A 56,978-nucleotide genomic window follows, 5' to 3' on the forward strand; every position below is an offset into this window, starting at 1 on the left:
CGCCGCGGAGCCGCGTTCATAAATCGTGCCAATCATTTGTCGGCAACGGCATTCGCTCCCACCACAGGTTCGGCAAGAATCGTCTCGGCTGCTTTCTCGAGAAGCAGATGGGTTGGTGCTGCCGCGTTCAGCGGGCGTATCGCGTAAATTTGCAGAGGCGAGGGTTCCGGATCCGAACGCAGGCGCCGCAAGCGGCCCGTCTCGATTTCGGCTCGGTAAAGCTGCTCGGGAAGATAGGCCAAGCCCAGACCGGCAATGGCGAGGCTGGCGGCGGTGCGGAACGTGTTGCAGATGGTCACGTTGCGAAAGTGCACGTCGTTCGTCGTTAGCCAAGTGAGGGTCGAACCACGAAATTGCCATTCGCGCGACGTTGCGAAAACGGGCAGCTCGGAAAGCCGCTTGGGCGTCAGCACCTCGGGAACAGCTGCCAGATCCGGGCTGCACATCCAGGCGAATTGGATCGTCTCGATCGGCGTCGAGACGAAGCGGGACGGCGACATTTCGCAGGCCGCGAAGGCGACGTCGAGCGTTCCCGCGTAAAGCTTCTCCTCTATGAGGTGCGACAACGACACTTCGATCTCGAGCTGCAGGCGCGGATAGTTCTCTCGCACGAAACGTATGAGTCTCGGCAGCCAGGTCAGCGCCACGATCTCGGCGACGCCGAGCCTCACATAACCGACGATTTCCTCCTTTTCGGCGGCGGCGTGCAGGAACCGATCGGAGGCAAGCAGGATCTCCTCCGCGTGGGACATCAGCAACGTGCCCTGCGGGGTGAGCCTCGCGGTTCGCTGTGAACGATCGAACAACTGGACGCCGATCCGCGCCTCCAACTCCTGAATGCGCATAGAAATAGCCGATTGAGTGGCATTCAGCCTGGCGGCGGCTTGGGCGAAACTCCCCAATCGTGCCGCCCAGTAGAAGGTTTCGATCTGCCTATAGTTCACAAGCCGGTTCTCCGCCTGCGGCGACCATACTTCAGGATTTCTGATGTGTCTCCTCCGAAATAATTCGATTTTCCTGGAGTGTCCCGTGTGGGATGCATATCGCCCACAGAGCAGGTCCCGATTGCCTGTTTCGATATTCAGCGACCATTGAGTGAGAGACCGTGCCCAGTTCAGCAAAGCTTATCGAGATCGATCCGGCGTTCGTCGAGAAAGTCATTATGGAGCTCGCGTCCTTCGGCGCCGTCGGCGCGACCGGGGTCTCCCGCACGGTCTACTCGCCGGAATGGGTTGCCGCGACCGACTACTATGCGCGGACATGTGAAGAGGCCGGTCTGGACGTCCATCGCGATGCTGTCGGCAATGTGTGGGGACGGCTTCGCGGATCGAGCGGGGAGAAATCCGTCGCCTCGGGGTCCCACATCGACTCCCAGACGCCCGGCGGTCGCTACGATGGAGCGCTGGGCGCCGTCGCGGCCTTGATCGCAGTGAAGGCGTTGAAGGAGCAGTTCGGGCCACCCAAGCGCACAGTGGAGGCGGTCGCCTTCTGCGAGGAGGAGTCGAGCCGCTTCCCCAACGCCAATTATTGGGGGTCGCGCGCGGTGACCGGACGCATCGCACCCGGTGACCCGGAGCGCGTCATCGCATTCTCGGGAGAGACGATCGCTGAAGCCATGCGGGAGGTCGGCCTCGATCCGGCCCGGATTCCCGACGCGAAGCGCGATGACATAGACAGTTTCGTGGAGCTCCACATCGAGCAAGGGCCTATTCTCGAACAAGCCGGTCTGCCGGTTGCGGTGGTCGACGCGATCACCGGGATCCGCCATTACGGCGCCAGGATCAGCGGAGTCCAGAACCACGCCGGCGCCTTTCCGATGGACATCCGCCACGACCCGCTGGCGGGATTCGCCGAGATCGCGTCCGGCTTGATCAATACGGCGCACCGCGTGGGTCGGCCGGCGGTCACGACGGTCGGACGGGTTCTCGTCGAGCCGAATTTTCCCGGCATCATCCCGGCCAGCGTCGAGTTCTCGATCGACGCCCGTCATCCGGACGCGGCCGCGCGGCGCCGCCTCTACGAGATGCACGAAAACCTCATGCGCGAGGTCGCCGACAGGAGGGGCCTCGAGGTCGATTGGCGCGTGATGATCGATCACGAGCCGTCGCCCTCCAATCCGGAAATCGTCTCGACATTGCAGCGCGTCGCGTCTGAACAGGCCGTGCCCTACATGACTATGGCGAGTGGTGCCGGCCACGATTCGCAGCAAATGGCCGCCATCGCCAAGGTGGCCATGATCTTTGTCCGCTCGAAGGATGGACGCAGCCATACGCCCGATGAATTTTCATCGATAGAGGACATCGTTGCAGGTATTCGCGTGCTCGCCGCTGGGCTGCATGCCCTGGCCTACTGAGAGAGGAGCAAGCCATGACATATCCCCGCGATCTGGCCGGCTACGGCCGCACTCCGCCTGACCCGAAATGGCCGGGAGGAAAGAAACTCGCGGTGCAATTCGTCATCAACTACGAGGAGGGCGGCGAGCATTCGGTGCTGCATGGCGACCGGCAGAGCGAAGCGTTTCTCACGGAAGAGCCTACCGTGGCCTTTCCCAACATCCGCAATATTAATGTGGAATCGCAGTACGAATATGGCAGCCGTGTCGGCTGGTGGCGGCTGTACCGGTTGTTCACGGAGCGCAAACTGCCGGTGACGATCTTCGGCATCGCCGCCTCGCTCCAGAAGAACCCGGAAGCGGTCGCCGCGATGAAGGAAGCCAATTTCGAGATCGCTTCCCATGGCCTGCGCTGGATCCAGTACGCGGAGATGCCCGAAGAACAGGAAGCGGCGCAGATCGCCGAGGCGATCCGCATCCATACCGAGGTGACCGGGTCCCGCCCGACTGGCTGGTATACGGGCCGCATGAGCGTCAACACGCGCCGCCTGCTCGTCGAAGCAGGAGGGTTTACCTACGACGCGGACTCTTTCGCCGACGATCTGCCTTATTGGGTGGAGGTGAACGGCCAGGATCACCTCGTCGTCCCCTATACGCTGGATAACAACGATGGGCGATACGTGAACACCTACGGATACCAGTCGCCGAGCTTTTCGGCCTATCTCATCCAGGCCTTCGACTTCCTGCGCTGGGAGGCCGAGGTTTCCCCAAGGATGATGAGCATCGGCCTTCACACTCGCATCGTCGGACGGCCGGGCAGGGCGGCGGACCTGGAGCGCTTCCTCGACCATGTCGCGGCAGCGGACGATGTATGGGTGACCCGGCGCATCGACATTGCCGACCATTGGCGCGCTAACCATCCGCCGCGAGCAAGGAGATGACGGGGGCGGTCCTGGTGACCGGAGCTGCCGGTTTCGTCGGTTCGAAAACGGCAGAGATCCTGCAAAAGGAAGGCTACGACGTCACCGGCGTCGACATAGCGGGCGAGAAAGGCAGTGGCGTCCTTGCGTGCGATCTTTGCGATCTGGAGGGGCTCCTGAGGGTCGCATCCGGCAAGAGATTTGACGCGATCGTCCATTGCGGCGCGATTTCCGGCCCCGCGCTCCATCGTGACGATCCTGCACGGGTGGCGGGCGCGAATACGACAGGCACCATCAACCTTTTGGAGTTTGCTCGCAGGAGGTTCGTGCCCCGCTTCATATTCGCTTCCTCGGCGAGCGTATACGGCCCGACGCCTCCCGACGTCCAGGTCGGCGAGGCGCGTGCGTTGCACCCATCCACGCCCTATGCGGCGAGCAAGGTCGCCGGCGAAGCCCTTCTGGAGGCTTATTGCCGGCAGTACGGCATGTCGGGGGCAAGCCTGCGCATCGCCGCGGTCTACGGTCCTGGCCGGCGAACCCCATGTTTCATCCGTGACATGATCGTCGCGGGCTTGGAGAACCGGCCGCTGTCGCTGCCGATCGGAGGTCGGCAGCGCTATCACTATGTCCATATCGACGATGTCGCGGCGGCATTGAAGGCAGCCCTGGCGGCCCGGTCTTTCGGTTCGCCGGCCTATACGATTGCCGCCGACCGGGGCTTCACACTCCGGGAGATCGCCCAGCAGGTCCGCAAAATTGTGCCTGGTCCACCGATAGAGGTCGAGCCGGCTCTCGATCCGCTCTCGGATCCTCAGGGTCCCTACAGCATCGAAGCCGCTTTGCGTGATCTCGATTGGCGGCCCGCCATCGACCTGTCGACAGGCATTCGCTCTTATGCCGACATATTACTTCAGAATTCTTGAAGTGTCTGCTTCAAATCATTTCGATTGCGTGAAATGTCCGTCCTCACGATCCTACCCCGTGTAAAGGACGGGAAGAACTCGTCAGCTCGGAGGCAATAGCGGGCTCCCGGTTGAGCCGGGCCTGCAAACACAACAAATCCGCCGAAAGCGGACCATCCAGAGAGGGATGACATGAGGATCAATCATCTTGTTGGCCTGGCAGGCCTGGCAACAATCATCGGCTCCGTCACCATGGGTTCCGCCATGGCGACGGATTTGGACGCCATCAAGGCGAGCATTGCCGAGCATCAAAAGCTTCCGACCTTCGTTGCGCCGGGCGAACCGTTCGACGCCAAGAGCTGCATGAGCGGCAAGAAAATGATGGTTGTGCCCTTCTCCAGCGCGGTCGAATTCACGGGCGCGGTCGCTACGCGAATGACCGAGATCGCCAAGGAGATCGGTTTCCAGTACGACCACTACCAAACCCAGGGCCAGCCGTCGCAATGGATTCAGGGCATCAACCAGGCCATTACCCAGCGCTACAATCTCGTCGACGTTCTGATGTCGGATCCGCGCGTTCTCGTCCCGCAGGCCACGCAGGCAGACCAGGCAGGCATCAAGATCGTGGCGGCCCATGCGTCCGGCTTCGATACGCCCGCGCCGACACCTTTCCAGAATGTTCACATCGACTATACACAGGCCGGCCGGCTGATGGCCCAATGGGCGGTTATGAAGACCGAAGGGAAGGCGAATGTTCTGGCGATCGTCGCCGAGGATTCTTTTTCCGCGAATTCGCTCCAGAACGGCATCAAGGAGGTGATGGATACATGCGAGGACTGCAAGGTCCAGTATCTGAACGTGCCGGTTACGGATTGGGCTACACGGATGCAGTCTACCGTCCAGGCCGCGCTGCTGCGCGACCCCTCCATCAACTATATCCTGCCCATCTATGACGGCATGGCGCAATTCGTGGTTCCCGCTGTGCAACTGACCCAGTCGGCCGATCGCGTCAAGATCGCGACCTTCAACGGCAGCCCCTACGTGCTGCAACTGGTCCAGCAGGGCAGCGTGGAAATGGATATCGGCGAGAGCATCGACTGGGTGGCCCATGCCATCGTGGATGCGGAAATGCGCATGCTCTGCGGGCTGCCGCCTGTGAAGGACCCGAAGGTCCCGCTCTATATCTTCGACGCGTCGAATGCGAAGACGGCCGGCACCCCGCCCCAGATCTCCACGGGATATGGTGACGCCTATGTCTCCGGTTACCGCAAGCTCTGGGGCCTGCAATAATGACCTCGACGGTAGCCGGTCGAGCTGCCGCAAACCTTGTCGTCGAAGGGCTGACCAAGTCCTTCGGGGGGTCCAAGGTCGTGGACGACATCTCGCTCAGCGTGAACTATGGCGAGATCCACGGCCTGCTCGGTCACAACGGCTCGGGCAAGTCGACGCTCATCAAGATGCTGTCGGGCGTCTATGTTCCCGACGGGGGACGCGTCACGCTCGGAGGGCGCGAGCTGCCGCTTCCATTGCCGCCCGGCGAATTCAGCCGCTATGGCATTGCCGTTGTCCATCAGGCGCTGGGTCTCGTCCCGACATTGTCGGTGACCGAGAACCTTCTGGCGCGCCGGCTGGTGCGAGAGGCCAATCCCTTGATCCGCTGGCCGAGTGCCCATCGAGAGGCGAGGGAGATCTTTGCTCGCCACGGGCTCGCGATCGATCCCAGGATGCAGATCGCCGACCTAGCTCCGGTGGAGCGTGCGCTCGTCGCGATCGTTCGTGCCTTCCAGGAGATCGCGGAAACCTCCGATGCCGGCGGTGGCTTGCTGATCCTCGATGAACCGACGCCATTCCTGTCGGGCGCCGATGTCGACAGGCTGTTCTCGCTTGTCCGGAAGTTGGCGGGCCAGGGAACAAGCGTCATCTTCGTTTCGCATGACGTTGACGAGGTGAAGGAGCTTACCGACAGAGCTACGGTTCTGCGCAACGGGCGGATTGCCGCCAGCCTGACCACGGCCGAAGCGTCGAAGACTCAATTCATCGACGCCATTGTCGGCCGCCGGCTGGCGACGGAACGCGCAACGGCGACATTGAAGCGGGGCGTCGAGGCTTTCGCTGTCCGAGGTCTTGTCGCCGAAGGACTGCCTCGTTTCGACGTTGCCGTCGAGGCGGGCGAAGTGCTGGGCCTCACAGGCCTTGTCGGTTCCGGTTACGATCGCATCCCTTACCACCTCTATGGCGCCACGCCGGCAAGCGGTCAGATTAGCTTGAACGGCAAGGTCTTAGACATCGCGGACCTGACGCCGGGCCGAGCCATCGACTGCGGCATGGTGCTTGTCCCGGCCGACAGACAGAAGTCGGCAATCGCCGAAGGGTTGAGCGTAGCCGAAAACCTTGCCTTGCCAGCACTGGGGCGAACGTTGCCGCGCTTGTTCCTCACCGCGGGCAAAGTCGCACGGCACGCGGCCCGCCTCGTCGAGTCCTTCGACGTGCGTCCGCCCAATCCTGCCCGCCTCATGCGGGAGCTGTCGGGGGGCAACCAGCAGAAGGTCGTACTGGCCAAGTGGCTGCAGACCGAGCCGAGCCTGATCCTGCTCGACGAGCCGACGCAAGGCGTCGACGTCGGGGCTCGTCATCAGGTCTACGGCTTCATTCGTGCCGCTGCCGAACGAGGCGCTGCAGTCATCTGCGCCAGCTCGGATCACGAGCAATTGGAGATGATCTGCGATCGGGTGCTGATCTTCAGCCGCGGCCAGGTCGTCGGGAGCCTTGCGGGCAGTGACGTCACGAAAACCGCAATCACAGAGCGCTGTCTGAACAGTCAGGCCGGAGTTGGTTCCGGCGAGTTTCTCAACGAGAATTCCCCATGACAGAAGCAAGCCAAATAGCAGCGAACCAGCCAAGCGCAGTCGAGGTGCGCCAAGGCCGTCGCAACGCTTTCCTGACGGAGCTCGAGCGCTTCGCCCTGCCGGTCGCCTGGCTGCTGATCATCGCCGTGTTCGGCATCCTGTCGCCCGATACGTTCCTGACCTGGCCGAACTTCTCTACCATCTTCGGCTCGCAGGCCGTGCTGGTCATTCTCACGCTGGGCCTGATCATCCCACTGACCGCGGGCGACATCGACCTGTCCATCGCGCAAGTGCTCACCCTCTCATCCATGGTGATCGCCGTCCTGAATGTCGGACAGGGCTGGCCGATCGGCTGGGCCATTGCGGCAGCTCTGGTGGTCGGCCTGCTGACCGGACTGCTCAATGCCTTCTTCACGCTCTATTTCCGTATCCATTCGCTGATCGTCACCTTGGGCACGGGAACCTTCCTTCACGGTATTACCCTGTGGATCAGCAGCTCGCGCACGATCGGCGGGATCGATTGGAGCCTCGTCAACGCGGTCATCCTGACGCGTTTCCTCGGCATCCCGCTGGCCTTCTATTATGCTCTCGCTCTCGCGCTGCTGCTCCTCTACATCTTTGAGTTCACCTCCCTGGGACGAAAGGCGCTGTTTGTGGGCTGCGGACGCGACGTGGCTCGCCTCTCGGGAATACCGGTAACCCGGGTGCGGCTGATCTGCTTCCTTGCGTCGGGTCTGTTCGCGGCCATTGCCGGCGTCTTCTACGCGGGAACGTCGGGTTCGGCAGACCCCAATTCGGGGACGCAGCTGATGTTGCCCGCCTTCGCTGCCGCCTATCTTGGGGCGACCACGATTGCGCCGGGTAGATTCAACCCGATAGGATCGATGATTGCCGTCTACCTGCTGGTCACCGGAATCACCGGCCTGTCGATCCTCGGAATCGACACCTTTGTCCAGGACTTGTTCTATGGCGGCGCGCTGGTCATCGCGGTGGCTCTTTCCCAGCTCGTGCGCGGCCGCGAAGAATCCTTAACCTAATCCCTCGAACCAAATCAGGAAGATCCCCGATGACGATCCAACGTAGCCACACCAATCAGCGTATGAGCCAAATCGTGCAGCACGGAGGGCTTGTCTACCTCGCTGGCCAAGTCGCGAGCGGCGCCCCAGGCAAGCCCGTTGCCGAACAGACGCGCGACATCCTTGCGCGCATCGACGGCCTTCTGGCCGAGGCCGGATCCGACAAAAGCAAAATCCTCAACGCAACGATCTGGCTTACCGATATCGCCACCTTCAACGAAATGAACGGCGTTTGGGACGCTTGGGTGGCGGAGGGGCATGCTCCCGCCCGCGCCTGCGTGGAGGCAAAACTCGCGGCTCCTGAATACACGGTCGAAATCATGGTCACTGCAACGGCCTGAGAAAGTTGCGCTCGATGCGACTTGCGGGCCGCAGCGCCTTGATCGTCGGGGCGGCGACCGGCATTGGCCGTGCCGTCGCTCTCTCCTTCGCTCGCGAGGGAGCGCGTGTCGTCATTGCCGATCACGCGGCCGAAGCGGAACGGCAGTCAGCCGTGGAGGCGATCGCCGCTGTAGGCGGACAGGCGATCCATGTGAGCTGCGATGTGACGATAGAGTCCGATGTTGCGGCCGCCGTTGCAAGAACGATCAAACATCACGGCAGGATCGACATACTGGTCAACAATGCCGGGATCGGTCAGCCGCCTGGAGACTTCACCGAGATCGGCTGGGCTGTCTGGCAACGATTGATGGACGTCAATCTGCGTGGTGTGGCGTTCGGAATGCACCATGCCCTCCCTGCAATGCTCGATCAGGGCTATGGGCGCATCGTGAATACCGCGTCCCAACTCGCCCACAAGCCGGCGGCAGGAGCCGCCGCCTACAGCGCCACGAAGGCAGCGGTGGTAGCGCTGAGCGCAGCGGTCGCCCAGGAGGTCGCGGCGCGTGGCGTCATGGTCAACTGCGTCTGTCCCGGTCCGACGGACACGATGACATGGCGGGCGAGCGATCCCGCCTGGCGGGAATGGAAGACCTCGCAGCTCCCGATCAGGCGCATCGCGGAGCCGGAGGAAATCGCACCCGCCTACGTCTATCTCGCGTCGGACGAAGCGAGCTTCATGGTCGGACAGTCCATTTCGCCGAACGGCGGGGACGTGAGCTGGTGATCGGCGAGCCCTGGTGACTTCGCTGCACCAAGCTGGTGTCGAATTGTCAATTGTCGAGATCAAAGGCCGTCGCGTACTGGAGTTGAACAACTCCAGCAGGAAATAGCGATGGCGAACGGCATGGACCTGACGGAAGATCGGCGGAATTCGATAGCGCAAGAAGAAGCGAATGGCGCAACCCTCGCGGTCACCAGTCTGATCGAGCGCGGGGTAACGACCGTCTTCGGCCTCCCGGGCATTCAATTGGACGCGCTCTTCAGCGCGCTGCACGACCATCGGTCGCGGGTCAAAGTGATCGACAGCCGCCACGAGCAGGGTGCTGCCTATATGGCGTTCGGCTATGCCGAAGCTGCCGGCGAGCCGGGGGTTTTCACCGTGGTTCCAGGCCCCGGAATGCTGAACGCGGGCGCGGCGATCGCCACTGCCTATGCCTGCGGAAGTCCGGTGCTGGCTCTGATCGGCCAGGTGGACAGCACCCGCATCGGCAAGTGTTATGGCGAACTGCACGAATTGCCGGATCAGGCAGGCATCGTATCGCGGCTGGTGCGCTCACACGAACTGGTTTTTTCTCCGCAGCATGTGGCGCTGGCGATCCACAATGCGCTCGATATCCTTGGTCGCCCGGGCTTCGGCCCTGCGGCGATCGAACTGCCGCCCGACGTGCTTGCCGCAAAGGTTTCGTCGGGCCATTCGCCGGCGAGCGCCACCCCACATGCGACCGAGGAGCAGAACAGAAGCCGGCTAGCGTCTCTTGCCGACCTAATCCGGAGCGCCCGCCGTCCCTTGATCTTTGCCGGCCGTGGAGCTGTCGCCGCGGCGGACGAACTTCGCCGATTGGCGCATGCATATGGAATTCCCGTGGTCGCACAAGGCCGCGCCAAGGGCATCCTGGACGATCGCGATCCGCTTTCGTTGAACTTCCTTTCCGCCGCGGAGCTTTGGTCCGATTGCGACCTGGCGATCGCGGTCGGCACGCGCATGAAGCATCCTTTACGGGCATGGCCGCGGCCGGAAGGCATGCGGCTGGCTGTCATCGATATCGATCCCCATTCGGCGCCCGCCGTCCGGGAAGCCGATCTTTTCATCCGATCCGACGCGCGAACGGCCCTGCCCGGATTGATCGAGTTGCTGCCGGACCTGACGGTTGCTTCGCGCCCTGAAATCACAGTCGCGAAAAAGACCGGGGCAGCCAGGATGGAAAACGCACTCGCTCCGCAGATGGAGATGATCCGCGCCATTCGCTCCGCCCTGCCGGAAGACGGCGTCATCGTGACGGATTACACCCAGGTCGGCTACGTTGCGAACGCCGCCTTTCCGGCCAGCCAGCCGGGAACCCTGATCACTTCCGGCTATCAGGGCACACTCGGCTATGCTTTTCCGACGGCGATCGGAGCAAAGGTCGCGCATCCGAACCGCCAGGTGGTCGCGATCGCCGGGGATGGCGGCTTCATGTTCGCAGCGACCGAGCTCGCCACGGCGGTCAAACATCGCATTGGCGTCGTCACGCTGATCTTCAACGATGGGCGTTACGGCAATGTGCGCCGTATCCAGGAAACCGTTTATGGCGGGCGAGTGATCGCCACCGACCTGACCAATCCTGACTTCCCGGCTTTTGCGCGCAGCTTCGGTGCATATGGCGAGAGAGCACGGACGCCGGCGGAACTGGAGCAGGCGTTGAGCGACGCATTCGGCAGGGATCTGCCTACGGTGATCGAGGTGCCGGTTGGTGAATTTCCGGATCCCTGGCCATGGATCCTTCCGGGATTGCCCGATCAGGCCAAGGGTTAGTTGGCTAGCAAACAGCCACTAGCCGGCAGTTTCCGCTAAACCGAGTTCCCTTGCGAGCCAGCGCCGCAACTCGACGATAGGGCTACGTTCCCAATAGTAAGATGGGCAGATCAGGTAGTATGCGGAAATCGTGATATCGGTGTCCAGGAGCTCCACGAGTTCTCCGCGCGCGATCGCGTTCTTGGCGAGCAACGAGTTGCCGAGCGCAATCCCCTGTCCCAGCGTGGCGGCCTGGAGGGCAAGGTGCGTATTGGGCATTTCGATGCCGCGCATCTGAACGGCCCGCCCGGCTCCGGCGCGAATGGCCCATTCATCCCACAGACCCGTCGTGTCGCTGCACAGGAACGGCAGACTCAGCATCTGGTCCACCGTTGTGATGGGCGGATACCGTTCAAGAAGAGCCGGGCTTGCCACGGGAAACAGGCGCGGCTCGTAGATCTTGTGCTGGATATATCCTGAATTGAGATCGTCGATGGCGCCGTAGCGTATTTGGACATGGACCTCCCCCGGAGGAGCCGGGCTGATCGAACCATCCATGCTGGTCAGCAGATTGATCTTCCATGTCGCCAGTGCGTCTGCGAGCTTTGGGATGCTTTGCAGCAGCATCTCATGTGCGAGCCCCGGCGTGGCATGAAGCGTGAGCACCCGCGGCCGGGCTTCGATGACCGCGGAAGTCGCCTCGCACAAGACGTCGAAGGCCTGCCTGACCTGCCTGTGATATGTGCTGCCCAAGGGCGTGAGCGCAAGCGATCGCACGTTTCTTTCGAAAAGCTGAGCGCCGATGCTCTCTTCGAGGCCGCGCAGATGCCTCGAAATCGAAGCATGGTCGACGTGAAGAATTTCCGCCGCCTGTCGAACGCTCAGAACGTCCCCGACAGTCACGAAAGCACGCAGCGCCGTCAGGGACGGCAGCTGTGAGACCTTGAGACTCATGCACCACTTCCTGTTCGCCTGCACGCCAAATCGTTCGCGACCCGAAGACGCGGAAGCAATCGACCGGCGGCAGATGGTGACTTCAGGTCACCACGGCGGTGCAAAAAAAGCAATTGAAAAATGCCTGGCCGACCAGTCTTATTCTTAAAAAAAAAGATCGATAACCGCCACCGCCGGGACGCGTGAGCATCCGGCTTTTCCTGAGAATGGGGAACTTCAATGACGTGGAAACGGAGAAACTTCCGCGGGCTTGGTGCTGTCCGCAGCTACGCGCTTGCTGCTACCTGCGCGCTGTCTGTGCTCGGCGCCATGCCGCTGGCCGAGGCCGCCGACATCAAGCTGCGCCTGGGCGTCGGCATGGAAGTCAGCACGCTTGACCCGGTCTACCAGACCAACAATTGGGAGCTCGCATCCGGATACAATCTCTATGACAGCCTCGTCTGGCCGGATGCCGAGAAAGGTGTGGTGCCGTGGGTCGCAGAAAGCTGGCAGGTTTCCGAGGACGGCAAGACCTACGCCTTCAAGATACGCGAAGGTCTGAAATTCCACGACGGATCACCGCTGACAGCCGAGGACGTGGCGTTTTCGATGCAGCGGATGCTCGCGCTGAACGGCCCGGCGGCGTCGAACTTCCGCGGCCTGAACAAGGACAACGTCGAGGCTCCCGACGCATCCACGGTGGTGTTCCGGCTCGACAAGCCAAGTTCAAGTTTTCTCAAGGCGCTTGTCACCTTCAAGATCGTCAACAAGAAGGTCATCCTGGCGAACCTCGGGGACGGCCCCCACGGCGACATGAAGGACTATGGCGCGGAATACTTGCGATCGGGCGACGCAGGCTCGGGCCCCTATATGCTCGAGAGCTACAGCCAGGGCGAGCTTGTCAGGCTAAAGAAGTTCGAGGGTTATACCCTGACGCCGTGGGACCAGAAGGCTCCCGCAATCGTCGAGTTTCAGATCACCCCTGAAATGGCTACGATCGGCACCAAGCTGCGTGCCGGCGAGATCGATGTCGGGGACTGGTCGCTGCCGATCCCGGTACAGCGGCAGATCAGTTCGGATCAGCGCTTCAAGATGCGCCAGGATGCGATGCAGACGGCCTGGTACCTCATCATGAACAACTCCGCGGCGCCGCTCGACGACGTGTGGGTCCGGCGCGCCGTCGCCTCCGCGCACGACGAAGCCACGCTCATCAAGCATATCACCGGAGCCGGCGGTCCCATGGGAGGGCCTGTGCCCGATTCCATGCTCGGCAATTGTGAGCCCATCGCCGGTTATGCGTTCGATCTGGAGAAGGCGCGCGAGTATCTCTCGAAGTCGAAATATTCCGCGGAGGAGCTTCGCAAGCGTCCATTGAAGATAGCGGCCGTTGCCGGCAGCGAGCGCTTCAACAACATCGCGCTCCTCACCGCGACCAACCTCAAGAAGATCGGGCTGAACGCGGAAGTCCAGGCAGTCCGCTGGGCCGACATCACGGCCGCGCAGACCAAGCCTGAGACGGCTTTCGATCTCACCGTCTTCTACGATCCCGCCAAATATCCCGATCCGATGCTGTTCCTCAGCTACTATCGGAAGGCAGGTTGGGGCGACCCCTATCCGCCCGGAGGGATGTATTACGAAAATCCGAAGGTGACGGAACTGCTCGAGATGGCGCAAACGTCGACCGATGTAGCGCAGCAGCAGGCCTCCTATTGCGAAGCGGCGAAACTGATCACCGAGGATAGCCCTTCCGTCTTTTCCCACACGGAGGTTCGCTCGACCACCTATTGGTCGTATGTCGAAGCCTTCCCCGACAGCGGCGGCGCAATGTTCTACGACATGCGTTTCGAGAAATGGCGCCTCGACGATGCCAATCCTGACTTCGCGAGGAACCAAAAGTAACCGAGCGAGCGATCCAGGCCGGCCCCTTCCGGCCTGGATCGTGCTCGGTGTCCCAGGAACGAAGCTTTTCTCATGCGTGGTTTTGCTGTTCTCTCTCGTCTCGGCCAGATGCTCGTGGTGCTGGTCGGGGTCTCGATACTGGTTTTCCTGTTGACCAGGGTTCTGCCGGGAGATCCGGTGGCAGCTGCGCTTGGCGACAGGGCCACGCCTGAGCAGATGGCGCAACTGCGCTCGGAACTCGGGCTCGATCAGCCCTTGCCCGCCCAGTACGTCCATTTCGTCACGGGGCTTCTTTCCGGCAATATGGGTCTCTCGCTCGTGGAACGGCGTGACGTCACCAGTGTCATTCTCGAACGACTGCCCGCGACGCTGGAACTGATCTTCGCCGCTCTGACCATCGCCGTCGTCGCCGGCGTGCCGCTCGGGGTTCTGGCAGCCGTCTATCGCGACCGCATCGCCGATCAGGCCAGTCGCATCGTGGCGCTGATCGGTGTTTCCTTCCCGCAGTTCTGGGTCGGCATCATGATGCAGTTCGTGTTCGGGCTGGCACTGGCCCTGGTGCCGATCACCGGTCGGTCCAGCGTCGACATGCCGGCGGCCTTCACGGGATTTCTGACCGTCGACAGCCTCATCGCACTGGATTTCACGGCTTTTCGCAATGCGCTGAGCCACCTGATATGCCCTGCGCTCGTGTTGGCCGCCGGCCCGCTGGCCACGATCATGCGCATGGTGCGTGCCTCCATGATCGACGAGTTCGACAAGCCTTATCCGGAATATGCCCGCGCGCTGGGCATGCATCCGTTTCTCATCAACTTCAAATACGTCCTGCGCAACGCCTCTACACCAACGCTGACCATCATCGGCTTCCTCATTCCGATCATGATCGGTTCCAGCTTCGTGGTCGAGAAGGTGTTCGCCTGGCCCGGGCTTGCGCGCTTCGGCGCGGATGCCATCATCGCGAACGATTTCAACGGCGTCATCGGCATCACGCTGGTGATCTGCCTCTTCGTCGTCGTGCTGAATTTCGTCGTCGAGCTCCTCTATCCGATCGTCGATCCGCGCATACGACTGGGAGCAGAGAAATGACCCGGCTCCCGGATGCTTCCCGCGGCGAAGGGACGATTGCCGCCTTGGACAGCGAACTCAGCGAGGTGCTGAGCTTCGGCGGCCTGCGGCGTTTCCTGCGCAACAAGCCGGCAGTGTTCGGCAGCCTTTGCCTGTTGATCCTCTGCTTCGTGATGATGGCTTGGCCGTGGCTGGTGCCCTATCCGGACGACATTGCCGACGCCGTCAACTTCGACCGGATGCTCGAGCCGCCGTCCAGCGAGTTCCTTTTCGGAACCGACGAGGCCGGGCGCGACATTCTCAGCCGCGTGATGGCGGGTACCGGCATGTCGCTCGGCCTCGGCCTCGTCGTCATCGCCGTCGCCGTGGTGATCGGGGTGCCTCTGGGGATGGTCGCGGGATACTATGGCGGGGCGGTGGAGCGCGTCATCATGCGCGTGGTGGACGTCTTTTCCTCCGTCCCGGCACTGGTGCTGGCGCTGGCGATCAGCGTCCTGCTCGGCCCCAGCCTCGTCAACGCGATGATCGCACTGTCGATCGTGTGGTGGCGCGTCTTCGCGCGCATTGCCCATGGTCAGACACTTTCGCTGAAGAACGAGGCCTATGTGAACATCGCCCGCCAGATGGGAGCGTCCGACCGGCATATCCTGTTCCGCGAAATCCTGCCCAATATGGCTTCGTCCATTCTCGTGACGGCATCGCTGGACGCAGGCGCCGTCATCCTTATCGGCACCTCCATCAGCTTTCTCGGCGCGGGCGCAAATCCACCCGCGGCGGAGTGGGGTCTGATGGTCGCCTCGGGGCGGAATTATCTGCCCGGAGCCTGGTGGCCGTCGCTCTTTCCCGGCCTTGCGATCTTCGTGACCGTGATGAGCCTCAACATGATCGGCGACGGGCTACGAGACTTCTTCGCCGGCGAATGACGTTACCGACCTCAATCGAGTGAACACCATGAAAATCGCGATCGTCATTCCCAACGTCACCATGACGGACCAGGCAATTGCCGAGCGTCGGGCCTTCCTCCTGGCCAACGCGGCGCCCGACGTCGAGCTGGAGCTCTGGCGCAACGACGTCGGGCCCGAAAGCATCGAGACCGAAGCCGAGCGCGACTGGGCAGGCGTGGAGATCGGCCGTACTCTTCAGGCGAAGGATCTTTCCACGGTGAATGCCGTCATTCCCTGGTGCGCGGCGGATCCTGGCGTGCATGCGCTTCGCCAGAGCTTCGCTCCGCCGGTGATCGGCCCCCTGATGGCGGCTTGCCAGCTCGCTTCCCTGGCAGGCGAGCGCTTCACATTGATCATGCCGGCGGGCAGCCGCAGGATGAACAGGCAGCGGATCCACGGATACGGCTTCGGCGACAGGCTGGTGTCGGTGCGCCAGGTGAACAAGCCCGTTCTCGAGCTTCGTGCAGACCTCGACCAGACGCTCGAGCGATTGTCCGTCGAAGCTCATGCAGCCCACCAGGAGGGCGCCGACAGCGTGGTGCTCGGCTGCATGGCTCTCTTCGGGCTCGCGCCCCGCATCGACAGTCCGATACCGGTGATCTGTCCGGCGCTCGCGGCGCTGAACGTCGCGTCGCTCATGGCGCGAATGGGCCTGACCAATCGGATCGCTGGATGATCTTCCGCAGCCACCTCTTGTCGATCGAAAGTCCGCCATGCAGGAACCGCTGATTTCCCTCGAGAATTTCCGGCTGGGTTTCAATACCCATGCGGGAGCCAAGGAGGTGCTGCGGGGCATCGACATCTCCGTGAACGCGGGCGAGATGGTCGGACTTGTCGGAGAATCCGGTTCTGGCAAGACGGTCACCGCGAAATACGTTCTGGGAATCCTGGGCCGGAACGCCCGGGTGCTGGGCGGTTCGGCACGGCTCCTCGGGCGCGACCTCCTCACGATCGACGCTTCCGCGCGCGAAGCGCTCAAGCGCGAGATCGCCTACGTGCCGCAGGATCCGATGGGCGCGCTCAATCCGAGCTTCACAATCGGCCATCAAATGGCGGACTACCTGACCTGGGACGCGGCGGGGCGGAGCCTCTGGCGCTACGCCCGTCTGCGGCGAAGCCGGGATCACCTGGCGAAAGCCGAGGAGCATGCGATCGAGCTGCTTGACCTGGTGAAGATCCGGGAGCCTGAACGGGTGCTGTCCTCCTATCCGCTTCAGCTTTCCGGAGGGATGCGACAGCGCGTGCTGCTGGCGCTCGCCATGCGCGGCAAGCCGAAGCTGCTCGTCGCCGACGAGCCCACGACGGCGCTCGACGTGACGGTGCAGAAGCGCACCGTCGAACTCATTCGGGATCTGGTCGAGAGGGCAAACCTCGCGGGCCTCTATATAACCCACGACCTGGGTGTTGCGCGTTGGCTCTGCCAGCGCTGCTACGTGATGTACCAAGGTGCCGTTGTCGAGACGGGGCCGACCGGCGCAATACTCGATACGCCCCGGCACGCTTACACTCGGCGTCTGGTCGCCGCCATTCCGCGCCTTCATGCCGAGGTCGAACAACGCCAGAGTTTTGATAGCGCTGCCAGCCCGCAAATGCGCGTCGAGCGGCTGACACGCTATTTCGGCGACAAGGCAGCCGTGAAGAGCGTCAGCTTCGATGTCGCCGCCGGCGAGACCTTCGCCATCGTAGGAGAGAGCGGCTCCGGAAAATCGACCCTTGCGAACATGATCTGCGGCAGCCTTCTGCCGAGCGAAGGAGAGATGAAGATCAACATCGGCGGCCTGAGAGAGGCTGGCTTGAGGGATCGCGCCCTTTATCGTGACAAGATCCAGATGGTCCACCAGGATCCCTCTTCAGCGCTCAATCCCCGTCAGACCATCGAGGAGATCGTTTCGCTGCCGCTCAAGCTGCGCGGCATGAAGGACCGGGCCGCGCGACGGACACGGGTGCTCCAGCTTCTCGAAATGGTCGCCTTGCCTGCCGAGGTGATGGCGCGCCACCCCCGCTCGCTCAGTGGCGGGCAGAAGCAGAGGGTCAACATTGCGCGTGCGCTGGCCATGGAGCCGGAGATCCTGGTCCTGGACGAACCCACCTCGGCGCTCGACGTTTCCGTCCAGGCCCGCATTCTCGACTTGCTGAAGGAGTTGCGGGGTTCTCAGAAGCTCACCTACCTCCTCATCACGCACGACCTTGGCGTCGTGCGAGCCATGGCTGACCGTGTGGCGGTCATGTACCACGGCGACATCGTCGAGATCGGCACCGCCGACGACATACTAGGCCGTCCGCAATCCGACTACACCAAAACCCTGCTTGCCGCGGTGCCGTCGATCGACGGCGCCGACGCGGCCGCACCTCCATGAGATCGCCGGTGTCGGGGGCCGGCTAGGTCCCCGCAAAGTCTGCACCACCACTGGAAAGTACCGCATGCCCTGGCGGCATGGGACGAAGGAGTCATGCCATGATCAGCCCGCAAACCGGGAGCCCGGTCGCGCCCTACCGGATCGGAGTCGAGGTCGGGGGAACCTTTACCGACCTCGTCTGGGTGGATTCATCCGGCTTGGTCCAGACCGGAAAGACACCGTCGACGCCCCATTCGATTCAGGACGCCGTGCTGTCGCTCATCGCGGAGACCGGGCTCCCGCTCGAGGACGTGGCGCAGATCACCCATGGATCCACCGTCGCGACCAACGCCCTCATCACGCGCAAGGGGGCGCAGGCGGGATTGCTGACGACGCGCGGGTTCCGCGACACGGTGATCCTGGGGCGCTGCGAACGCAACGGTGGCGTCTACGACATGCAATACCGAGGCACGGTGCCGCCAATCCGCCGCCACATGATCCGCGAGGTCGGCGAACGCATCGCGGCCGACGGAACGATCCTGAAGGCGATCGACCTGGAAGCGGCATGGGCAGAAGTCGAGGCCTTCCAGGCACAGGGCGTGGACGGGATCGCGATCTGCCTCCTGAACGCCTATGCCAATCCCGCGCATGAGAAAGCCCTGGCGGACATGATCCGCGAACGAGCACCCGACATCGCGATCTCGGCCAGCCACGAAGTCTCGCCGGAGTTTCGGGAATACGAGCGTTCGGTCACCACGGTCGTGAACGCCTTCGTCGGGCCGATCGTCGAGCGGTATATCGACCAGCTCGACCAGGGCGTCCGCGACCGCGGCTATCAAGGTGTGCTTCGCATCATGCAATCGAACGGCGGCGTGATGCCCGCCGGCTCGGCCGGTGCCAATGCGGTGCGCATGCTGCTTTCCGGTCCCGCCGCCGGCGTCTGCGCCGCAACGTGGTTCGCTGCCCGCAACGGCATCCAAAACATCCTGACGCTCGATATGGGCGGAACGAGCACCGACGTGGCCATCGCGCCGGGCCTTTCGCCGGGCATGGTCTCGGAACTCGTCGTCGACGATCTGCCGCTGCGCACGATCTCGGTGGACATGGCGACCATTGGTGCGGGCGGAGGTTCCATCGCCCAGGTCGATCAGGGCGGCTTCCTAGCGGTAGGACCGGAAAGCGCCGGCTCAAGTCCCGGTCCGGCATGTTATGGCCGAGGTGGCGCTCGCCCAACGGTGACGGACGCCCAGCTCGTGACCGGGTTGCTCCGCCCCGCCGATTTCTTCGGCGGCAAGATGGTGCTCGACCTGGATTGCGCCACGCGTGCGATCGATAGCCTTTCCGAAGCGGGGCTGGGCGGCACCACGGCTGAAAAGGCGGACGCGATATTGCGCCTGACCAACAGCAACATGGCCGGCGCGGTGCGCATGGTCTCGACCACCCGCGGCATCGATCCACGCGATTACACGCTCGTCGCCTATGGCGGCGGAGGACCTCTTCACGCGGCGATGGTCGCCGAGGAAATCGGCATGCGCGACGTCCTCATTCCGTGGTCGCCGGGGCTCGCGAGCGCCTTCGGCCTGCTGATCGCCGAAACCAAGATCGACCATGTCGTAAGCCGGCTTCATGCCTTGAGCGAACGCACGCTCGATGCGGATACGCTGGCGGAACTTTCTCGGGAGGCAGAAGCAGTGGCCGCCGCGAACGGCCTGAAGCTGGGCAGCTATCGAGTGGAGTACGGGCTGGACATGCGCTATGCCTCGCAGGCTTTCGAACTGACGATCTGGAGCGACGGGAAGACAACATCGGCCGCGGCTCTTCGCGAACTTTTCGAGCGGGCGCACCAACTGCGCTATGGCTACGTCCGAACCTCGCTGGCCTGTGAGGTTGTCTCCTACCGGCTGCGCCTCAGTCAAAAGGGCAACACGGACATCGTCACCAGGACCGACACCGATCGTTCCACCATGCCGCGTGAGGTGGAGATCATGCTTGGCGGCCAGCCCCGAATGGCAGTCCTCGCTGCCCGCAACTGGCTTGAACCCGGCCAGTCCCTTCAGGGGCCGGCCATCCTCACCGAACCCACCTCCACGACCATCGTGCCCGAGGGCTGGCAGGCCGAATGCCTGCCGACCGGGGACCTTCTGCTGCGAGACAAACGATGAGCTTCGACCAGACCACACTTACGATCATCGCACGCGCGCTGCAGTCCGCGGCCGACGAGATGGCGACGAATCTGATCCGTTCGGCCTTTTCCGCCGTGGTGCGCGAGGCGCGCGATTGCTCCACCGCCTTGCTCGACGCCGAAGGGCGGGTCATCGCGCAGGCGGAGATGATCCCGATGCAGACGGCGGCGCTGAGCGCCGCCTTCACAGCCGCGCGCAAGGTTCTGGACCTGACGAGCGTCGCGCCGGGGCAGTTCGTCATCCTGAACGATCCCTATAGCGGCGGCCAGCACCTGAACGATATCATCGTTTTCAGCCCCATCTTCTGGGAGGGCGAATTGCTGGCATGGGCCGGCAGCACCGCCCATCACCTCGACATCGGCGGCGGCTCGGCCGGGGTGAACACCGCGGCCCGCGAGCTCCTGCAGGAGGGCGTCGTCATCCCTCCGCTGCTCCTCGACCTCGAACGTGACTGGAAGGGCGGCAATTTCGAGCGCTTCTTCTTCGCCAACATAAGGACTCCCGAGATCGGCCGAGGCGACATGGACGCGCAATTCGCAGCCAATTTCGTTGGCGAGCAGCGCATCCTCGCATTGGCGAAACGCTACGGCCTGGCAACCCTGCGCGAAGCCATGGCGGAAACCCTCAACTATTCGGAGCGTCGTATGCGGGCGGCCATCTCCGAGATTCCCGATGGCAGCTGGACCGGCATCGCCTACACCGACGGCGACGGCGTTACCAAGGGTGGCCCGCCGATAGAGATCCGCGTCAAGGTCACCGTCAGGGGAGACGAGGTCGTCATCGATTTCACCGGCACCGCCGGGCAAGTACGCAGCATGTTCAATTCGCCCTACGCATCGAGTGTCGCGGCGGCGGTCACCGCGATCCGAGCGGTGCTTTCCGATACCGAGATGCCTGCAAATGACGGTTGCAATCGGCCACTGACCATCATACTCCCGGAAGGCTCCATCCTGAACCCGCATCCTGGCGCGCCGGTGCGCGCCCGCGCCACGGCTTCCTGCCGTGCCCTCGATGCGATTCATGACGCGCTGGGCCATGCGATCCCGGACAGGATCCCGGCTCAGGGCAACAACGCCACGACAGGGCTCTTCCTGTCCTTTGCCCCTCCGGGAGGCAAGATGCGCATTCACCTCGACGTCCTCGGTGGTGGTTGGGGCGCCGCTCGCGGCTATGATGCGATCCATGCCACCGATCACATTCTTTCGTCATGCCGATTGACCCCGACGGAATCCATCGAGCAGATCTATGAACACCTGCGCATGGAGTCCTTCGGCCTGTGCGAGCAATCCTGGGGGGAAGGACAGTTCAATGGCGGCATGGGGGTATTCCGCCGCTATAGGATCACCCAGGACCACGTAACGCTCAGCCTCTATTCCGATCGATTCCTGCTTCCGCCGAAGGGACGCAATGGTGGTCGCGATGCGGAGCGGTCGAGCCTCAGGATCGAGCGGCAGGGCGAAGTGATCGAGCTGGCGGGCAACAGCACCTTCGAAATGAAGCGCGATGACGTGGTCGAGATACGCATCGCCGGCGGCGGCGGCTGGGGCGATCCTTCGTTGCGCGCTCGGGGCCGCGTCGTGGCCGACCTCGAGGACGGGCTGATCAGTGCCGACACGGCGCGTCACGTCTATGCCTACAACCCTTAACCGCAAAGGTTCGCTCATGAAGCCGAAAAGCATCCGCCCGGTCAGCGCGTTCGACGCCGATCGCATCCTTGCCGAGATCGTCAAATGGGTTGGGTTCGAGACCCCGTCCGATCGCCCCGACCTCATCGACGCCCTTCTCGATCACGTGGAAGGGCTGTTCGACGGCCTGCCCGTCGAACGTCGGCGCATTCCGGCAAGCGAAGGGAGGGGCGGCCAGCTTGTGCTGCGCTACGACCCGGCACGCTCCAATGCCGAGCCTCTCCTGTTCATGGGCCATATCGATACTGTCTGGGCGGCCGGTACGCTGGCGGAAAGGCCGGTGCGTCGCGATGGCGACAAGGTGTTCGGGCCGGGCATATTCGACATGAAGGCGGGCTCCTGTCTCGCCACGCTTACCCTGCTCGACTTGGCTCGGGAAGGGATCGCTCCGCCCCGCCCCGTGGTCGTCTTTCTCAACAGCGACGAGGAGATAGGAAGCCACGTTTCCCGCGGCACGATCGAGACGCTCGGCCGGGAAGCAGCGATGATCATGGTTCCCGAACCGTCCTTCGAGGCGGTCGGTACCGTCATCACCGCGCGTAAGGGCTGGGGTAACTTCACGCTGAAGGCGACCGGCGTTTCCGCCCATGCCGGTGGCAGCCTCCACGAAGGCCGCAGCGCAATACGCGAGATCGCCCGACATGTGATCGAGATCGAAGCGATGACCGAAAGCGAACCTCACGCCACCTTCAACGTGGGCACCATCGCCGGAGGCACACGGCCCAATGTCGTGCCGGCCGAAGCGTTGGCGGAGGTCGATATGCGCGTCGATAATATGGACGAGGCAAAACGGCTGGAGGCGGCGATCCTGGCTCGCCGGCCATTCGATCCGGATGTGAAGCTCGAAGTTACAGGCGGTATCAACCGCCCGCCGTTTGTCCGTTCAAGCGAAGTGGCGAGGCTGTATGAAGCGACGCGCGGCCTTGCCGACAGGCTGGGTCTGCCTCTTGGCGAAACCCAGCGCGGCGGTGTCTCCGACGGCAATATTGTGGCCGCTCTGGGCAAGCCTGTGCTGGACGGCCTCGGTTGCTCAGGGGCCGGCGCGCACGCTCTGCACGAACACATCCTCTACTCGACCATAGCGCCTCGCGCGGCGCTGATGTACGCCATGGCGACCGACGAGGCATACGCCGCCCAGTTCTAGCCATTGCAGAGCGCCCGGCGCGTCCGAATGGACGCGTGGGCCCTCTGGAGTCACCCCCGCGCGGGAATGCTCAACCCGCGCTGCGACGCCGGCCGGTCGAAAGCCCGCTCGAGCCAAGCCATGGTGTTCGGGAAGTCCTTGAAGCCGACCAGCGCATCGGCCTCGTAATAGACCTTCAGGTTCCGCACCCACGGGAAGGTCGTGATGTCGGCGATCGTATATTCGTCGCCCATGACCCATTTGCGACCGATCAGGCGGCCTTCCAGCACACCGAGCAGGCGCTTGGATTCTGCCGCGTAGCGTTGAAGCGGTCGCTTGTCCTCGATTTCCCGCCCGGCAAATTTGTTGAAGAAGCCGACCTGCCCGAACATCGGGCCGATCGCCGCCATTTGGAAGAACACCCATTGCAGCGTTTCGTAACGTCGGGCGGCATCGGCGGGGATCAGCTTTCCGGTTTTTTCGGCGAGGTAGGTGAGGATGGCGCCGGACTCGAACAGACCGAGCGGCTTGCCTCCCGGGCCATTGGGATCGATGATCGCGGGGATCTTGCCGTTGGGATTGAGCGACAGGAATTCCGGCGTCCAGCTTTCGTTCTTGCCGATGTCGACCAGATGCGGCTCGTAAGGAATCTCGATCTCCTCGAGCATGATCGAAACCTTCGCGCCGTTGGGCGTCGGCAGCGAGTAAAGTTGCAATATGTCGGGATTCTTCGCGGGCCAGCGCTTGGTGATCGGGAAGGCGGAAAGATCGGCCATCAGGGATTCCTTGGGAGGGGGAGAAGATGTGACGGCCTTGGAATTAGACCCTCAAACGCCGTCGATCAATCCTGACAGCCGCACAGGCGCACCTTCCGAGCCCTCGACATACGATCGCCGAAGCAGACACACGCTCCCGCGGAGACTGCCGTGCGGTTCGAGCCGGGCCAGGGGCGCGATGCCGGCTCCGCTTTCGGCCCGTGTCGTATACGGCTTTCCAGCAGAAGGTGATGGAAGCTTCGATGCCCGGGCAAAACCTGGAGCTTGGCCGCGTTATTGCAACGTCAGGTGATTCCCACTTGGCTGCCAAACGCTCTACCGCGGTGGTTTGGCGGCAGCGTAGATCACCACGCTGCTGGATCCGTCGAAATCGACGGCAAGCACGTCGCGGATCAGAACCTGTCGAGAATCGATCGCATGGTAGAGCATGGCGTTGCCTTCGATTTCCTGACGAAGTTCGGTCACTTCCGCCTGGTGCTCCTTGACCTTGGCCTCGATCTCGGGCGGCGGCCCGCCTTCGGTGACCGCGGCGTCGGTCAGAAAGACGATATCGACCTTGTCGAGCTTCGAGGTTTTGCGGACCATGCCGATATTGTCGCCGGTCTTTTCGATCGCAGCGATGACCTTGTCGGCATCGACCGTGGCCTGTGTTTCTTCCTCCTTCACGTCGGACCCGATGATCTTGTCGACGGCCTCCCTATTATCGAGGCCTTGCGCGAGAAGCGTGGCCTGCGGAATGGCCGTCGTAAGGAACAGGGCCGCGGCGATCGCCTGAAGGGATCTGGCTTCGATGAACGTCGGCATTGTCCACCCCTTTCAAGAGTCGTGCTGGCGCAAAATTGGTGGCGCGAAAAGAACAGAACGATTCCCGCCCGGACGGGGTTCCCAGGCAGATACGGCGGGGCGGATGAAGGCCGTCCCGCCGCGCCGGGCCATCAGCTCCGTTTCTTGGTGATCAGGGTCAGGGCGCCGTCATTGCCCATGGTGGCGGCGATGACCTGGGCGGAACTCAGCCCCTTGGCATCGAGAGCCGATTTGACCTTCGGCGTCGCGTCGATCGAGCTGCGAAGCTTCTGCAGGTCCTCCTCGCTTCGCTGGGAAACGAGCTCGTTTACCTGGGTCTGTGTGGTCTCCGGCAATTCGGTGATGTCGACGACGCTGACGCTCTGGATCTCAGGCACTCCGGATTGCGCTTCCGGCGCTGCTGGGGCGGGCTGCGCGGGCGCTGCGGGTGCCGGCGCCGGCTGCTGTTGGGCGCTCGCCGCAGAGGCGAGCATCAGGGCGGCGCTGGCCGCGAGAATTGTCGTCTTACGCATGGATCTTCCTTTCCATCGTTGGGCGAACAGACAATTTTGGGGGCACCTCCACCTGATACGGCAAATGAGGACACAAGCTGTCGCCGGACGGGTTATTGCATGACCATTCCAAGGCCGGAATGTGGACCCGCCGCTTCGGTCGCGTGATGCCGCATCGAGGGGAAACTTGGGAGGTGCTCGCCGACGAGGAACTCCTCGTCTGTCAGCCGGACGGTGTTGCCTATGGCGCAGCGCCGCTTCCTGCTCTAAACCGGGACAGGAAGCAGTTCGCGGTCTGGTTGTCCTGATGAAATCCCTGGTCGCCTCCTGGCAGTTCTGGGCGTTGATGTCGGCGTGTTTTGCCGCGCTCACGGCGATTTTCGCAAAGGTCGGCGTGGAGAACGTCAGTTCCGATCTCGCGACCTTCATCCGTACGGTGGTCATCCTGGCGATGGTCGGCGGCATCCTCGTCGCCACCGGCCAGTGGCAGCCGCCGGGCTCCGTGTCCGGCCGCACCTGGACCTTTCTCGTCCTGTCGGGATTTGCCACCGGCGCCTCCTGGCTGTGTTATTTCCGGGCGCTGAAGCTCGGCGACGCCGCGCGTGTCGCTCCGCTCGACAAGTTGAGCGTCATTCTGGTCGCCGTCTTCGGCGTGCTTTTCCTCGGCGAGAGGCTATCCCTCTTCAACTGGCTCGGCGTTGCCATGATCGCGGCGGGCGTCGTGCTGCTGACGGCGAGGCTGTAGCCGTGGAGCCGGGGACCACTCACGGTGCGGAGGCTTTCCCGCACATCCGCATCGTCATGGGCATGGTCGTCGGCCTCGGCGTAACGCGACTCTTGACGGGTGTCGCTCGCATCATCCAGCATCCCGGACAATATCGGCTCTACCCTGTGCATCTCGCCTGGGTCGCCTCGGTACTGCTGACACTGATCCATTTTTGGTGGTGGGAGTTCGGCCTGTTCGGCATCACGCGCTGGACCTTCGAGACGTACCTTTTCATCGTCGCCTATGCGGTAATGCTGTTCCTGCTTTCGGCGCTGCTGTTTCCAGACAGTATGTTCGACTATGCCGGCTATGAAGATTTCTTCATTTCGCGACGCGGCTGGTTCTTCGGCTTGCTGGCCGTCACCTTTGCCGCTGACTTGGTCGACACGCTCATCAAGGGCAAGGAGCATTTCGAGCGGTTCGGCTGGGAGTATTTGATCCGAACGCCGCTATTGTTCGCTCTCTGCATCGTCGCGGCAATCACCCCCAACAGACGCTTCCATGCGGTCTTCGTCGCAGGAACCTTGATCTATCAGATCTCATGGATCCTAAGGCTGTTCGACTCGCTGTAACCCGGAGCATCGATTAGACTGGGGAATATCTTGTGGAGGAAAGGCAGGTCGAAATGTATCAAGCCGTTGGTGCGCCCGGAACGCGTGTCGGCCGTGTCCTTTGGATGCTGGAAGAGCTCGGCGAGCCCTATGAATTCGTGAAGGTCGGCATCCACTCACCCGAAATGTACGCGCTGAACCCTTCGGGCAAGTCGCCGGCGCTGGTGGACGGCGACGTGGTGGTCACCGATTCCGCGGCGATCTGCGTCTACCTGGCCGACAAGCACGCAGACAAGGGCATGGGCGCGGCGCCGGGCTGCGCGGGCCGGGCCGAGATGGATGGCTGGATGCATTTTCTCCAGTCCGAATTCGAGGCGCCTTTGTGGAACAAGCTGCGCCATCGCATGCTGCTGCCCGACGAGGTGCGCGTCGATGTCGGTCCGGCGACCGCGTATGATTTCGCCAATGAACTGCGCACGCTGGAGCGCAGGCTTGCAGACAAAGAGTTTGCGCTGGGCGACCGCTTCAGCGCGGTGGATGTGGTGCTTGGCGACATGGGTGCCTGGGCAAGGGCGGCAAAGTTCGGGGTCGAGGCGCCGGCGATCAACGCCTATTTCGACCGCGTCCTGTCGCGGCCGGCGCGGCAGCGTGCCCTGGCCAAGGGGGCAAAGTGATGCAGCGCGCCGTCGCGGTCGAAAGGGTCGCGAGAGGAAAGCATCACGAGTGAGGCCGTTCGACGTGGCCGTGCTGGTTGAGGACGAGCGTCATGTCCGGCGCAGAGCGATCACGCTCGGCCGGGGCGCCAAGGTCTCGTGGACTTTCCGAGGCCATGTGCGGGGAGACGGCGACGCGCTGATCCCTGAGAACGGCCGCCCGGGTCGAGATCGGGGCCGCCGAGGAGGAGCTCTTCGACATTCGCGGCCGTAACAGGCCCATTGTCCTGTCACTACTCGCTGATCCTCCCCAACAACTTCAGCAACGTGCCCGCTTCGCGCTGCGTCAACGGCTGCAGCGTTTCGGCGGTGATCTCCTGCGCGAGAGGGATAAGCCGTTCTACCGCCTGCCGCCCGGCGTCGGTCAGGCTGACCAACACCCGGCGCTTGTCGCCATCGTGGCGGGCGATCTCGACGAAGTCTCGTGCCTTCAGCCGGTCGATGACACCCTTGATGGTGGCGGCGTCCATGGCGATCAGCGTGCCGAGCTGGTTCTGCGAAGTTGCGCCGACCTCATGCAGCTTGGCGAGCGCGGCGAATTGGGGCGGGGTCAGGTCGCCGATGCGCGAGGCGAAGATCGCGACATGGCGCTGATGCGCCTTGCGCAGGACGAAGCCGATCTGATCCTGAAGACGGTAGGTCTCGTCGCCGGGCTCGGTGTCGACCAGTCGCAGGCTGCCTTCTTCCCTGTTCACCGCAGGCCGTCCCAGGCTTTTATGTCCTTGGCTTCCAGGCCGCCCATGCGGTTGTGCACCCGCGGTCCGCAAGCCATCGCAAGGACGAAGAGGATTTCGTCCGGACGAGGCCCATCGCTAAGGCCCACCTCCATCGCGTCGAAATGGCTGCGCACATAGGCGGCGTTGATGTGTCCGAGCGGCACGTCTATGCGCGATCCGAAGGCGCCGACTTTCTTGGCCGAGGGCACGATGGCTTTCGCCTCGCCGAGGCGCTCGCGCATCGCATAGCCACCCGGCACGTGCCACAGCGCACCGTGCTCCAGCTCGCCGGCCGTACCGACGATTGCTCCCTTGCCATAGGCGTCGATCGCCTTGGCATCGCCGCCGAGCGCGCCGATCAGGCGATCGGTCAGCATCAGGCCGAGTGGCTTCAGATCGTCCATCGCAGCTTGCAGTCCTTCGACGTAGCGTCCGGCGAAGGGATTGCCGACCAGCGCCATGGCCGCCGCGCGCCGCCGCGGCTGCTGTGCTGTCGGCCCGCCTTCGTGGAAAATCTCCTCCGTCAGCACCGCGATCTTGCGGATCGGAAACTCAGCCATGGATCAACTCCTCCGAAAAATGCGTATTGTTGCGGGTCGCGCCGGCCGTAACCAAAGGCCCGCAGATGCGGCTCTCGCCGCGCAGGAAAAGTGCAGCCGCGGCGATAAGGTTTTTTGCTCGCAGTTCTTCCGCCATCGCGAGGCCGCTGTCGAGGGCCTGCGAAACCTCCGCCGACAGAAGCTCGCCGACATCGGTGGTCACCAGCCTTTCTCCGAGATCACTGTCCGGGGTGATGCTGCTGGCGGGTTCGCGCCGGATAGCGGGGTGGCCGGGCAAGTGGATGGCATTGGCGATGATCGTGGCGGCGGCGTCGGCTTCGGCGGCACTGCGCGCCAGGACCGTCACGGCGTCCGCAATGCCCAGCGAGAAGCTGCGGCCGCGCCAGCCGCTGGTGGCGATCCCGCGCACAGGGTCGGCGGCACGAATCATGATGCGGTCGGCCAATCGGTGTCCTGTCCCGGCGATAGCGACGCGAATCTCCTGGTCTGCCGAAAGGTGGAGCGCGCTGTCGCCGCCATTGTTGACATAGGCCTTGTCGAGTTTTCGCCCCTTCAGCATCGCGGCTATCATCTCGTCGGCCACGGAGCCGGCGACAGCGGCCATGGGGGTTATGAAGACGCGAGCGAGCGGCGAGACCGCAGCTTCCATGCGCGCGGCGGTGGGGCCGGCGAAAAGACGTGGCGAGACAGTCGAGGGGAGCCTCAGATCGGAAAGCTCGGAGACCAGTTCCTCGAGAATGGTTTCGAAGCGTTCGGCTGCCTGTCTATAGGCGACACGCCGTTCGTCTTCTCGACCGAACGCCTCGATGACCAGATCGATCGGCCCATGGTTGAGATGCAGCCTGCGGCCGTCCGGCAGCATTCCGGCCTGGGGCCCGATCATCCCGGGCCGGTCCCCGGATAGCGTTGCAGCTGATAGAGCGGTGGCCAGGGATTGGCGACCGGCGCGCCCTGGCCGCGGCGGGGATTGGCATATTCGCCGCCGCGCGCCACGATATCGTCTACCGAGCGGATCTCCGATTCATAGCCGCCGAGCCGGATATAGTCGTCGCGTCGCATGGTGAACTCGATCGGGGCCACGAGCGCGGGCGTCGGCACATAACCGAATGCGTTTTCCGGCACGCGCATCACGTCGACCATCAACGTGATGCCGCCCCCCGGCCAGACATAGGCGGGGGCGCCGCCGACCGTCACATAGGTGTGCAGGCCTTGGACGGAGCGCGTTAGATTAACGGGATTCTCGGTGACGCCGGCGCGGAGGGACCCGCCGGCGCCGCCGACGAAGAGCACGGTGCAGAGGGCCGGTTCGCAATTCTCCTCTATCAAGCGGACCGATTTGCGCAGCCGTTCGGGGAACGGTTTTTCGACGGGACTCAAATCCTCGTCGAGCTCGTAATAGGCGAATTGCTCACCCGTTGTGGACACCATCAGCAGCGAAAGGCCGGGCTTCGCGCCTTTCCCCGGATTCCAGCCACCGAGAATGGCGAGCGGGTCGGAAATCGTCGTGCCGCCCCAGCCGAGGCCCGGATCCGAAACCTTGAAATAGCGGCCCGGGGTCGAGCGCCGGCCGATGATCTTGATGCCGGTGTCCTCCCAGCCCAGCACCTTGCCCGCTTGGTGTTCGGAAACCACGCCGGTGATGTGGTCGTCGACCACCACGACCTCGTCGACCAGTCCGCGCCACTGGGAGGCAAACATGCCGATCGTCGCGGAGCCGCAGCCGACGCGCATGCGGTGCTCGGCGTGCCCGTCGATGACCGGCGGCTTGCCGGCCTCCACGATCACGGTGCCCCCGCCGTCGATCGTCAGTTCGACCGGCTTGCGGTTGCAGAGGTCGAGCAGCGTATCGCAGGTTACGCGGCCTTCCGACTTCGATCCGCCGGTGAGATGATTGACGCCGCCGAGCGACAGCATCTGCGAGCCATATTCGCCTGTCGTGACATGGCCGACCGCCTCGCCTTGCGACCGCACCGTCGCCGTCTCTGGCCCGATGTGACGATCCGTGTCGATCTTCACCTTGACGCCGCAATAGCTGAAGATGCCCTCGGTCACGACTGTGACGAGGTCGACGCCTTCCACCTCCTGCGAAACGATGAAAGGCGCGGGCTTGTAGTCGGGATAGGTCGTGCCGGCGCCTATGGCGCTGACGAAGCGAGGGCCTGTGTTGAGGAGCGCGCCGTCCCACTCGGCATCGTCGAGGAACGGGACGAGAGGGCCTCCGGCTTCCTCGGCGTGGTTCAGGATGACGAGCGCATCGGTACGGACGATCTTGCCGCCGACATTGCCGTAGCGGTCGCAGGCGCCTGTACGGCCTTCCGCGATGTAGCACATGACCGGGCACGCGTCGCAGCGTATCTTCTCGCCCGCCTGCTTGGCGCCGGGCTCGTGCGTCTCGAAACGTTCGGAAAGCTCGCTCATGGCGCCGCATTTCCCGCGCGGATGGCAGCAAGCACACGGCTCGGCGTTGCCGGGACCTTCGTCACCAGCACGCCCGTGGCATGGCGGATGGCGTTGAGTATGGCCGGCGCCGTCGGTATCAGCACATGCTCTCCCAGGCCTTTGGCGCCGAACGGCCCTTCCGGATCCGGAACTTCCACGAGAATGGTTTCGATCGGCGGAACGTCGCCGATGGTCGGGATCAGATAGTCGTGCAGGTTTTCGGTGCGGCCGGGGACGTATTCCTCCATAAGGGCCATGCCAATGCCCTGCGCGATGCCACCTTCGATCTGGCCTTCGGCGAGCAAGGGATTGATCGCCTTGCCGACATCGTGCGCCCCGGTAACCTTGACGAGCTTGACCGTGCCGAGCGTCATGTCGACCTCGAGCTCGGCGATCTGCGCGCCATAGCCATAGACGGCGTAGGGTACGCCTTGCCCCTTCGCGTCGAGTGGCTTCGTCGGAGCGTCATAGGTTTCCTCGGCGCGGAAGACGAAGCCTTCCTCGTCCTTCGGCAACGAGGACAAGACGATGCGTCGCGTCGCCTCGCCTTCCCGGATCGCAAGCACGTCGCCGTCCAGGGAAAGCGCGGCCTTTCCGGACACATTGGCGAAACGCAGGATTTCCTCCCGCAACGCCAGCGCGGCCTTTGCCGCCGCCTTGCCGGTCACGAAGGTCTGGCGCGAGGCCGAGGTCTTGCCCGCATCCGGCGTAATGGCCGTATCGGCGCTTTCCAGGCGGAAGGCCGCCATCGGCAGCCCCAGCGCGTCGGCGGCGATCTGCGTGATCGCGGTATTGGCACCCTGTCCGATGTCGACGGCGCCTTGATGGAGCAACACCGCGCCGTCGCCGGCGACGCCGATCTTGATGGTAGAGGGATTTGGCAAGCCCGTGTTGCCGCAACCATACCAGCAGGAGGCGATGCCGACGCCTCGCTTGGTCCCGGCATTCGCGGCGTTGAATGCATCTGCCTCGGCCAGGGCGCGGCGCCAATGCGGTTCCAGCGCCTCCAGGCATTCGGCGATGCCGACGCCGTTATCGAGTCGATGCCCAGTTACCGTTTCGCAGCCGTTCCGAAGCGCATTCCGCAGTCGGAAAGCCAGCCGGTCGACGCCCAGCCTGGCCGCCAGCACGTCGTAGAGCGTCTCCTGCATGATCGTGGCTTGCGGCACGCCGAAGCCGCGGAAGGCACCGGAAATTGGGCCGTTGGTATGGATCGCGCGCGCACAGGCGCGGTAGTTGGGCGTCATGTAGGGACCTGACGCGTGGACGGGCACGCGATTGGCGACCGTTGGCCCCCAGCTCGCATAGGCCCCGGTGTTGAAATCGCCTTCGAAGGTCATGGCGACCACGCGGCCTTCCCGGTCCGCTCCGACGGTGGCCGTCATGACGGCCGGATGCCGCTTGGTCGTCGACATCATCGATTCCTGCCTGGAGTAGGCGAGCATTGCGGGGCGCCCGGTCTTCAGTGCGACCAGGCCGATATAGGGCTGCACGGAAAGGTCGAGCTTCGAGCCGAACCCGCCGCCCGTCGCGGTGGGGATAATGCGGACTTTCGACGCATCGAGGCCGAGCACCTTGGCCGTGTCGTCCCGGTCCATATAGGGGGCCTGGGTGCAGGCGCGGATGACCAGCGTGTCGCCGTCCATTTCCGCCCAGCCGGCTTCGGGCTCGACATAGGCGTGTTCGACGAAGGACGTCTCGATGCTGCCCGAGACGGTCAGATGCGCGCCGGCAAGCGCGCTCTCCGGATCGCCGCGCTCGACGAGGCCGCTGACCAATATGTTGTTCGGCCGGCCCTCATGGAGGCATCCGGCAGCCCGGGCGCTGGCAATTTCGGTGACGGCGGGAAGCTCGGACCAGGTGATCGGGAATTCCTCGGGGTCGAGGCCCAGGATCGCGTCGCGTTCGCCGGCGACGACGGCGACGGCTTCGCCCCGGAATCGGACCTGACGTTCGGCGAGCGCCGGCTGGTCGGCAAAGGGAGGGATGACGCCGAAGGCGTTTCTGCCGGTGATGTCCGCGGCTGTGTAAGCGCCGACAAGGCCGGGTCGCGAGTTCACGAAACTGTCGAGGTCGCCGAACGTGAAACGTGCGTGCCAGAAGGGCGAGCGGATGACGAGTACGGCAAGAGCATCGGCGGGGAAGCCGTCGGCACCGAACATGTCCGTGCCGGTGATCTTGGTTATCCCGTCGAGGCGCACCGGCGTGGCGCCCACCGCCCTGGTCGCCTCGGGCAACCTCCGGTCAAGTTCTCTCGTTCGGGCCGATGCATCCATCACGGCCTGGATGATCTTGCGGTAACCGGTGCAGCGGCACAGCACGCCGCCCAGCGCATCCTGGACCTCCGCTTCCGTCGGACGAGGCATGCGCTCCAGAAGAGCCGTGGCGGCGACGAGCAGGCCCGGCGTGCAGATGCCGCATTGCACGGCGCCATGTTCGAGGAAAGAAGCCTGAAGCGCCGAGAGGGTGCCGTTGGCCAGGCCTTCGACTGTTCGTACCTTTCGCCCCGAAACGGAGGCAGCCGGCATCAGGCATGCGCAGGCGGGCTCCCCGTCGACCAGCACCGTGCAGGCTCCGCAATCACCCGCGTCGCAGCCGACCTTGGTGCCGGTCAGGCGCAGTTCGTCCCGCAGCAGGGCTGAGAGACGCACGACCGGAGAAACGGCGAGGCTGACGGTGGACCCGTTGACCTCGAATTCGATCGACTGCGCCTCGAACGTCATGCGGCATCCCGCCTTTCTTCGCCGGTGGCGGCCGCGAGGGCCCGCGAGACGATCTCCCAGGCGGCGGCCTGCCGGTATTCCGCGCTGCCGCGCACATCGTCGATCGGCGCCAGCGCTGAAAAGTGATCCGGCTCGATCTCCCGGAAGAGCGAAGGGCTCGGCAATCTCCCGACCAGCGCTTGTTCAAGCCCAATCAAGCGGTGCGCGACGGGCGAGCAGGCGCCGACGGCGATGGCCACGTCGGTCAGCCGTCCGTCCACACCTGTCTCCACGCGCGCCGCGGCCATGGCGATGGAGATGACAAGATAACGGCGCGCGCCGAGCTTGGAAAATGAAGACGTTCCGGACGCGGAACGTTTGGGAATGTGGATCGCCGTCATCAGCTCGCCGGGCCGCAGCGCCGTCCGACGGTTGCCGAGAATGAACATGGCGAGAGGCAGGTGACGGGCCCCTTCCAGCGACCGCAACTCCACCTCGGCATCGAGGACCAGCAGTGCCGGCACCCCGTCGGCGGCGGGCGAGGCGTTGCATAGGTTGCCCGCAACCGTGCCGGCATTCTGGATTTGGACCGAGCCGACCTCGCGTGCCGCCTGCTTCAGCGCGTCAAAGGCGGCGGGCAGCTTGTGTTGAAGAACGTCAGTCCAGGTCGTTCGTGCGCCGACGACGAAATGATCCGGTGTTTCCGTTATGCCACGCAACGCGTCGAGGCCATTGATGTCGAGCACGTTCTGGCGAATGGGGCGGCCGGCGAGAGCGGGGTAGAAATCCGTGCCGCCCGCAAGAATTCTCCACCGATCCTCAGCGAGGAGTTGCAGCGCCTCGTCGACTGCCCTGGGTTTCGCGTAACGGATCACGCAATGCCTCCGGCACCGGAGAATTATTTGCACACAAATGATATCAAGGCCCCGGCGCTTGTCAAAGCCGACTTTCGCGGTGCGCCCATCCGGGGATGGCAAGATCATCTTCCAGCATGTTGACGCCGCGACCTTTTTCCGCTGACGTTCCGGCACTTCAGGCGACAGGAGACATCATGGCCAAGCACGCTCTCATCATCGTTGACGTTCAGAACGATTTCTGTCCGGGTGGGGCTCTGGCCGTGGCTGGGGGCGACGAGGTCGTTCCGATCATCAACAGGCTTTCGCCCGGCTTCGAGCACGTCATCCTCACCCAGGATTGGCATACGCCGCATCATTCGAGCTTCGCGTCGAGCCATGCCGGGCGGCAGCCATTCGAGACCATCGACATGCCTTACGGCAAGCAGACGCTGTGGCCCGACCATTGCGTCCAGGGAACGGCCGGCGCGGACTTCCATCCCGGGCTCGAGCGCGGTCGGGCGGAACTGGTCCTGCGCAAGGGCTACGATCGGGCGATCGACAGCTATTCGGCCTTTTACGAGAACGACCGCGAGACGCCGACGGGGCTTGCCGGATACCTGCGTGAGCGCGGTATAGACGAGATCACGCTCGCCGGTCTCGCCACCGACTATTGCGTGGCCTATTCGGCCCTCGATGCGCTCGCGCATGGTTTCACGACCACGGTTCGGCTCGAAGCTTGTCGGGCGATCGATCTCGCCGGCTCGCTCGACACGATGCTTGGCCTGATGAAACGAGCGGGCGTCACCCTCGCTTGATGCCGGTTTGGCTGGACCTGTCCGATCGCATCGGCTAAGCCCCCTCGCACGCGTTCAGGAAGGGGGGTTAATGCCGATGCGACTATCGAACTGTGCCGCTGCTGGTCTCGCGACGGTTCTTCTGTTGTCGGCAACATCAGTCGCGTCGGCGGCTGAAGGCGTTCCGGGCGCGACCATGTCGCTTCTGTGGGCGCTACCCTTTGTCGGGCTGCTCCTGTCGATCGCCACCGGGCCACTCTTTTTTCATCACATCTGGGAGCATCACTACGGCAAGATCACTGCCCTGTGGTCCGCGCTGGTCGTCGTACCGCTGGCCTTCTCCTTCGGTTGGGCGCCAATGGCGGGCGCCGTGCTTCACGCGCTGCTTCTGGAATACATGTCCTTCATCATCCTGCTGTTCGGCCTGTTCACCATCGCGGGCGGCATCCTGGTGACGGGCAACATTCACGGCACGCCGATGGTGAATGCCGGGCTTCTGGTGATCGGGGCGATTCTGGCCTCTTTCGTTGGCACCACCGGCGCTTCGATGATCCTGATCCGGCCGATCATCCGAGCGAACGACAACCGGCCCTTCAATGCCCATGTCATCATCTTCTTCATCTTCCTGGTCTCCAATATAGGCGGCGCGCTGACGCCGCTCGGCGATCCGCCGCTCTTTGTCGGCTTCCTGCGCGGTGTCGACTTCTTCTGGACGACCGGCCATCTCCTCACCGAAACCCTGATGGTGGGGGGCATCGTGCTCGCCGTCTTCCTGGCGCTCGATATCTTCCTGCATCAGCGCGAGAAGGGCCTGCCGAAGATCAAGGATCCGACGCCGGATTCGAAGCTGCGCATCCGCGGGCTGGTGAACCTGCCGCTGCTGGGTGGCGTGATCGGGCTGGTGCTTCTGTCGGCCGCCTGGAAGCCCGGCATCGCCTTCACCATCCAGGGCGTTTCGGTGGAGCTGCAGAACCTGTTGCGCGACGTCGGCATCGTTGCTCTGGCGGTCGTGTCGCTTGCGGTCACGCGCAAGGAATTCCGCCGCGCGAACGGCTTTGCCTGGGGCCCGATCGTCGAGGTGGCGAAACTCTTCGCCGGCATCTTCATCTGCATCGTGCCGGTGATCGCCATCCTGCAGGCCGGTCCGGAAGGCGCGCTGGCGCCGCTGGTCGCCCTGGTGAGTTCCCCGTCGGGCGAGCCCAACGACCTCGCCTATTTCTGGCTGACCGGGCTCCTGTCGTCGTTCCTCGACAACGCGCCCACCTACCTCGTCTTCTTCGAGCTTGCCGGCGGCAACCCGCAGGAGTTGATGACGACTTTCGCAACCACGCTCGCCGCCATCTCGACAGGCGCGGTCTTCATGGGCGCCAACACCTATATCGGCAATGCACCGAACTTCATGGTGTACGCGATCGCCAGGGAGCGCGGCATCGCAATGCCGAGCTTCTTCGGCTATATGCTGTGGTCGGGTGCCGTTCTTATCCCGACGTTCCTGCTGGTCGGTTTCATCTTCTTCGGGTAACTGCGGGCAAACCCCTCATCCGACCTCACTGGAGGAGGGGTATTTAAGACGCCTCACCCCACCCCGACATAGCGCCGCACCATCCCGGGATCGGCCCTCAGCGCCTCGACGTCGACCGTCTCTCGATTGCGCCCATTCTCGATAAAGGCGACGCGGTCGGCGACGGGCAGCACCGCGTCGACGCGCTGCTCCACCAATATGGTCGAGACCCCTCGGGCCCGCAGCTCCGCTACCGTGTCGCGGATGCGGGCGATCATCGACGGCATCAGCCCTTCGGTCGGTTCGTCGAGAAGCAGGACGTCGGGTTCGATGCAGAGCGCGCGCGCCATGGCCAGCATCTGCTGCTCGCCGCCCGACAGGGTGCCGGAGCGTTGGGAGAGGCGTTGGCGTAGAACGGGGAAGAGGTCGAGCACGGCATCGCGTGTCGTCCTGCCCTTGCCGCGCGTCATCAGCCCGATTTCTATGTTCTCGGCGACGGTAAGCTCGGCGAAGAGCCGCCTTCCCTGCGGCACATAGGCGATGCCCGCCTTCGGCACCTCATGCGGAGGCAGGCGCGTCAGCTCGCGTTCGCCCAGCCTGATGGAGCCGGCTTCGGCCCGCACCAGCCCCATGATCGCCTTGAGAAGCGTGGTCTTGCCCGCGCCGTTGCGGCCGAGCAGGCACAACACCTCGCCCTTGCGGAGCGCCAGCTCGACGCCGTGGAGAACCGTAACGGCTCCGTAACGGCAGCTCAATCTTTTTACTGTCAGGATATCAGCCATTGCTGGTAGCCCCGAGATAGGCATCCTGCACGGCCGGATCGGCGCGGATGACCTCCGGTGCGCCCTCGGCCAGGACCCGGCCGGCATTGAGCACCGTGATCCGATCCGCCAAAACCATAACCACTGGCATGTTGTGCTCGATGAGAAGCACCGTGGAGTCCCTGGCGATGTCGCGCACGAGCCCGACGAAATTGTCGATCTCGCCATCCGATAGGCCCTGGGTAGGTTCGTCGAGGATGAGCAGTCTCGGCTTCAGGGCCAGTCCCATCGCCACTTCGACTAGGCGCTGGTGCCCATAGGAAAGGGTTCCCGCGACATGGCCGGCGCGATCCGCGAGGCCGGTCCGTTCGAGCGCCTCCATCACGCCGTCCTGCAGGGCTCTCCTGCTGGGGCGCTCGCCCTTGGCGTCGAGAAGCCGACGTTCGACGGCCAGCGCGACATTGTCGAAAGCCGACAGCCGCGCATAGACGCTGGTGATCTGGAACGTATAGGCGATGCCCCTCCTCACCCGTCGGTGCGCGGGCATTGACGTGATGTCCTCGCCGTCGAAGACGATCCGCCCCGACGTCGGTTCGATCCGGCCGCAGATGAGGCTGACGAAGGTGGTCTTCCCAGCCCCGTTCGGGCCGATGATGGCACGGATCTCGCCGGCGGCGAGGCTGAAGTCCACGCCGTCCACGGCACGCAGGCCGCCGAAATTGCGGCTTAGCCCGGTGGTCGTGAGCAGCGGCGTCACGGCAGCCATGGCAGCCATTTCTCGCGGATCGTGCCGAGGATGCCCTTCGGGAAAAACAGCACGAGCAGGATGAGCGCGACGCCGACGACGAGCAGCCACGCCGAGGTGAAGCCGCTGGTGATGTCGACTGCGTAATACATGAAGAGCGTCCCGACGAATGGCCCGAGCGTCGTCGCCGCGCCGCCGAGCAGCACCCACAGCAGCGGCAGGATCGAATATTGCACCGATGCGAAGGTCGCTCCGACATAACCGAAGAGCAGCGCGTAGGCGGCGCCGGCAGCCGCGCAAATCGCGCCGGACGCCACGACCGCGATCAGCTTGTTGGCGAAGGTATCATAGCCCAGCATCCGCGTGCGTTCCTCGTTTTCGCGGATTGCCACCAGCACTCGCCCGAGCGGCGAGCGTATGACGGCCAGCATTGCGATCAGCACGATCGAGAACAGGCAGAGCGCCGCCATGTACCGGGTCATGGGATTGGTAAGATCGAGCTGTATCCCGCCCGCCGAGAGGATCCGCTGCGTCTGAGGCAGCACCAGGCCCTCGTCGCCCCGCGTCCAGGTGCCGAAGTAAAAGACGGTCAGATAGAGTACCTGGGCGAACATCATGGTCACGATCATAAAGGCGACGCCCGTCGTCCTGAGCGCCAGAAGTCCGATGGCCAGAGCGAGAACGGCCCCCGCGACGATGCCGCCGGCGAAGGACGCCGCCACCCCCCATCCGAGATGATAGAGCGGCAAGCCCGCGCCGTAGAGCCCGGCGGCGAAGAACATCGCATGGCCGAGGCTGAGCAGCCCCGCGTAACCGAACGTCAGATTGTAGCCCATGGCGAACACCGCGAGCACCATCACCCGGGCGAGCACCCCGTGATGGTAATCCGGCAGGACGAATTGCAGGAGGAAAAGACCAAGGATGACGGCGGCGTGCAAGGCGACGACGCGCCGGCCCGTGGCGTTTGCATTCATCGCACGGCAGTCCCGAAAAGGCCCGTCGGCCGGAACACGAGCACGAGGGCGACGAGCAGCGTGGCAACCATCTTGGCGAGCGTCGGCTGGAAGAAGGCCGAGATGATGCCGTCGCTGAGCCCTATCAGGACAGCCGCCACCACCGTGCCGCGCAAGGAGCCGAGCCCGCCGATGATGACGACGATGAAGGAAAGGAGCAGCGGGTCGAGTCCCATCAGGTAATGTGCTTGGGAGATGGGTACGATCAGCACTGCGGCGACCGCCGCCAGCATCGCGCCGAGCGCGAACACGCCGGCATAGACCTTGTCCACCGGAATGCCGAAAGCTTGGGCCGTTTCGCGGTCATATTGGGTTGCCCGCATGACGAGACCGATGCGGGTGCGCGTCAGCACGAACCAGGTGGTCAGCAGCAGAAGCGCGGAAGCCGCGATGACCGAGAGCTTGTAGCCGGAATAGCCGAACCAGGGGAACAGGATGCGGTAGCTGAAGGGAGCCTCGACAGGCCGCGCGTCGGGGCCGTAGAAGGTGAGCGCCAGTTGCTGGAGGATATAGAGCAGGCCGATCGTGGCGACGATCGTTGCCTCTGCGTCATAGTCGAGGCGCCTGAGCACCAGCCGCTCGGCGGTAAGCGCGATCGCACCGACGATCAGCGGACTGACGACGAGCGCTGCAAGGAAGCCGAGCGCAGGGTGGCCCGTGACGAGCGATGAGACCCACCAGGCGAGCACGGCCCCCAGCATGTAGAACTCACCATGCGCGACATTGACGATGCGCATGACGCCGAAGACCAGCGACAGGCCGAGCGCCATCAGCGCCAGCACGGCCGATGTGACCAGGCCTTCGAGCGCGGCAAGCAGAAGGTGAGGACCGAACGCCATTTATCGAGCGAAGACCGGCGGGTGAAGCGCCCTACGTTGCCCTCCTCTGTCCTGCCGGACATCTCCTCCACAAGGGGCAACGAAGTTCACACATCTCACGGATCGTCGGCGGTCTCTGGAACACCCCTCATCCGACCTCCGGCGCTTGTGCCGCGGCTCAGCCGCGTCACAAGCTTGTCGGCCACCTTCTCCCACAAGGGGAGAAGGGAAGACGGCCGCAACGCCAACGCCAATTGCCAGCGCTGGCGATTGGCAGGAGCGCTTCTGCAAAACTCCCCCTTCTCCCCTTGTGGGAGAAGGTGGCCGCGCGAAGCGCGGTCGGATGAGGGGTGCTCCAGGAAGCTCCGCCGGATGTGTGAATCTCGTAGGGAGATTGGCAGTTTCGGTATCGGCGCCTCTTCTGCCGCGTCGACGATTGGTGAAGCGATGTGTGACATCCAATCTCCCCCCTTGTGGGGGAGATGTCCGGCAGGACAGAGGGGGGCGTGACAAAACGAGACCGTTCACGTCAAGCACTTGAACAACCTCACAGCGCCTGCGTCGTGTAGTCGCCCTCGGCCTCGTACATGCCGTCCTCGATGGACGTGCGATGCACCACTTTCAGCTTGCCGCCTTCGACCTTGGAGATGTTCTGGTGGCCGAAGCACTGGTGGATCTTGCCGTTGAAGGTCTTGTCGCCCTGCGGATGCTCCGGCCCTTCAGCGAAGGCGGTCAAGGCTTCGGTCGCCTCGACGAGCTTCGCGCGGTCCTCGGGGCCCTTGTAGCCGGCGTCTTCCATCGCCTTCTTGATGACGTAGAGCGTCTCCCAGCAGCCGAACATGTGGGCCGCCGTCGAGACATCCTTGGGATCGCCGACAGCCGCGCCGTTTTCGTCCAGGCCGACGGCCGCCCGGTAGGCCTTCTGCGCATCGGAATCGTTGTCCTGGGCATAGCGGGGCGAACCCTCCCAGAAATGGCTGCCGTCGAGGAATTCGAGGCCGGGGCTGTTGATGTCGACCGCCTCCAGCGAGTCGATGAAGCCGAAGAGCTGGGGCCGGTTCGAGCCGTAGAATTCGCCGAGCTCCTTCACGAAAGTCAGCACGGCCGGCCCGACCATGACATGGTAGAGCACCTCCGTCTCGGCCGGAATTTGCGGAAAATAGCGGGTGAAGGAGGTTTCCGTCGGCGGGATCGCGATCTGGCCGATCACCTCCGCGCCCTGCGCCTTGAGCGCGGGAGGAAGGTAGTCGCGATGATCGTGGCCGAAGGCGAAGTCCGGGAAGATCATCGTGACCTTCTTGCCGACATTGCCGGCGATCCACGGCGCCATGGAGATGACCTGGCTCTTCACGTCCGTGATGCCGGGCTGAAAACAGTAGCGGTTGAGTTTCGTGGAGGCGACGTGGTGGCCTTCGCTGACCACGTAGTAGGGGATCTTCAATTCGCCGGCGGTCGGGGCCGAGCCGATGACGACATGGGAGAACAGCGTGCCGTAGACGATATCCGTCTTGTGCTGGGTGGCGAACTTGCCGACCACCTCGGCGCCGCGCTTGGGGTCGGTGCCGTCGTCCTCGACGACGATCTCGACGGGGCGGCCATTGATGCCGCCGGCCTCGTTGATCAACTTCACCGCTGCATTGGTCGTGCGCTCGTACCAGCGGCCATAGGAGGCGCCGATGCCGGTGCGATGAGCCTGGAAGCCGATCTTGATAGGGGCGGAGCTCTGCGCCTGCGCATAGCGCACGAAACCAGGTGCGAGCGTCAAGCCCGCCGATGCGCCGAGACCCTTCAGCGCGGTGCGGCGCGACAGTCTGCCTGCGAGCGGGCCTTTGCCGGAAGAGCGGTTCTCGGTCATGCCAGTTCCCCCTGTAACGACACTGTTTCGGATGATCGCCCCCGGTTCAGTGCGAACCGGATCATCAGACTTTTGCGTGACAATGACCGGTGACGCAAGGGCAAACCCGCCAAGATTCATCAGGCGCCGGTCGGCGTCGAGAGAAGCCACAGGCCGAGCACCGTGTAGCCGATCATCAGGACGGTCAGAGGCAGCTGGCTGAGCGCCGCTGCCCTGGCATCGGGATGGAGGCGAAACGCCATCATATGCGCCACCAGAACGGCCAGGACATGGCCGAGAACGATGGTGCCGGCTTGGAGATTCCAGATCAGCCAGGCCGCTTGCGAGCCCATGGTCAGGCCGGGAAAGACCTGCAGCCCGGCGGTGCCGAAGAGATCCCAGCCCCTGCCGAAGGGGTCCGACAAGGCGACCAGCGCGTATTGCCCGTTGACGACAAGCACGGTGAGGTAATGGGAAAAATGATAGGCAAGGGCGATTGGCACGATCGACCAGACGAGCAGCCCCGCGCCGTTCCAGAACGCACCCGCGCTCCGAGCCAGTCGCTCGCCAGCCGAGACGGCGACGAGAAAGACGGCCGAAAGCGCCGCGAAGCTCGCAAGGAGCCCGATTGTATTGATGCCCGTCATCGCCGAGCGGCCGGGAAATTCGAGTGGATTGATGCCGTTCAAACCGAGCCAGAAAAAAGTCCGCGACAGTCCGTCGAAGCTCACCGATGCAAGCGTGAGCAGGAGGAAAAGGACGCCGCTCGGCGGTAAGGGCTCAGCCTGTGAAAGCTTGGCGGCGGGCCAGCGCAACGCCAGTCCCTCCCGATCGTCCTTCCTGAACTGTTCGACGATGGAAAAGCGCGCAATGAGGCCAAAGAAAGTCGAGAGACATTCGCCCCGCCGGCTCCAAGCGGCATGGCCGAAGACCAGCATGGCGGCGAGATTCGCGGCGAAATAGATCGAAACGACCGTCGCCAGCCGCGCGGGATCGTCGGGCGCGAGGTCGATGAGCTCGAACCAGGCGAAGCCGAAGAAGAGGAGAACGGCCGGCCAGTATCCCACCTTGCGGGGCAGCGCCAGCATCGGCTCATCCGCGTCGCGTCGAAAGGCTCGGCGGATCAGCCGGCATGGACCGTACCAGGGGCTGATCCACGCCCAGAGGTTGCCGAGCAGGCCTTGCACAAGCGTGAGGCCGATCCAGACCAGGGTCCAGATCGTCAGGGGAAGTGGGTTCGAGAGGGGATCGCGACTGCCCCGCCAGCCGGCCAGCAAGAGGACGACGCAGGCGGCGAAGGCAACCAGGCTGACGACGGTCCGGCCGCGCGGTCGCCAATTGCCGGACAGAATGAAACGGCCTTTTGCCAGGCGGTCGATCAGGGCTGGCGGCAACAGGGCAAGCGCCAGGAAGCTCGCCGCAACCGCAAGCGCGCCGCCGGCCAGGTAATGCCCTGTCGGCAGGAGCATGACGAAGCCGCGATCCGACACATGGGCAAGGGCAGGGTTGGCTGAAAGAAGAGCGATCGCGAACGGGATGCGGGATATGGCCAGAAGCAGGTATGAAAGGTGTGAGCGGAGCGGACCTCGAAGGACGCGCGAACGAGACCGACAGCTCATCTTATACGCCGGCCATAAGGATCAACCTTTGGGCAAGCCCCTCATCCGCCTGCCAGCACCTTCTCCCCGCAAGCGGGCAGACGACCGATGTCGTCGTCGCTTTCGCCAATCGCGCACCGGTGCTGACTGGCGAAACCCAAGCGGCCGTCGTCTCTCTCCCCGCGCATGCGCGGGGAGAGATGTCCGGCAGGACAGTGAGGGGCAACTTGGTCAAAGATCAACGCCCTTTGGTATTAACCCGGCCAGCCCGTTTCAATCGGTATCGGAACTAGACATACACGGCTTGCTCGACGCGGTCCTCTTCGCCGAACAGCCGTAGATACCGTTCGATTTCGCGTCTGTCGCCCGTCGCCTTGGCCGGATTGTCCGACAGCTTCACGGCCGGCCGGCCGTTGGCGCTGGTAACCTTGCAGACCAGCGAGATCGCCTTCAGCCCGTCTGCGTCGACCGGCGCGCAACCCTCGAAATCGTTGGTCAGGTTCGTTCCCCAACCGAAGCTCATGCGCACCTTGCCGCGGAAATGGTGATAGGTCTTGATGATCGTGTCGACGTCGAGCCCGTCGGAGAAGATCAGGAGCTTCTGCCTGGGGTCGCGGCCGCGTTCTCTCCACCATTCGATGATCTTCTCGCCGCCCTCGATGGGCGGCGCGCTGTCCGGGCGGAAACCGGTCCAGTCGGCCACCCAGTCCGGTGCGTCGCGCAGGAAGGAGGCCGTGCCGAAGGCGTCGGGGAGCACGATCAGCAGATTGCCGCCGTAGTAGCGCTGCCAGTCCTGTAGCACCTTGTAGGGCGCCTGCAACAGCTCCTGATCCGTCTTGGCGAGCGCCGCCAGCACCATCGGCAGTTCATGCGCGTTGGTGCCGAGCGCTTCGAGATCCGTGTCCATGGCGAGCAGAACGTTGCTCGTGCCGGTGAAAGCGTCGCCGATGCCTTCCTTGAGGGCCTCCACGCACCATCTCTGCCAGAGGAAGCTGTGGCGGCGGCGCGTGCCGAAATCGGAGATCTTGATGCCGGGGAGCGCCTTGAGCCGCTCGGTTTTGGCCCACATCTTGGCCTTGGCCCGGGCGTAGAGCACGTCGAGCGCGAAAGGCCCGAAGGATTTCATCGTGGCGCGCGAGCGCAGCTCGTTGATGATGGCGAGGGCGGGAATCTCCCACATCGTCGTGTACATCCAAGGCCCGTGAAAATCGAGCTCGTACTGGCCGTTGCGCTTGCGAAGCTCGTATTCCGGGAGCTGGAAGTCGGCCAGCCATCGCAGGAACTCGGGTTCGAAGATCTGCTTGCGGCCGTAGAAGGTGTTGCCGGCGAGCCAGATCATCTCCTTCTTGGAAATGCGCAACGTGCGGGCATGGTCGAGTTGCGCCCGCAATTCGCCCTCCTCGATCTCGTCGGCGAGACGCACCGAAGTGGTGCGGTTGATCAGCGAGAAGGTGGCGTCGACCTTGGGGTAAAGCCCCCAGACCATCTGCAGCATCAGGAGCTTATAGAAATCCGTGTCGAGCAGGCTGCGGATGATCGGATCGAGTTTCCAGGTGTGATTGTAGACCCGCCGCGCAATGTCGGTTTTCGCCATGTCGTTCTGCCGCCTTTCGCCGCCCGGTCGATCCGTCCTGTTCGCCTATAGCATCGAATCCACGGCGATGCTGCAACGCCGGAATGCGCTGGCGCGATTGAATTTCAGCCTTGGCGCAGATCAACTGGGATCCGCTTCTATGCGTTTCAAGGTTTCCCTCAGGCCGTCGGCGAGGGCGCGGGGCCGTCTCGTCGCCCGGTCGACATAGACATGGACGAAGAAGCCCTCCGCTGCGGCGAGCTGCTCGTCGTTGCGAAAGAGGCCGACCTCGTAACGCACGGACGATGTACCGAGTTTCGTCACGACGATCCCGGCCGTCACCACATCGGGGAAAGCGAGCTCGGAGAAATAGCGGCAGCCGGTCTCGACGACGAGGCCGATCTGGTCGCCGGCATGGATGTCGAGCACGCCCTTCTCGATCAGCCAGCCATTCACCGCCGTGTCGAACAGCGAATAGTGCACCACATTGTTCATGTGACCGTAGATGTCGTTGTCCATCCAGCGTGTCGTGATTGTCCGGAAGGCGCGGTAGCGTTCCCGTGGAGAAGGGCTGGCGCGCTCGCTCACAGCGCGGCCCGATAGATGGCCAGCGCATCGGCCTCGGTGACTTCGCGCGGATTGTTGACCAGCAGTCGCGTCTGCTTCATCGCGTCCGCCGCCATTTTCGGCAGATGTTCCTCGCTGATCGACATCTCCCTCAGCCGCGTCTGCATTCCGAGTTTCTTCGAGAGATTTGCGAGCTCCTCGATGAAGGCGGCGCAGCGGCCTTGGATGCCCTCCTGCCTGTCGAGATGCGGAAACGCGTCGCCGGCGATCTCGGCATAGAGCGGCGCCGCGTCAGGCGCGTTGAAGCGCAGCACATGCGGCAGCACCAGGGCGTTGGACAGGCCGTGCGGGACGTGGAAGGTGCCGCCGATCGGGTAGGCGAGCGCATGCACAGCCGCGACCGGCGAATTGGCGAAGGCTTGCCCGGCAAGCATGGAGCCGAGCAGCATGGCCCCCCGAGCCTCGATGTCGCCGCCGTCGAAGACGGCCTTTTCGATGTTGGCGCCGAGCAGGCGCAGCGCCTGTCGGGCGAGCATTCTCGACAGCGGATTGTTGTTGGCGTTCTTCGAGGCGTAGGCCTCGATGGCGTGGACCATGGCGTCCACCCCCGTCGCGGCGGTGATGGCCGGCGGCAGGCCGAGCGTCAGTTCGGCATCGAGCACGGCGATATCAGGCAGGATGATCGCGCTCGATACGCCGCGCTTCTCTTCCTCGCCTACGGTGATGATGGAGACCGGCGTCACTTCCGATCCGGTGCCGGCCGTCGTCGGCACCAACACCAGCGGCAGGCGGGGGCCCTTGGCCTTGCCCACTCCCCACGCCTCGTCCAGCGGCTCGCCGGAGCCGATGAGAAGCGCGGCCAGCTTGGCGACATCGAGCGAGGAACCCCCGCCGAAACCCACGACGCCGGTTGCGCCGGCGGCGCGCCCTGCCTCCACGGCCTTCTCCAAGGTGGCGCGCGACGGATCGGCCTCGACGGTGTCGAACACGCTAACCGCCATGCCTTCCGCCTTCAGGGAGGCAAGCGCCGGGTCACACAGGCCGAGCCTGCGCAAGCCGGGATCGGTGACGAACAGGATGGAAGCGCCGAGCCTGCGGCCCGCGACCGCGCCGAGGCGGCGCGACGAGCCGGGTTCGAAAACGATCGACGGTGTCGTATTGAAAATGAACGGGGTCAACGGCTCCTCCATGTCATGCTTCACACTACCGGCCCTCGCGGAAAATCCCAAGAAGGGGGATCACCCTCGCGCCGGCGTTGCCGGCGGCCTGCGGGCGGCCGGCGAGCGTTTCTTGCGGATGGCGATCTGGCCGGCAACGGGCGTTTCGCCATTGCCGGCGGCTTGCCGCTTCTCGGCGAAGAGCCAGTCGATGAAAAGACGTACGATCGGTACCGATCTGAGGTCGCTTCGGCAGGCGACATAAAAGGCATCGACGGCGGGAACGGAGAGGTTGAAGGGCGTCACAAGCTGGCCACGTGCGAGGAGCGAACTCGCCGTCACGGAATCGCCGAGTGCGACGCCGTGGCCGTGCACGGCCGCCTCGATCGACAGGCGCGCGTCGCTGAAATAGTGCTTTTGCGACCGGCGGAGATCGAGTGCGTCGGCCGCGGCGAGCCAGGTCTGCCACTCGCGGCCGTCATCGGCATGCAGGATCGTCTGGTCGGCGAGATCGCGTATCGTGCGGATGGGCCGGTTGTTGATGAGCGTCGGGCTCGCGACCGGAAAAAGCTCGAGATCCGACCATTTCTGCAGCCAGCAATCCGTCCAGCTCCCGTTGCCATAGAGGAGACAGACATCGACATCGGCGGAGCGGATCTCGCCGGGATCGTTTGAGGCGCCGAGCATGAGCTCGATGCCGGGATATTGGGTGGCGAAGGATCCGAGCCGCGGGATCAGCCAAAAGGTCAGCAGTGCCGGCACGCAACTGATCGACAAAGTGCCCGAGCTGACCGGCCGCTTCATGCGCGCCGTGGCGGCCGCTATGCCCTCGAAGGCGTTGGAAACGGCCGGAAGGAGTTCCGCACCTTGGGGGCTGAGCTTCAGACGCTGGCCATGGCGCTCGAAAAGCTGCACTCCGAGCGCGGCTTCGAGAGCCTTGATCTGATGGCTGATCGCGCCATGTGTCACGTTCAGCTCGCTTGCCGCCTTGGTCAGCGAGCCGTGACGGGCTGTCGCCTCGAAGGCGCGAAGTGGATTGAGAGGAGGCAGGCGTCCCGCCATCGCAGCAGATCCGGGGTGGCTATGTGAGAAATTCTCACATGAAACCCTATAACAATATCAATTGTCTTTTCAATATCGCTGCTGCAAGGTTCGGAGGTCTCATGAGGGAGATGCGACATGACGTGGGATCCGAGCAAGCTCGAGGAACTGCGCCGCAAATATGGCGAAAGCCATGGTGGCGAAATGTTCGACCCGAAGTTCCGGCGTGTCGCCGATCGTATCTTCTCCAAGAGCGGGACACGGCTGGCACCCTATGCGGGCATGCCGACCTTCCTGTCCGCCCCGCATCGCGCCATCGATGCCGATCAGCCCGATTTCGGGGATCTTCAAGTGGCGATCGTCGGCGTCCCGATGGATCTCGGTGTCACCAACCGTTCGGGCTCTCGTTTCGGGCCTCGTGCTCTGCGCGCGATCGAGCGCATCGGGCCCTATAACCATGTGCTCGACTGCGCGCCGACCTACGAGTTGAGGGTCGCCGATATCGGCGACGTGCCCTTTGCCAGCCGCTACCGGCTGGAGCAGAGCCACGACAATATCGAGCGTCGCATCAACCAGATCGTCGACGCCGGTGTGGTGCCGCTTTCCGTCGGCGGCGATCATTCTATCACCCATCCGATCCTCAAGGCGGTCGGCAAACAGGCGCCGGTCGGCATGATCCATATCGATGCCCATTGCGACACGGGCGGCGCCTTCGACCAGACCAAGTTCCACCATGGCGGGCCATTCCGCAACGCCGTGCTTGACGGTGTGCTGGACCCCACCCGCACGATCCAGATCGGCATTCGGGGCGCGTCCGAATATCTTTGGGAATTCAGCTACGAATCCGGAATGACCGTGATCCATGCCGAAGAGATCTCGTCCCTCGGTATTCCCGCCGTGATCGAGAAGGCGAGGAAGACCGTCGGCGACGGGCCGACCTATCTTTCCTTCGACATCGACAGCCTCGATCCGGCCTTCGCTCCCGGCACGGGCACGCCGGAGGTTGGCGGACTGACCACGCGCGAAGTGCTTGAACTGCTGCGCGGCCTGAAGGGCGTCGATCTCGTTGGAGGGGATGTGGTCGAAGTCGCTCCGCAATATGATGCCACGACCAACACGGCCCATGCCGGCGCCCAGGTGCTGTTCGAGATATTGAGCCTGATGGTCTTCAGCCCCTTCGTCCAGGGGAAGCGGGGCTGACGGACGGCCGAAATCATAACAACGGGAACATGCCGCAACGTCGGCGCCACAAGAGGAGAATGACATGACCAGGATCATCGATAAAGCGGTGAGCCGCCGCGCCGTGCTCGGCGCCGGCCTCGCCACGGCGGGCGTGCTCGCCATGCCGTCCATTCTGCGTGCCCAGGAGAAGTCGCTGAAGATCGGCGTCTATGGCGGCTATTTCAAGGATTCCTTCGACAAGCACATCTTCCCCGAATTCACCAAGACGACCGGCATCGCCGTGGAGTCGGTGGCGGAGCCGACGGGCGAAGCATGGCTCGTGCAGCTCGAGCAGGCCGCCCGGGCCGGCCAGGCGCCGGCCGACGTCTCGATGATGTCGCAGACCTCGACGCTGAAGGGGCAGGCGACGGAATTGTGGACGCCGATCGACGTCGCCAAGATCAAGAACGCGGGCGATCTGCTCGAACATTTCGTCAACAAATATCCGGATGGCCGCGTGGCGGGCATCGGGGCTGTCGCCTGGTACATCACGCTGGTCACCAATACGCAGGTCTATCCGACCGCTCCCGACTCCTGGGCGGCGCTGTGGGATCCCGCGAACAAGGACAAGCTCGGTCTGCTCGCCCTGGTCTCCAACTCCTTCCTGCTCGAAGTCACCGCGAAGACCTTCTTCGGCGGCACCAACGCGCTCGACACCGAGGAAGGCATCTTGAAGGCCTTCGAGAAACTCGCCGAGGTGAAGCCGAATGTCCGTCTGTGGTACCGCGACGAGGCGCAGTTCGAGCAGGCGCTGAAGTCGGGCGAGATACCGATGGGGCAATATTATCATGACGTCACCGGCCTTGCCGCGGCCGAGGGCCATCCTGTCCGCTCCACCTTCCCGAAGGAGGGCGGCATCCAGGATTCCGGCAACTGGGTCATCTCGCGGGCCTCGAAGAAGGCCGACGAGGCCCACGTCTTCATCGACTATATGAGCCAGCCTTCGGTCCAGGGCCTGATGTCGCGCAAGGTGGGCACCGCGCCGACACTGAAGCGCGACAAGCTCGACCTGACCGAGGAGGAATTCTCAGCCGTGTCGTCGGAGATTCCGCCGATCATTCCGCGCTACGACCTCTATACGTCCAAGGCCGACTGGCTGAATCAGAAGTGGACGGAGCTTATCGTCGGCTGAGCGCCGAAGAGGGGCGACGCCGGCGATACGACACCCACATCCCCACAAGGGGGGAGATTGGCTGTCAGCAAGACAGTGCTGACCCTGCGACGTTGGTGATTGGCGAAAGCCAAAATGAAGGCCAATCTCCCCCCTTGTGGGGGAGATGTCCGGCAGGACAGAGGGGGGCGTCTACCACGACGTCCTCCACAGGCGGGCCTCTAAACAGACGGACAAGACATGTCGGGACTGGCGCTCAAGAATGTAACCAAGCAATTCGGCAGCTTCCATGCCGTCGACGACGTCGATCTGACCGTCCCGCACGGCACCTTCGTCTGCCTGCTGGGCCCTTCCGGCTGCGGCAAGACCACTTTGCTCCGCATGATCGCGGGGCTGGAGGAGCCGACCACCGGCTCGATCGTGCTGGACGATCAGGACATCACACCGGTGCCGACGCATAAGCGCAATCTCGGCATGGTATTCCAGTCGCTTGCACTGTTCCCCCACCTCTCGGTCGGCGACAACATCGCCTATCCCTTGCGGATCAGGGGCGCTTCCCGCGAGGAGCAGAAAAGACGCGTCGAGGAACTGCTGCGCATGATCCATCTGCCGGGTTTCGCAGATCGTCCGGTGTCGAAACTCTCGGGCGGCCAGAGGCAGCGGGTGGCGATCGCCCGGGCGCTGGCGCTCTCGCCGAAGCTTTTCCTGCTCGACGAGCCTCTGTCGGCGCTCGACGCAAAGCTGCGCGAAGCCATGCAGGTGGAGCTGCGCCAACTCCAGCAGAGGCTCGGCATCACCACCATCGTCGTCACGCACGATCAGCGCGAAGCCATGACCATGGCGGACCTCGTGGTGGTCATGGGCGAGGGCAGGATCAGGCAGGCGGCCGCGCCGATCGAGATCTACCGAAAGCCGGCAGACGCTTTCGTCGCGGATTTCATCGGCTCGACCAACCTGCTGGAGATTGCGATCGACGGCTCAGGCCGCATCACCGTGCTCGGTCAGGCCATGCCCGAACTCAAAATGCCGGCCGGAATTTCCAAGGCCGCCGTCTCGGTGCGGCCCGAGGATGTCCAGATCACGGCGCCCGGCATGGGCACTATCGACGGAACCGTGACATTCGTGCGCGATCTCGGCGGCACCATCGAAACCTTCGTGGAGGCTTCGGGAACGACCATCGTCTCGGTGGCCACGCCGCGCGAGCGACCCGATGTCGCCGCCGGTCAGAAGGTCGGCATCAAGCTGCCGGCCGAGAACTGCGTGGTGGTCAAGCAATGAGAAGAGAGCCGCCCCGGTCGCTCGCCGACTACACGCCGCTTTTCTTCCCGGCGGCGATGTTGACCGTGTTCTTCGTGGTTCCGTTCTCCATCATGATCGCGGTCAGCTTCTTCAAGCGCGATCCCGCCGGCTTCTACAAGACCGACTTCGTCTTCGACAATTACGCGCGCTTCCTCTCCACCTTCTTCGGCACGGTGCTCGGCTTCTCGCTGATGCTGGCGATTGCCGTTGCCGTCTGCTGCGTGGTGATCGGTTTTCCCTTCACCTACCTGCTGACCAAGCGTTCGCGCCGCGTCCAGACGGTCTGGCTGGTCGGGCTGCTCTCGATCCTATCCTTGTCCGAGGTCATCATCGGCTTCGCCTGGTCGACCCTGTTCTCGCGCACCGCCGGCATCACCAACCTGCTCGTCGCGCTTGGCCTGATGACGGAGCCGCAGGCCTTGTTGCCGGGCTTCGGGGCCGTGCTGACGGGCATGGTCTATCAGGCGCTGCCTTATACGATCCTGGTGCTCTATCCCGCCCTCATTCGCCTCGACCCGACTTTGCTCGAAGCGGCGCGCACGCTCGGCGCATCCCCGGTGCGCGCCTTCCTGAATGTCGTCGTGCCGGCGTTGCGCAACACCATCGTCGCGACCCTCATCATGGTCTTCGTCTTTGCGCTAGGCTCCTATCTGCTGCCGCAGATCCTCGGCCGGCCACAGCACTGGACGCTTTCCGTGCTCATCACCGACCAGGCGATCTATCAGTCGAACATGCCCTTCGCCGCGGCGATGGCCGTATTCCTGGTGCTGATTTCGCTGTCGCTTGTCGGCCTCACATTGTTGATCGGTCGCAGGGAGAACGCGGCATGAGCTCGACCCTCCTGCGTCGCCTCTATTTCTCGCTCGTGGCGCTTTTCCTCGCCGCGCCCATCATCGTGGTGCTCGGGGTATCGGTGAACGAGAAGCAGGACCTGGCCTTCCCGCCGAGGGGATTCTCGCTCGCCTGGTACGGTCAGATCTTCACCAACCCGGAATGGCGAAGTGCCTTGGTCGCCTCGCTGCTCCTGGCTGTCACATCGGCGGCGATCGCCGTCGCCATCGCCCTGCCGCTCGCCTGGTTCATGTGGCGGCGCATCGCGCCCTGGGCCAGCGTGTTCCAGGTGCTGGGCCTCGCTCCATTCATCCTGCCGCCCGTCATCACCGCCCTCGGCTTCCTCACCTTCTGGGCGACCGTCGGCGCTTATGGCCAGCCCTGGACGGCGGCGATCAGCCACGCGATCTTCTTCGTCACGCTGCCGCTCGTCACCCTGTCGCTTGGCTTCGCGTCGATCGACCGATCGCTGGTCGAAGCCGCCTCGACCATGGGCGCCGACGACCGGGCGGTGCAGCGCACCGTCGTCCTGCCGCTGATCCTGCCCTATCTCGTCTCGGGCTATGCCTTCGCCTTCGTGCTGTCGCTCAACGAATACATCATCGCCTACATGACCGTCGGCTTCACCATGGAGACGCTGCCGATCAAGATCTTCAATGCGTTGCGCTACGGATACACGCCGACCATGGCGGCAGTATCGGTCTTCTTCGTGGCGGTTGCCGCCCTCGTCTTCGGACTGATCGCCAGGTTCGGCGATATCAGACGCCTCTTCGGCGCCATGTCTTCGGAAGGAAATTGATGCGTATTGCCGCCCTCCAGATGCAGGCCGAAGCCGGGCATGTTGCCGCCAATCTCCGGCGGATCGAGCAGGCCGCCCTGGAAGCCAGGGAAAAAGGGGCCTCGCTCCTGGTGACGCCTGAGCTTGCCGTAACCGGCTACGGCGCCGGCGAGGCGATCCTTCGCCTTGCGGAGCCTGCGGACGGGGAGATCGCACGGCGGCTCGGCGAGATCGCGCGTAGCACGGGGCTTGCCATCGTGACAGGTTTCGCCGAGCGCGCCGACGGTACGGTCTACAACAGCGCCCTCTTCGTCGAGACCGGGAAGCCGGCCGTGGTTTATCGCAAGTCGCATCTTTATGGCGATTACGAGCGCGCGCTGTTCCGCCCGGAGAAGCCGTCAGCCTGCATCATCGAATTCAAGGGCCTGAAGCTCGGCATCCTGATCTGCTATGACGTCGAGTTCCCGGAGAATGTCAGGAGGTTGGCGAGGGTCGGCGCTCAGGCCGTACTGGTCCCGACCGCGTTGCCCGCGAGCGACCACGCTGCGCTCATCGCCCAGAAGATGATCCCGGTCCGGGCCTTCGAGAACCAGATCTTCGTCGCCTATGTCAATCATTGCGGCGCCGACGAGCGGTTCGCCTATGCGGGCCTCTCCGGCGTCGCCGCGCCCGACGGCACCTTGATCGCCAAGGCCGGTGCTCAAAGGGAGGCGCTGCTTCTGGCCAAGGTCGAGCCGGCCGATTATCGGGTCTCGGCCGCCGCGAACAGCTACCTTGCCGATCTGAGGATCTGAGATTGACGAAAGCGAAGACGACATTGGTCTTCTCCCCTTGCTGGCAGGCGGATGAGGGGCTTGCCCAAAGGCCAATCCTTATTGCCGCCGGTATGACTGGCTACACCAGCGCGGCGGCCGTCATGAGCTCCTGCGGACCCGGTGCCTGGAACATCTTGCGCCCGCCATCGGCTTCCTCGGTGAAGCACCAGCGCACCACGCCGTCGCGATCGAGCAGGAATTGGCCGACGAGCTGGCTGCGGCCGGACGCCATCATTTCCTGGTCGGCCTCGGTGACAACAAAGCCGTCCTTTCTGTCGAGCAGTTCCGACGCCGCGAAAGGATCCATTGGTTCGGGCAACTCGCCGGGCATCTCGAGCCGCAGGCTCATCGCAGCGCCCATGCTGATCTTGTACGGCCACTCGGTCTCGTTTTCCGTGATCTGCAGATTGGGCAGGCCGAAGGCGCGGTGTGATCTGCGCTCAGGGTCGGCGGCAGCCAGCAGGTTGGGAAGCGGGTGGTAGCGGTAGTAGAGCCTAGCGCGCTCGATGGGCGTATTGATGACGGCCAGGCTTTGCACGCCCTTCCTGCGCAGCTCCGGTTCGAGTTCCGCCAGTGCCGCGATATGGCGCCGGCAGAACGGGCAATGCAGGCCACGAAACAGGCCGACAAGGACGGGATTCTGGCCACGGTAATCGGCAAGCGCGACCTTCCCCTCGCGCGTGATGGCGTCCAGCACGATATCCGGTGCCCGATCACCCGGTTGTAGTGGCCTCTCGGCCGCAGACTCGGACATGTCCGGCTCCTTTCCCAGCTAATCGAGAAACGGCAGCACGACGAGCGATGCTGGATCGATGCCGTGCCGGGCGCAGACGTCCTGCGCCAGTGAGAAGTAACGTTCCGCCTCGGGCAAATCGTCGAGATCGAGATTGAGGGTTGCCAGGCCGTCGTAACATGGAACGAGCAATTGCGGCTCTCCGGTCTCCCGGGCGAGGTCGAGCGCTTCCGTGTAGCAGCGGGAGGCGAGCTCCGGACGGCCGTGGCATTGATGAATCTGCCCCAGTGCGATGAGCGGCACCGGTAGATGCTCTCGCTGGTCGAGAGCGCGATCGATTTCGATCGCTTTTTCGGCGGCGGGCACGCCCTCGTCGCTGCACCTGTCGGTGAAGGTACAGGAGGCGACGGCGAGATTGGCGAGAAGGCGCGCCTGCATCCCGAGATCGCCGATCATGTGTGCCATCTCCAGTCCCCGTCTGCAGACTTCGATGGCCTTGGTGGGGGCTGTGAAGCTGTAGAGCACGCCCAGATTGGTGTAGCCGCGGCAGGCGGCCTGCAGCAGGTTCGCCGCCTCGGCGACCTCCACACTCCGTTCGACCTCTTTGAGGGCCTCCCTGGCGCGGCCCAGTCGAGCCAGCGCGACCCCCTTGGTGTTTAGCGCCTCGGCGACGGCGCGCGCCGCCTCCAACCGGACGTCGGGGTCGCGGTCGGCGGTCAGAGACCTGGCATGACCAAGCGCTTTGTCCGCCCAGCGGGCGGCCGCGGCGTGATCGCCGAGACGGAAGGCGAGACGGCCGCGCTCCTGGAGAAGATGAGCCTGTTCTATCGGCGCGCTTGTCCCGGAAAGCCGTTCGGCCGCTTGGGCGTAGTGCGTGCCCGCCGCGTCCCGCTTGCCGCTGTCCCAGAGGAGTCGGCCGATCTTGCGCAGGAGGCGTGCTTGCGCCACGCGGTCGCCGCCATCGCTGTCGAGCGCTTCCAGCACCGCCCGGTATTGATCATGCGCCTCGCCGCGCCGGCCGGTGAGCATGCTGAGATCGGCAATCCGCTCGCGAAGCTCGAGCTTTGATCCTTTTTGCTCTTCATCGTTCGAGAGCGTTTCGAGCGCTTGACGGTAGAGTCGCAGGGCGTCGTCATTGGCATAGATGGCGCGAGCCCGGTCACCGGCGGCCATGAAATAGAGCGCGCCTTTCGGCCTGGAGACGCCCAAGCTGAAATGGTGGCCGAGCCGGGACAGATCCTCAAGCCGGTGAAGCTCGTCTTCGCTCGATTTCTCCAGTGCCGTGCCGATACGTTCGTGCATCTGGGTGCGCTGCTGCAAGAGCAGATTTTGATAGATCACGTCGTGAAGCAGGGTCTGGCTGAACCGGTATAACCTGGATCTTGTCGGCTTCGTCCCAGGGACTTCCTCGATAATCTCGCAGTCGCACAGGTGATCGAGGCCGGATTCAAGACGCGCTGGATCGGTCGAGATCCTGGCCAGGAGATCGGCGTCGAAGCGCGGTCCGATCACCGCCGCCCGCTGCACCAGCGCACGGATATCGGAAGGCAGGCGATCCATCCGGGCCAGGATCATGGTTTCGATGTTGGCCGGAATGACGGCGATCGCCTTTTCGGCGGAAATCGACCAGTGAGAGCCGTCCCGGGAAATGGCGCCGCTTTCGACCATGCCGCGCGCCATCTCTTCGATGAAGAGCGGATTGCCTTCGGCGCGCTCGAGAATGCGCTCCTGAAGGTCTCCTTCGGGGCCGGCCCAGCCCCTGCCGAAAAGGGCTGTCAGCAAGCCGCGCCCTTGCGCCGGCGTCAATGGCGTCAGCCGAAGCCTCGTATGGCTTGCCTTGCGCGAGTCGAGCTGATCCATGTCGAGCGTCGGCCGATAGGTGACCAGCAGCATCAGGCGCCTGCGCTCCAGTCGATCCATCACGAAACGAAGCGCTTCGAGCGACACGGCGTCGGCCCAATGCAGATCTTCGAGGATGATCAGCAGGGGCGACAGATCGAGCCGTCGCTCGAAAACGGTTCGGATCGCATGCAGAATTTGCCGCCTCAACTGCTCGGGTTCGAGATGGCGCAATGCCCCGTCCCGATCCCCGAAGCCGAAGACATGGAGGAAGAGAGGCATTAGCCGCTCGGTTTCCTCTCCTCCGAGTTCGAGCTCATCGAGCGAACCGGCAAGCCTCTCGCGGGTCTCTTCTTCCGATGCTCTCGATCCGATGCCATAAGCGCTCCGAAGGACTGCCGCCAGCGTTCCGTAGGATTGCTCCCCCGATGGCGAGCAGGCCGCCTGCCGGATCGCCACATCGGCAAAATGCTCCTTGT

At 63.8% G+C, this 56,978-nt stretch carries 52 protein-coding genes (2 of these 52 running past the window's edge); 29 read left to right on the plus strand and 23 right to left on the minus strand.

Going from position 1 to position 56,978, the window contains the following annotated elements; all coding sequences use genetic code 11:
- Positions 1-22 carry the 3' end of a TetR/AcrR family transcriptional regulator gene (locus tag ACCO56_RS21310; RefSeq protein WP_433642864.1) on the plus strand. 563 nt of this gene lie to the left of the window's left edge, so 22 of the gene's 585 nt are visible here — the last part of the coding sequence; the start codon falls outside the window, past its left edge; it ends in the stop codon at positions 20-22.
- Between the two features lie 10 nt (positions 23-32).
- Here the strand turns inward: ACCO56_RS21310 and ACCO56_RS21315 are convergent, their stop codons facing one another.
- Positions 33-944: a LysR family transcriptional regulator gene (locus ACCO56_RS21315; protein WP_433642865.1), complete on the minus strand. Its 912-nt coding sequence runs from the start codon at positions 942-944 to the stop codon at positions 33-35.
- 161 nt (positions 945-1,105) lie between these two features.
- Here ACCO56_RS21315 and ACCO56_RS21320 point away from each other — a divergent pair, with 161 nt between their 5' ends.
- The 9 genes from ACCO56_RS21320 (at position 1,106) to ACCO56_RS21360 (ending at position 10,969) form a co-directional block, all read left to right on the plus strand.
- On the plus strand, positions 1,106-2,353 hold the full coding sequence (locus tag ACCO56_RS21320; protein ID WP_433642866.1) for a hydantoinase/carbamoylase family amidase: 1,248 nt from the start codon (positions 1,106-1,108) through the stop codon (positions 2,351-2,353).
- A gap of 14 nt (positions 2,354-2,367) precedes the next feature.
- Positions 2,368-3,273 (plus strand): allantoinase PuuE, encoded by a 906-nt coding sequence (puuE, locus tag ACCO56_RS21325; protein WP_433642867.1) that lies wholly within the window; start codon positions 2,368-2,370, stop codon positions 3,271-3,273.
- Complete coding sequence (locus ACCO56_RS21330; RefSeq protein WP_433642868.1) at positions 3,270-4,175, plus strand: NAD-dependent epimerase/dehydratase family protein; 906 nt, start codon at positions 3,270-3,272, stop codon at positions 4,173-4,175. The genes puuE and ACCO56_RS21330 overlap by 4 nt, the downstream gene beginning before the upstream one ends.
- 171 nt (positions 4,176-4,346) lie before the next feature.
- The gene (locus ACCO56_RS21335) at positions 4,347-5,444 is read left to right on the plus strand and encodes a sugar ABC transporter substrate-binding protein (RefSeq protein WP_433642869.1); all 1,098 of its coding nucleotides are present in this window, start codon (positions 4,347-4,349) and stop codon (positions 5,442-5,444) included.
- On the plus strand, positions 5,444-7,021 hold the full coding sequence (locus ACCO56_RS21340; protein WP_433642870.1) for a sugar ABC transporter ATP-binding protein: 1,578 nt from the start codon (positions 5,444-5,446) through the stop codon (positions 7,019-7,021). Before ACCO56_RS21335 ends, ACCO56_RS21340 begins: the two co-directional genes overlap by 1 nt.
- Positions 7,018-8,037 (plus strand): ABC transporter permease, encoded by a 1,020-nt coding sequence (locus ACCO56_RS21345; RefSeq protein ID WP_433642871.1) that lies wholly within the window; start codon positions 7,018-7,020, stop codon positions 8,035-8,037. The genes ACCO56_RS21340 and ACCO56_RS21345 overlap by 4 nt, the downstream gene beginning before the upstream one ends.
- A gap of 29 nt (positions 8,038-8,066) precedes the next feature.
- On the plus strand, positions 8,067-8,417 hold the full coding sequence (locus ACCO56_RS21350) for a RidA family protein (protein ID WP_433642872.1): 351 nt from the start codon (positions 8,067-8,069) through the stop codon (positions 8,415-8,417).
- Positions 8,418-8,431: 14 nt separating this feature from the next.
- On the plus strand, positions 8,432-9,181 hold the full coding sequence (locus tag ACCO56_RS21355) for an SDR family NAD(P)-dependent oxidoreductase (protein WP_433642873.1): 750 nt from the start codon (positions 8,432-8,434) through the stop codon (positions 9,179-9,181).
- A gap of 108 nt (positions 9,182-9,289) precedes the next feature.
- Positions 9,290-10,969, plus strand: coding sequence for a thiamine pyrophosphate-dependent enzyme (locus tag ACCO56_RS21360; protein WP_433642874.1), 1,680 nt, complete (start codon positions 9,290-9,292; stop codon positions 10,967-10,969).
- Positions 10,970-10,987: 18 nt separating this feature from the next.
- On the opposite strand, the gene ACCO56_RS21365 is transcribed toward ACCO56_RS21360, so the two are convergent.
- On the minus strand, positions 10,988-11,902 hold the full coding sequence (locus ACCO56_RS21365; RefSeq protein ID WP_433642875.1) for a LysR substrate-binding domain-containing protein: 915 nt from the start codon (positions 11,900-11,902) through the stop codon (positions 10,988-10,990).
- Positions 11,903-12,121: 219 nt separating this feature from the next.
- On the opposite strand from ACCO56_RS21365, the gene ACCO56_RS21370 reads away from it, so the two are divergent.
- From ACCO56_RS21370 to ACCO56_RS21405, 8 genes are all read left to right on the plus strand, one after another.
- On the plus strand, positions 12,122-13,780 hold the full coding sequence (locus tag ACCO56_RS21370; RefSeq protein ID WP_433642876.1) for an ABC transporter substrate-binding protein: 1,659 nt from the start codon (positions 12,122-12,124) through the stop codon (positions 13,778-13,780).
- Positions 13,781-13,852: 72 nt separating this feature from the next.
- Positions 13,853-14,866, plus strand: coding sequence for an ABC transporter permease (locus tag ACCO56_RS21375; protein WP_433642877.1), 1,014 nt, complete (start codon positions 13,853-13,855; stop codon positions 14,864-14,866).
- Positions 14,863-15,768, plus strand: coding sequence for an ABC transporter permease (locus tag ACCO56_RS21380; RefSeq protein WP_433642878.1), 906 nt, complete (start codon positions 14,863-14,865; stop codon positions 15,766-15,768). Before ACCO56_RS21375 ends, ACCO56_RS21380 begins: the two co-directional genes overlap by 4 nt.
- 28 nt (positions 15,769-15,796) lie before the next feature.
- Positions 15,797-16,465 (plus strand): aspartate/glutamate racemase family protein, encoded by a 669-nt coding sequence (locus ACCO56_RS21385; RefSeq protein ID WP_433642879.1) that lies wholly within the window; start codon positions 15,797-15,799, stop codon positions 16,463-16,465.
- 37 nt (positions 16,466-16,502) lie between these two features.
- A complete protein-coding gene (gene nikE, locus ACCO56_RS21390) occupies positions 16,503-18,146 on the plus strand; it encodes a nickel ABC transporter ATP-binding protein NikE (RefSeq protein ID WP_433642880.1) in 1,644 nt (547 codons plus the stop codon).
- A gap of 98 nt (positions 18,147-18,244) precedes the next feature.
- A complete protein-coding gene (locus ACCO56_RS21395; protein ID WP_433642881.1) occupies positions 18,245-20,287 on the plus strand; it encodes a hydantoinase/oxoprolinase family protein in 2,043 nt (680 codons plus the stop codon).
- Positions 20,284-21,954, plus strand: a complete 1,671-nt coding sequence (locus ACCO56_RS21400) for a hydantoinase B/oxoprolinase family protein (protein WP_433642882.1) — start codon at positions 20,284-20,286, stop codon at positions 21,952-21,954. The genes ACCO56_RS21395 and ACCO56_RS21400 overlap by 4 nt, the downstream gene beginning before the upstream one ends.
- 16 nt (positions 21,955-21,970) lie before the next feature.
- On the plus strand, positions 21,971-23,137 hold the full coding sequence (locus ACCO56_RS21405) for a M20 family metallopeptidase (RefSeq protein ID WP_433642883.1): 1,167 nt from the start codon (positions 21,971-21,973) through the stop codon (positions 23,135-23,137).
- A 50-nt stretch (positions 23,138-23,187) separates the two neighbouring features.
- Here ACCO56_RS21405 and ACCO56_RS21410 read toward each other — a convergent pair whose 3' ends face one another.
- From ACCO56_RS21410 to ACCO56_RS21420, 3 genes are all read right to left on the minus strand, one after another.
- Complete coding sequence (locus ACCO56_RS21410) at positions 23,188-23,892, minus strand: glutathione binding-like protein (RefSeq protein ID WP_433642884.1); 705 nt, start codon at positions 23,890-23,892, stop codon at positions 23,188-23,190.
- Positions 23,893-24,207: 315 nt separating this feature from the next.
- On the minus strand, positions 24,208-24,696 hold the full coding sequence (locus tag ACCO56_RS21415; RefSeq protein ID WP_433642885.1) for a hypothetical protein: 489 nt from the start codon (positions 24,694-24,696) through the stop codon (positions 24,208-24,210).
- 131 nt (positions 24,697-24,827) lie between these two features.
- Entirely contained in the window at positions 24,828-25,208 is a 381-nt protein-coding gene (locus tag ACCO56_RS21420) for a hypothetical protein (RefSeq protein WP_433642886.1), read from the minus strand.
- Between the two features lie 286 nt (positions 25,209-25,494).
- Here ACCO56_RS21420 and ACCO56_RS21425 point away from each other — a divergent pair, with 286 nt between their 5' ends.
- From ACCO56_RS21425 to ACCO56_RS21435, 3 genes are read left to right on the plus strand one after another with little or no spacing between them, the layout of a single operon-like run.
- Positions 25,495-25,932, plus strand: a complete 438-nt coding sequence (locus ACCO56_RS21425; RefSeq protein ID WP_433642887.1) for an EamA family transporter — start codon at positions 25,495-25,497, stop codon at positions 25,930-25,932.
- A gap of 56 nt (positions 25,933-25,988) precedes the next feature.
- A complete protein-coding gene (locus ACCO56_RS21430; RefSeq protein ID WP_433643036.1) occupies positions 25,989-26,525 on the plus strand; it encodes a hypothetical protein in 537 nt (178 codons plus the stop codon).
- Positions 26,526-26,578: 53 nt separating this feature from the next.
- Positions 26,579-27,178: a glutathione S-transferase family protein gene (locus ACCO56_RS21435; RefSeq protein ID WP_433642888.1), complete on the plus strand. Its 600-nt coding sequence runs from the start codon at positions 26,579-26,581 to the stop codon at positions 27,176-27,178.
- Between the two features lie 272 nt (positions 27,179-27,450).
- On the opposite strand, the gene ACCO56_RS21440 is transcribed toward ACCO56_RS21435, so the two are convergent.
- The 6 genes from ACCO56_RS21440 to ACCO56_RS21465 are packed head-to-tail and all read right to left on the minus strand — an operon-like array spanning position 27,451 to position 34,509.
- Positions 27,451-27,912: a MarR family winged helix-turn-helix transcriptional regulator gene (locus tag ACCO56_RS21440; RefSeq protein ID WP_433642889.1), complete on the minus strand. Its 462-nt coding sequence runs from the start codon at positions 27,910-27,912 to the stop codon at positions 27,451-27,453.
- A complete protein-coding gene (locus tag ACCO56_RS21445) occupies positions 27,909-28,493 on the minus strand; it encodes an amino acid synthesis family protein (protein ID WP_433642890.1) in 585 nt (194 codons plus the stop codon). The genes ACCO56_RS21440 and ACCO56_RS21445 overlap by 4 nt, the downstream gene beginning before the upstream one ends.
- Positions 28,486-29,376 carry a UPF0280 family protein gene (locus ACCO56_RS21450; RefSeq protein ID WP_433642891.1) on the minus strand — a complete coding sequence of 297 codons (891 nt, stop codon included), beginning with the start codon at positions 29,374-29,376 and terminating at the stop codon, positions 28,486-28,488. Before ACCO56_RS21450 ends, ACCO56_RS21445 begins: the two co-directional genes overlap by 8 nt.
- Positions 29,373-30,911: a 6-hydroxynicotinate reductase gene (locus ACCO56_RS21455; protein WP_433642892.1), complete on the minus strand. Its 1,539-nt coding sequence runs from the start codon at positions 30,909-30,911 to the stop codon at positions 29,373-29,375. The genes ACCO56_RS21450 and ACCO56_RS21455 overlap by 4 nt, the downstream gene beginning before the upstream one ends.
- Positions 30,908-33,655 (minus strand): molybdopterin-dependent oxidoreductase, encoded by a 2,748-nt coding sequence (locus ACCO56_RS21460; protein WP_433642893.1) that lies wholly within the window; start codon positions 33,653-33,655, stop codon positions 30,908-30,910. The genes ACCO56_RS21455 and ACCO56_RS21460 overlap by 4 nt, the downstream gene beginning before the upstream one ends.
- Positions 33,652-34,509, minus strand: a complete 858-nt coding sequence (locus ACCO56_RS21465) for an FAD binding domain-containing protein (RefSeq protein ID WP_433642894.1) — start codon at positions 34,507-34,509, stop codon at positions 33,652-33,654. Before ACCO56_RS21465 ends, ACCO56_RS21460 begins: the two co-directional genes overlap by 4 nt.
- A 176-nt stretch (positions 34,510-34,685) precedes the next feature.
- Between ACCO56_RS21465 and pncA the strand changes: the two genes are divergently transcribed.
- The gene (gene pncA / locus ACCO56_RS21470; protein WP_433642895.1) at positions 34,686-35,285 is read left to right on the plus strand and encodes a bifunctional nicotinamidase/pyrazinamidase; all 600 of its coding nucleotides are present in this window, start codon (positions 34,686-34,688) and stop codon (positions 35,283-35,285) included.
- 76 nt (positions 35,286-35,361) lie between these two features.
- Positions 35,362-36,786 carry a sodium:proton antiporter gene (locus ACCO56_RS21475; RefSeq protein WP_433643037.1) on the plus strand — a complete coding sequence of 475 codons (1,425 nt, stop codon included), beginning with the start codon at positions 35,362-35,364 and terminating at the stop codon, positions 36,784-36,786.
- A gap of 53 nt (positions 36,787-36,839) precedes the next feature.
- On the opposite strand, the gene ACCO56_RS21480 is transcribed toward ACCO56_RS21475, so the two are convergent.
- The 10 genes from ACCO56_RS21480 to gcvA form a co-directional block, all read right to left on the minus strand.
- Positions 36,840-37,547 (minus strand): ABC transporter ATP-binding protein, encoded by a 708-nt coding sequence (locus ACCO56_RS21480; RefSeq protein ID WP_433642896.1) that lies wholly within the window; start codon positions 37,545-37,547, stop codon positions 36,840-36,842.
- Positions 37,540-38,283: an ABC transporter ATP-binding protein gene (locus ACCO56_RS21485; RefSeq protein WP_433643038.1), complete on the minus strand. Its 744-nt coding sequence runs from the start codon at positions 38,281-38,283 to the stop codon at positions 37,540-37,542. The genes ACCO56_RS21480 and ACCO56_RS21485 overlap by 8 nt, the downstream gene beginning before the upstream one ends.
- On the minus strand, positions 38,280-39,245 hold the full coding sequence (locus tag ACCO56_RS21490; RefSeq protein WP_433642897.1) for a branched-chain amino acid ABC transporter permease: 966 nt from the start codon (positions 39,243-39,245) through the stop codon (positions 38,280-38,282). The genes ACCO56_RS21485 and ACCO56_RS21490 overlap by 4 nt, the downstream gene beginning before the upstream one ends.
- A complete protein-coding gene (locus ACCO56_RS21495) occupies positions 39,242-40,123 on the minus strand; it encodes a branched-chain amino acid ABC transporter permease (protein ID WP_433642898.1) in 882 nt (293 codons plus the stop codon). Before ACCO56_RS21495 ends, ACCO56_RS21490 begins: the two co-directional genes overlap by 4 nt.
- 526 nt (positions 40,124-40,649) lie before the next feature.
- Entirely contained in the window at positions 40,650-41,957 is a 1,308-nt protein-coding gene (locus ACCO56_RS21500; RefSeq protein ID WP_433642899.1) for an ABC transporter substrate-binding protein, read from the minus strand.
- A 119-nt stretch (positions 41,958-42,076) separates the two neighbouring features.
- Positions 42,077-43,555 carry a hypothetical protein gene (locus tag ACCO56_RS21505; protein ID WP_433642900.1) on the minus strand — a complete coding sequence of 493 codons (1,479 nt, stop codon included), beginning with the start codon at positions 43,553-43,555 and terminating at the stop codon, positions 42,077-42,079.
- 268 nt (positions 43,556-43,823) lie between these two features.
- Positions 43,824-45,128, minus strand: a complete 1,305-nt coding sequence (pncB, locus tag ACCO56_RS21510) for a nicotinate phosphoribosyltransferase (protein WP_433642901.1) — start codon at positions 45,126-45,128, stop codon at positions 43,824-43,826.
- Between the two features lie 120 nt (positions 45,129-45,248).
- Positions 45,249-45,626 carry an acyl-CoA thioesterase gene (locus tag ACCO56_RS21515; RefSeq protein WP_433642902.1) on the minus strand — a complete coding sequence of 126 codons (378 nt, stop codon included), beginning with the start codon at positions 45,624-45,626 and terminating at the stop codon, positions 45,249-45,251.
- A 65-nt stretch (positions 45,627-45,691) separates the two neighbouring features.
- A complete protein-coding gene (locus ACCO56_RS21520) occupies positions 45,692-46,852 on the minus strand; it encodes an iron-containing alcohol dehydrogenase (protein WP_433642903.1) in 1,161 nt (386 codons plus the stop codon).
- 60 nt (positions 46,853-46,912) lie between these two features.
- The gene (gene gcvA, locus ACCO56_RS21525; protein WP_433642904.1) at positions 46,913-47,893 is read right to left on the minus strand and encodes a transcriptional regulator GcvA; all 981 of its coding nucleotides are present in this window, start codon (positions 47,891-47,893) and stop codon (positions 46,913-46,915) included.
- Positions 47,894-48,010: 117 nt separating this feature from the next.
- Between gcvA and speB the strand changes: the two genes are divergently transcribed.
- The 6 genes from speB to ACCO56_RS21555 all read left to right on the plus strand — a co-directional run bounded on the left by speB (position 48,011) and on the right by ACCO56_RS21555 (position 53,906).
- Positions 48,011-49,072, plus strand: a complete 1,062-nt coding sequence (gene speB / locus ACCO56_RS21530) for an agmatinase (RefSeq protein ID WP_433642905.1) — start codon at positions 48,011-48,013, stop codon at positions 49,070-49,072.
- Between the two features lie 64 nt (positions 49,073-49,136).
- Positions 49,137-50,225 (plus strand): ABC transporter substrate-binding protein, encoded by a 1,089-nt coding sequence (locus tag ACCO56_RS21535; protein ID WP_433642906.1) that lies wholly within the window; start codon positions 49,137-49,139, stop codon positions 50,223-50,225.
- Between the two features lie 219 nt (positions 50,226-50,444).
- On the plus strand, positions 50,445-51,482 hold the full coding sequence (locus ACCO56_RS21540; protein ID WP_433642907.1) for an ABC transporter ATP-binding protein: 1,038 nt from the start codon (positions 50,445-50,447) through the stop codon (positions 51,480-51,482).
- Positions 51,479-52,333 (plus strand): ABC transporter permease, encoded by an 855-nt coding sequence (locus ACCO56_RS21545; protein WP_433642908.1) that lies wholly within the window; start codon positions 51,479-51,481, stop codon positions 52,331-52,333. The genes ACCO56_RS21540 and ACCO56_RS21545 overlap by 4 nt, the downstream gene beginning before the upstream one ends.
- The gene (locus tag ACCO56_RS21550; RefSeq protein ID WP_433642909.1) at positions 52,330-53,133 is read left to right on the plus strand and encodes an ABC transporter permease; all 804 of its coding nucleotides are present in this window, start codon (positions 52,330-52,332) and stop codon (positions 53,131-53,133) included. Before ACCO56_RS21545 ends, ACCO56_RS21550 begins: the two co-directional genes overlap by 4 nt.
- Positions 53,130-53,906, plus strand: a complete 777-nt coding sequence (locus tag ACCO56_RS21555; RefSeq protein ID WP_433642910.1) for a carbon-nitrogen hydrolase family protein — start codon at positions 53,130-53,132, stop codon at positions 53,904-53,906. Before ACCO56_RS21550 ends, ACCO56_RS21555 begins: the two co-directional genes overlap by 4 nt.
- 100 nt (positions 53,907-54,006) lie before the next feature.
- Here ACCO56_RS21555 and ACCO56_RS21560 read toward each other — a convergent pair whose 3' ends face one another.
- Together ACCO56_RS21560 and ACCO56_RS21565 are read right to left on the minus strand one after the other, a co-directional pair.
- Complete coding sequence (locus tag ACCO56_RS21560; RefSeq protein WP_433642911.1) at positions 54,007-54,681, minus strand: peroxiredoxin-like family protein; 675 nt, start codon at positions 54,679-54,681, stop codon at positions 54,007-54,009.
- Positions 54,682-54,699: 18 nt separating this feature from the next.
- A protein-coding gene (locus ACCO56_RS21565; protein WP_433642912.1) for an adenylate/guanylate cyclase domain-containing protein crosses the window boundary here: on the minus strand, positions 54,700-56,978 show its 3' portion. The gene runs 997 nt beyond the window's last position; the window shows 2,279 of its 3,276 coding nt (coding positions 998-3,276); its start codon lies off the right edge, out of view; it ends in the stop codon at positions 54,700-54,702.

This window comes from Mesorhizobium sp. 1B3, assembly GCF_050958605.1.
Classification (GTDB): domain Bacteria; phylum Pseudomonadota; class Alphaproteobacteria; order Rhizobiales; family Rhizobiaceae.

Bases quoted from the DNA above. Each gene is read 5' to 3' on its own strand.
- ACCO56_RS21560 (WP_433642911.1), bottom strand. From the start codon at position 54,681: ATGTCCGAGTCTGCGGCCGAGAGGCCACTACAACCGGGTGATCGGGCA.
- ACCO56_RS21490 (WP_433642897.1), bottom strand. From the start codon at position 39,245: ATGAATGCAAACGCCACGGGCCGGCGCGTCGTCGCCTTGCACGCCGCC.
- ACCO56_RS21475 (WP_433643037.1), top strand. From the start codon at position 35,362: ATGCGACTATCGAACTGTGCCGCTGCTGGTCTCGCGACGGTTCTTCTG.
- ACCO56_RS21385 (WP_433642879.1), top strand. From the start codon at position 15,797: ATGAAAATCGCGATCGTCATTCCCAACGTCACCATGACGGACCAGGCA.
- ACCO56_RS21500 (WP_433642899.1), bottom strand. From the start codon at position 41,957: ATGACCGAGAACCGCTCTTCCGGCAAAGGCCCGCTCGCAGGCAGACTG.
- ACCO56_RS21460 (WP_433642893.1), bottom strand. From the start codon at position 33,655: ATGACGTTCGAGGCGCAGTCGATCGAATTCGAGGTCAACGGGTCCACC.
- ACCO56_RS21360 (WP_433642874.1), top strand. From the start codon at position 9,290: ATGGCGAACGGCATGGACCTGACGGAAGATCGGCGGAATTCGATAGCG.
- nikE (WP_433642880.1), top strand. From the start codon at position 16,503: ATGCAGGAACCGCTGATTTCCCTCGAGAATTTCCGGCTGGGTTTCAAT.
- ACCO56_RS21450 (WP_433642891.1), bottom strand. From the start codon at position 29,376: ATGATCGGGCCCCAGGCCGGAATGCTGCCGGACGGCCGCAGGCTGCAT.
- ACCO56_RS21410 (WP_433642884.1), bottom strand. From the start codon at position 23,892: ATGGCCGATCTTTCCGCCTTCCCGATCACCAAGCGCTGGCCCGCGAAG.
- ACCO56_RS21330 (WP_433642868.1), top strand. From the start codon at position 3,270: ATGACGGGGGCGGTCCTGGTGACCGGAGCTGCCGGTTTCGTCGGTTCG.
- ACCO56_RS21340 (WP_433642870.1), top strand. From the start codon at position 5,444: ATGACCTCGACGGTAGCCGGTCGAGCTGCCGCAAACCTTGTCGTCGAA.
- ACCO56_RS21415 (WP_433642885.1), bottom strand. From the start codon at position 24,696: ATGCCGACGTTCATCGAAGCCAGATCCCTTCAGGCGATCGCCGCGGCC.
- ACCO56_RS21405 (WP_433642883.1), top strand. From the start codon at position 21,971: ATGAAGCCGAAAAGCATCCGCCCGGTCAGCGCGTTCGACGCCGATCGC.
- puuE (WP_433642867.1), top strand. From the start codon at position 2,368: ATGACATATCCCCGCGATCTGGCCGGCTACGGCCGCACTCCGCCTGAC.
- ACCO56_RS21355 (WP_433642873.1), top strand. From the start codon at position 8,432: ATGCGACTTGCGGGCCGCAGCGCCTTGATCGTCGGGGCGGCGACCGGC.
- ACCO56_RS21350 (WP_433642872.1), top strand. From the start codon at position 8,067: ATGACGATCCAACGTAGCCACACCAATCAGCGTATGAGCCAAATCGTG.
- ACCO56_RS21545 (WP_433642908.1), top strand. From the start codon at position 51,479: ATGAGAAGAGAGCCGCCCCGGTCGCTCGCCGACTACACGCCGCTTTTC.
- ACCO56_RS21425 (WP_433642887.1), top strand. From the start codon at position 25,495: ATGAAATCCCTGGTCGCCTCCTGGCAGTTCTGGGCGTTGATGTCGGCG.
- ACCO56_RS21375 (WP_433642877.1), top strand. From the start codon at position 13,853: ATGCGTGGTTTTGCTGTTCTCTCTCGTCTCGGCCAGATGCTCGTGGTG.
- pncA (WP_433642895.1), top strand. From the start codon at position 34,686: ATGGCCAAGCACGCTCTCATCATCGTTGACGTTCAGAACGATTTCTGT.
- ACCO56_RS21365 (WP_433642875.1), bottom strand. From the start codon at position 11,902: ATGAGTCTCAAGGTCTCACAGCTGCCGTCCCTGACGGCGCTGCGTGCT.
- ACCO56_RS21345 (WP_433642871.1), top strand. From the start codon at position 7,018: ATGACAGAAGCAAGCCAAATAGCAGCGAACCAGCCAAGCGCAGTCGAG.
- ACCO56_RS21420 (WP_433642886.1), bottom strand. From the start codon at position 25,208: ATGCGTAAGACGACAATTCTCGCGGCCAGCGCCGCCCTGATGCTCGCC.
- ACCO56_RS21335 (WP_433642869.1), top strand. From the start codon at position 4,347: ATGAGGATCAATCATCTTGTTGGCCTGGCAGGCCTGGCAACAATCATC.
- gcvA (WP_433642904.1), bottom strand. From the start codon at position 47,893: ATGGCGGGACGCCTGCCTCCTCTCAATCCACTTCGCGCCTTCGAGGCG.
- ACCO56_RS21505 (WP_433642900.1), bottom strand. From the start codon at position 43,555: ATGAGCTGTCGGTCTCGTTCGCGCGTCCTTCGAGGTCCGCTCCGCTCA.
- pncB (WP_433642901.1), bottom strand. From the start codon at position 45,128: ATGGCGAAAACCGACATTGCGCGGCGGGTCTACAATCACACCTGGAAA.
- ACCO56_RS21480 (WP_433642896.1), bottom strand. From the start codon at position 37,547: ATGGCTGATATCCTGACAGTAAAAAGATTGAGCTGCCGTTACGGAGCC.
- ACCO56_RS21380 (WP_433642878.1), top strand. From the start codon at position 14,863: ATGACCCGGCTCCCGGATGCTTCCCGCGGCGAAGGGACGATTGCCGCC.
- ACCO56_RS21550 (WP_433642909.1), top strand. From the start codon at position 52,330: ATGAGCTCGACCCTCCTGCGTCGCCTCTATTTCTCGCTCGTGGCGCTT.
- ACCO56_RS21395 (WP_433642881.1), top strand. From the start codon at position 18,245: ATGATCAGCCCGCAAACCGGGAGCCCGGTCGCGCCCTACCGGATCGGA.
- ACCO56_RS21400 (WP_433642882.1), top strand. From the start codon at position 20,284: ATGAGCTTCGACCAGACCACACTTACGATCATCGCACGCGCGCTGCAG.
- ACCO56_RS21435 (WP_433642888.1), top strand. From the start codon at position 26,579: ATGTATCAAGCCGTTGGTGCGCCCGGAACGCGTGTCGGCCGTGTCCTT.
- ACCO56_RS21445 (WP_433642890.1), bottom strand. From the start codon at position 28,493: ATGGCTGAGTTTCCGATCCGCAAGATCGCGGTGCTGACGGAGGAGATT.
- ACCO56_RS21455 (WP_433642892.1), bottom strand. From the start codon at position 30,911: ATGAGCGAGCTTTCCGAACGTTTCGAGACGCACGAGCCCGGCGCCAAG.
- ACCO56_RS21540 (WP_433642907.1), top strand. From the start codon at position 50,445: ATGTCGGGACTGGCGCTCAAGAATGTAACCAAGCAATTCGGCAGCTTC.
- ACCO56_RS21370 (WP_433642876.1), top strand. From the start codon at position 12,122: ATGACGTGGAAACGGAGAAACTTCCGCGGGCTTGGTGCTGTCCGCAGC.
- speB (WP_433642905.1), top strand. From the start codon at position 48,011: ATGACGTGGGATCCGAGCAAGCTCGAGGAACTGCGCCGCAAATATGGC.
- ACCO56_RS21430 (WP_433643036.1), top strand. From the start codon at position 25,989: ATGGGCATGGTCGTCGGCCTCGGCGTAACGCGACTCTTGACGGGTGTC.
- ACCO56_RS21515 (WP_433642902.1), bottom strand. From the start codon at position 45,626: ATGGACAACGACATCTACGGTCACATGAACAATGTGGTGCACTATTCG.
- ACCO56_RS21535 (WP_433642906.1), top strand. From the start codon at position 49,137: ATGACCAGGATCATCGATAAAGCGGTGAGCCGCCGCGCCGTGCTCGGC.
- ACCO56_RS21495 (WP_433642898.1), bottom strand. From the start codon at position 40,123: ATGGCGTTCGGTCCTCACCTTCTGCTTGCCGCGCTCGAAGGCCTGGTC.